General features: G+C 64.2%; 38 protein-coding genes, 1 tRNA gene and 3 pseudogenes (1 of these 42 running past the window's edge). 21 read left to right on the forward strand and 21 right to left on the reverse strand.

What is annotated here, in order from left to right; all coding sequences use genetic code 11:
- Positions 1-76: 76 nt before the first annotated feature.
- A pseudogene (locus tag QW887_RS13660) lies at positions 77-1471 on the forward strand (alpha-amylase family glycosyl hydrolase); the annotation flags it as partial.
- A 27-nt stretch (positions 1472-1498) separates the two neighbouring features.
- On the opposite strand, the gene QW887_RS13665 reads toward QW887_RS13660, so the two are convergent.
- The 3 genes from QW887_RS13665 to QW887_RS13675 all read right to left on the reverse strand — a co-directional run bounded on the left by QW887_RS13665 (position 1499) and on the right by QW887_RS13675 (position 4306).
- Positions 1499-2155, reverse strand: a complete 657-nt coding sequence (locus QW887_RS13665; protein ID WP_315715130.1) for a nucleotidyl transferase AbiEii/AbiGii toxin family protein — start codon at positions 2153-2155, stop codon at positions 1499-1501.
- Positions 2127-2468, reverse strand: coding sequence for a hypothetical protein (locus tag QW887_RS13670; protein WP_315715129.1), 342 nt, complete (start codon positions 2466-2468; stop codon positions 2127-2129). The genes QW887_RS13665 and QW887_RS13670 overlap by 29 nt, the downstream gene beginning before the upstream one ends.
- Before the next feature lie 239 nt (positions 2469-2707).
- On the reverse strand, positions 2708-4306 hold the full coding sequence (locus tag QW887_RS13675) for an alpha-amylase family glycosyl hydrolase (protein ID WP_316194623.1): 1599 nt from the start codon (positions 4304-4306) through the stop codon (positions 2708-2710).
- 152 nt (positions 4307-4458) lie between these two features.
- Between QW887_RS13675 and QW887_RS13680 the strand changes: the two genes are divergently transcribed.
- Positions 4459-5127 (forward strand): MBL fold metallo-hydrolase, encoded by a 669-nt coding sequence (locus tag QW887_RS13680; protein ID WP_315751891.1) that lies wholly within the window; start codon positions 4459-4461, stop codon positions 5125-5127.
- A 44-nt stretch (positions 5128-5171) separates the two neighbouring features.
- Here QW887_RS13680 and QW887_RS13685 read toward each other — a convergent pair whose 3' ends face one another.
- Positions 5172-6629: a PHB depolymerase family esterase gene (locus QW887_RS13685; protein ID WP_316194624.1), complete on the reverse strand. Its 1458-nt coding sequence runs from the start codon at positions 6627-6629 to the stop codon at positions 5172-5174.
- Between the two features lie 134 nt (positions 6630-6763).
- Between QW887_RS13685 and QW887_RS13690 the strand changes: the two genes are divergently transcribed.
- Complete coding sequence (locus tag QW887_RS13690) at positions 6764-7045, forward strand: hypothetical protein (RefSeq protein WP_315751889.1); 282 nt, start codon at positions 6764-6766, stop codon at positions 7043-7045.
- A gap of 45 nt (positions 7046-7090) precedes the next feature.
- A complete protein-coding gene (locus tag QW887_RS13695; RefSeq protein WP_316194625.1) occupies positions 7091-8332 on the forward strand; it encodes an LLM class flavin-dependent oxidoreductase in 1242 nt (413 codons plus the stop codon).
- Between the two features lie 175 nt (positions 8333-8507).
- On the opposite strand, the gene QW887_RS13700 is transcribed toward QW887_RS13695, so the two are convergent.
- Positions 8508-8918, reverse strand: a complete 411-nt coding sequence (locus tag QW887_RS13700; protein ID WP_315825568.1) for a response regulator — start codon at positions 8916-8918, stop codon at positions 8508-8510.
- 289 nt (positions 8919-9207) lie between these two features.
- Between QW887_RS13700 and QW887_RS13705 the strand changes: the two genes are divergently transcribed.
- The 4 genes from QW887_RS13705 to QW887_RS13720 all read left to right on the forward strand — a co-directional run bounded on the left by QW887_RS13705 (position 9208) and on the right by QW887_RS13720 (position 13114).
- Positions 9208-10026, forward strand: coding sequence for an outer membrane protein (locus QW887_RS13705; RefSeq protein ID WP_316166298.1), 819 nt, complete (start codon positions 9208-9210; stop codon positions 10024-10026).
- 115 nt (positions 10027-10141) lie between these two features.
- Positions 10142-10453 (forward strand): hypothetical protein, encoded by a 312-nt coding sequence (locus QW887_RS13710; RefSeq protein ID WP_315715122.1) that lies wholly within the window; start codon positions 10142-10144, stop codon positions 10451-10453.
- 216 nt (positions 10454-10669) lie between these two features.
- Positions 10670-10828: a hypothetical protein gene (locus tag QW887_RS13715; RefSeq protein ID WP_213737209.1), complete on the forward strand. Its 159-nt coding sequence runs from the start codon at positions 10670-10672 to the stop codon at positions 10826-10828.
- A 909-nt stretch (positions 10829-11737) separates the two neighbouring features.
- Positions 11738-13114 carry a cytochrome P450 gene (locus tag QW887_RS13720; protein WP_316166299.1) on the forward strand — a complete coding sequence of 459 codons (1377 nt, stop codon included), beginning with the start codon at positions 11738-11740 and terminating at the stop codon, positions 13112-13114.
- Between the two features lie 173 nt (positions 13115-13287).
- Here the strand turns inward: QW887_RS13720 and QW887_RS13725 are convergent, their stop codons facing one another.
- Positions 13288-14130: a glucose 1-dehydrogenase gene (locus QW887_RS13725; protein ID WP_315715120.1), complete on the reverse strand. Its 843-nt coding sequence runs from the start codon at positions 14128-14130 to the stop codon at positions 13288-13290.
- Positions 14131-14311: 181 nt separating this feature from the next.
- On the opposite strand from QW887_RS13725, the gene QW887_RS13730 reads away from it, so the two are divergent.
- The 10 genes from QW887_RS13730 to QW887_RS13775 all read left to right on the forward strand — a co-directional run bounded on the left by QW887_RS13730 (position 14312) and on the right by QW887_RS13775 (position 26273).
- Positions 14312-15280: a sensor histidine kinase gene (locus QW887_RS13730; RefSeq protein WP_315825570.1), complete on the forward strand. Its 969-nt coding sequence runs from the start codon at positions 14312-14314 to the stop codon at positions 15278-15280.
- Between the two features lie 191 nt (positions 15281-15471).
- Positions 15472-17250 (forward strand): putative bifunctional diguanylate cyclase/phosphodiesterase, encoded by a 1779-nt coding sequence (locus tag QW887_RS13735; RefSeq protein WP_316194626.1) that lies wholly within the window; start codon positions 15472-15474, stop codon positions 17248-17250.
- Positions 17251-17383: 133 nt separating this feature from the next.
- Entirely contained in the window at positions 17384-18577 is a 1194-nt protein-coding gene (locus QW887_RS13740) for a substrate-binding domain-containing protein (protein ID WP_315715117.1), read from the forward strand.
- Positions 18578-18643: 66 nt separating this feature from the next.
- Positions 18644-19408, forward strand: coding sequence for an ABC transporter ATP-binding protein (locus tag QW887_RS13745; RefSeq protein ID WP_315751883.1), 765 nt, complete (start codon positions 18644-18646; stop codon positions 19406-19408).
- A complete protein-coding gene (locus QW887_RS13750; RefSeq protein WP_315825573.1) occupies positions 19405-20127 on the forward strand; it encodes an ABC transporter ATP-binding protein in 723 nt (240 codons plus the stop codon). Before QW887_RS13745 ends, QW887_RS13750 begins: the two co-directional genes overlap by 4 nt.
- Positions 20124-21134, forward strand: coding sequence for a branched-chain amino acid ABC transporter permease (locus tag QW887_RS13755; protein ID WP_315715114.1), 1011 nt, complete (start codon positions 20124-20126; stop codon positions 21132-21134). The genes QW887_RS13750 and QW887_RS13755 overlap by 4 nt, the downstream gene beginning before the upstream one ends.
- Entirely contained in the window at positions 21131-22201 is a 1071-nt protein-coding gene (locus QW887_RS13760; protein WP_316194627.1) for a branched-chain amino acid ABC transporter permease, read from the forward strand. The genes QW887_RS13755 and QW887_RS13760 overlap by 4 nt, the downstream gene beginning before the upstream one ends.
- 203 nt (positions 22202-22404) lie before the next feature.
- Positions 22405-25506: an EAL domain-containing protein gene (locus QW887_RS13765; protein ID WP_316194628.1), complete on the forward strand. Its 3102-nt coding sequence runs from the start codon at positions 22405-22407 to the stop codon at positions 25504-25506.
- A 145-nt stretch (positions 25507-25651) separates the two neighbouring features.
- Positions 25652-26056 (forward strand): YccF domain-containing protein, encoded by a 405-nt coding sequence (locus QW887_RS13770; RefSeq protein WP_315715111.1) that lies wholly within the window; start codon positions 25652-25654, stop codon positions 26054-26056.
- Positions 26057-26196: 140 nt separating this feature from the next.
- A tRNA-Arg gene (locus QW887_RS13775) sits at positions 26197-26273 on the forward strand.
- Between the two features lie 406 nt (positions 26274-26679).
- Here the strand turns inward: QW887_RS13775 and QW887_RS13780 are convergent.
- Positions 26680-27879: an IS256 family transposase gene (locus tag QW887_RS13780; protein ID WP_316173597.1), complete on the reverse strand. Its 1200-nt coding sequence runs from the start codon at positions 27877-27879 to the stop codon at positions 26680-26682.
- Between the two features lie 814 nt (positions 27880-28693).
- On the opposite strand from QW887_RS13780, the gene QW887_RS13785 reads away from it, so the two are divergent.
- From QW887_RS13785 to QW887_RS13795, 3 genes are read left to right on the forward strand one after another with little or no spacing between them, the layout of a single operon-like run.
- Positions 28694-30241 carry a ShlB/FhaC/HecB family hemolysin secretion/activation protein gene (locus tag QW887_RS13785; protein WP_315715086.1) on the forward strand — a complete coding sequence of 516 codons (1548 nt, stop codon included), beginning with the start codon at positions 28694-28696 and terminating at the stop codon, positions 30239-30241.
- Entirely contained in the window at positions 30241-35532 is a 5292-nt protein-coding gene (locus QW887_RS13790; protein ID WP_316194629.1) for a filamentous hemagglutinin N-terminal domain-containing protein, read from the forward strand. Before QW887_RS13785 ends, QW887_RS13790 begins: the two co-directional genes overlap by 1 nt.
- The gene (locus tag QW887_RS13795) at positions 35532-37079 is read left to right on the forward strand and encodes a diguanylate cyclase (protein ID WP_316194630.1); all 1548 of its coding nucleotides are present in this window, start codon (positions 35532-35534) and stop codon (positions 37077-37079) included. Before QW887_RS13790 ends, QW887_RS13795 begins: the two co-directional genes overlap by 1 nt.
- 788 nt (positions 37080-37867) lie before the next feature.
- Here the strand turns inward: QW887_RS13795 and QW887_RS13800 are convergent.
- The 14 genes and pseudogenes from QW887_RS13800 to sctR all read right to left on the reverse strand — a co-directional run.
- Complete coding sequence (locus tag QW887_RS13800; protein ID WP_316194687.1) at positions 37868-38179, reverse strand: hypothetical protein; 312 nt, start codon at positions 38177-38179, stop codon at positions 37868-37870.
- 82 nt (positions 38180-38261) lie between these two features.
- A pseudogene (locus QW887_RS13805) lies at positions 38262-38360 on the reverse strand (conjugal transfer protein TraD); the annotation flags it as partial.
- A gap of 67 nt (positions 38361-38427) precedes the next feature.
- Positions 38428-38619: pseudogene (locus QW887_RS13810) on the reverse strand (conjugal transfer protein TraA); the annotation flags it as partial.
- Positions 38620-38921: 302 nt separating this feature from the next.
- Positions 38922-39701, reverse strand: coding sequence for a GntR family transcriptional regulator (locus QW887_RS13815; protein WP_315715082.1), 780 nt, complete (start codon positions 39699-39701; stop codon positions 38922-38924).
- Between the two features lie 12 nt (positions 39702-39713).
- Positions 39714-40991: an MFS transporter gene (locus QW887_RS13820; protein ID WP_315715418.1), complete on the reverse strand. Its 1278-nt coding sequence runs from the start codon at positions 40989-40991 to the stop codon at positions 39714-39716.
- A 283-nt stretch (positions 40992-41274) separates the two neighbouring features.
- Positions 41275-42633, reverse strand: a complete 1359-nt coding sequence (locus QW887_RS13825; RefSeq protein ID WP_315715081.1) for a sigma-54 dependent transcriptional regulator — start codon at positions 42631-42633, stop codon at positions 41275-41277.
- Between the two features lie 18 nt (positions 42634-42651).
- On the reverse strand, positions 42652-44493 hold the full coding sequence (locus QW887_RS13830; RefSeq protein ID WP_315715080.1) for an ATP-binding protein: 1842 nt from the start codon (positions 44491-44493) through the stop codon (positions 42652-42654).
- A 173-nt stretch (positions 44494-44666) separates the two neighbouring features.
- Entirely contained in the window at positions 44667-45380 is a 714-nt protein-coding gene (locus QW887_RS13835) for a GntR family transcriptional regulator (RefSeq protein ID WP_315715079.1), read from the reverse strand.
- A 258-nt stretch (positions 45381-45638) separates the two neighbouring features.
- Positions 45639-48545, reverse strand: a complete 2907-nt coding sequence (locus QW887_RS13840) for a helix-turn-helix transcriptional regulator (protein ID WP_315715078.1) — start codon at positions 48543-48545, stop codon at positions 45639-45641.
- Between the two features lie 702 nt (positions 48546-49247).
- Complete coding sequence (locus QW887_RS13845; protein ID WP_315729339.1) at positions 49248-54806, reverse strand: LysM peptidoglycan-binding domain-containing protein; 5559 nt, start codon at positions 54804-54806, stop codon at positions 49248-49250.
- Between the two features lie 380 nt (positions 54807-55186).
- The gene (locus QW887_RS13850; RefSeq protein ID WP_315715076.1) at positions 55187-56236 is read right to left on the reverse strand and encodes an EscU/YscU/HrcU family type III secretion system export apparatus switch protein; all 1050 of its coding nucleotides are present in this window, start codon (positions 56234-56236) and stop codon (positions 55187-55189) included.
- Positions 56233-57051, reverse strand: coding sequence for a type III secretion system export apparatus subunit SctT (gene sctT, locus QW887_RS13855; RefSeq protein ID WP_315715075.1), 819 nt, complete (start codon positions 57049-57051; stop codon positions 56233-56235). Before sctT ends, QW887_RS13850 begins: the two co-directional genes overlap by 4 nt.
- A 51-nt stretch (positions 57052-57102) precedes the next feature.
- A complete protein-coding gene (sctS, locus tag QW887_RS13860; RefSeq protein WP_315715074.1) occupies positions 57103-57372 on the reverse strand; it encodes a type III secretion system export apparatus subunit SctS in 270 nt (89 codons plus the stop codon).
- A 24-nt stretch (positions 57373-57396) separates the two neighbouring features.
- Positions 57397-57671: the 3' end of a type III secretion system export apparatus subunit SctR gene (gene sctR, locus QW887_RS13865; RefSeq protein ID WP_315715073.1), read on the reverse strand. It continues 373 nt past the right edge of the window; the window shows 275 of its 648 coding nt (coding positions 374-648); the start codon falls outside the window, past its right edge — the gene reads right to left on this strand; the stop codon is at positions 57397-57399.

Genomic DNA, 57671 nt, shown 5'->3' on the forward strand with positions numbered 1-57671 from the left:
GCCCCGCGTTGACCGTTTCTTTCGAATGCCCATCGCAACCTCCTCATCGAGTGTTGCGACGACCAATTGAATCCGCCCCTGGTTCGTCGACGCCCGCAGCTCGAAGCAATCGCGCTATCGCGACTGGTATGTCTGGTCGGACAAGAAGCCGGCCAATGCCGACAAGGGGATGGTGTTTCCCGGCGTGCAGAAGTCGACCTGGACCCGCGACAAGGAGTCGGGCGGCTGGTACTTCCACCGCTTCTACGACTTTCAGCCCGATCTCAACACCTCCAATCCGGAGGTGCAGGCAGAGATCCTGAAGATCATGGGCTTCTGGATCCAGCTCGGCGTCTCCGGCTTCCGCATGGACGCGGTTCCGTTCGTGATCGCGGCCAAGGGCGCCGATGTCAGGAAGCCGGTCGAGCAGTACGACATGCTCAGGACCTTCCGCGAATTCCTGCAATGGCGCCAGGGCGAAGCGATCATCCTGGCCGAGGCCAACGTGCTGCCGGAAACCGACATGGAGTATTTCGGCGACGACGGCGACCGCATGCACATGATGTTCAACTTCCACGTCAACCAGCATCTGTTCTACGCGCTGGCGGCCTCCGACACGCGGCCGCTGGCCGAGGCGCTTTATCAGACAAAGGCGCGGCCGGCCTCGGCGCAATGGGGCCTGTTCCTGCGCAATCACGACGAGCTCGATCTGGGACGCCTGACCAAGCCGCAGCGCGCGGCGGTGTTCGCGGCGTTCGGCCCGGACAAGAACATGCAGTTGTACGATCGCGGCATTCGGCGGCGGCTGGCGCCGATGCTCGGCGGCGACCGCCGCCGCATCGAGCTCGCCTACAGCCTGATGTTCACCTTGCCCGGCACGCCCGTGATCCGCTATGGCGACGAGCTCGCGATGGGCGACGATCTCAGCCTGGCCGAGCGCAATTGCGCGCGCACCCCGATGCAATGGTCGACCGAGCCGCATGGCGGCTTCACCAAGAGCGACGCGCCGGCGTCTCCGGTGATCGATCACGGCCCCTATGGCTATGATCACATCAACGCCGCCCGGCAGCGGCGTGATCCGAATTCCATGCTGAACTGGACCGAACGCATCATCCGCATGCGCAAGGAGGTGCCGGAAGTCGGCTGGGGCGATTTCGAGGTGATCGCGACCAGGGATCCGGCCGTGCTGATCATGCGCTACGACTGGCGCAACAACTCGGTGCTGTTCGTGCACAATCTCGACGAGAAGCCGCGGGAGATCAGCTTCGATGCCGGACTGCCGGACGATGGCGGGAAGCTGCTGATCAATCTGCTGTCGGAGGATCACAGCCAGGCCGACGACCGCGGCCGCCACACCCTGGTGCTCGAGCCCTACGGCTACCGCTGGTACCGCGTCGGCGGATTGGACTATCTGCTGCGGCGAAGCGATATCGAGACGAAGAGCCCGGTGAAAAAGCGGCGGAAGACGCGGCGGCGATCGACGACCAACTGATGACGGGCGTCTTCAAGGAGAACGGCTTCAGCCGCTCGGCTGCGCATCTCGTTCGTGAACGAGGCGCTGAATTTCGACCAACGCCTCCAACGCCATTTCGCAGGAGGTGTCGACGAACTTCTCTCCGCGAGCCGTCAAATTGATGAGGTCTCGCATTTCCGCCTGGAACTGATATCTTGCCAGACTTAAACGATTGTGTGCGGCCGATACGACATCGCGGGTCATTGCCGGAGATTGCGCGATCTCGCCGAGCGCCGGTCGATCATAGAGATAGACCGCGGCAAGGTCGAACGTGTCGCGCGCCGTGTAGGTCGATGCACGATAGATCAACTTTTTCGTCGCAATCTCTGCCGGTCGCTCCGCCGGTATAATCCGGCCGCCGAAGCTCAACGGATACGTCGGATGATCCGTAAAGGTGGGCGCATTCAAGAAATCGATCTCACCTACGTCCCGGAGAATCAGCTTCAGATATTTGCCCGGCCATTGCCACGTATCGCAAAGGGCCTTCGTGACAGGATTCATGTTCGGCGCGAGCCGCTTCAGGGCCGTGCTCGAATCCAGAAAGATGTCGACGTCGTAGCTGATGCGATGATCGAAGCTCTGCGCCAGGGCCGTGCCGCCCCCGAACGTCCACGCCCCAGGGCCGCCCTCCAGGCTATCGAGGGACAGCAGCGCCTTCTGCATGAGGTCTTGCCACCTCGAAGGCCGCCATTTCCCTGACCCATCTCTCATTTTCGGACCCCACAACCTGCCAAGTGTCGATCGCCTTCGATAGTTCTTCGAACGTCACAGCCTTGTCGAGGACGAGATGATGGATCACAGAGGCATCAATTTCGTCAAAGAACGCCTGCACGTGGACACGCCATTTCGGCTCCAGTTTCTCGGCCTTGAGGCAGGCCAGCAACGTCGCCTCGCCAATGCGGACCGGCAGCGGCGTATTGATCGTGGTCACGGCCGCGGTGAGACTGTCAGACGTCGTCGGCGGCAGCGTATTCATCAGTTCGAACTCCCGCGAAGTACCGATTTCGGAGACCAGTACACGTCATCTCCTTGAAGGCCGAAGATTCCCCGGCATCTGTCGCGCAATATGGCGCCATTCAGTGGGAACCTCAACAATTCCGAGGACACGGCGGCGCGGAAGACCCGAGCAATACGGCTGAGGGCGTCCAGCGAAGCCCTGCGATCGGGCCTCAACGACATCGATTGCGACGCGCCGCCGCCTCGCCAGGGACGTGGCTACGTCCTCCTGCCGACGACCACGCCCTCATTGCCGCGCAAATCCAGCGTGCCGTCGATGCGTTCGCCGCCGCGGTCGAGCCAGGTCGAGAGCAGGATCTCGCCGGTAAGGCCGCCTGCTTCGATCGCGATGGAAACCGGCTCGCCGCCGAGATTGAGCGCGATGGTCAGCACCTCGCCGTCGTCTTCGCGGCGGTAGAGCAGGAGATCGCCTTGCGCCGCGACCGACCGATAGGACCCGGTGACGAGCACGCGGTGCTGCTTCCGCAGACGAATGAGCGCACGGGTGAGATTGAGGATCGAGCGCCGGTCGGCGGTCAGATTGACGACATTCTCATGCATGTAGTCATCGGCAACCGGCAGCCACGGCGCGGCTTGGCTGAAGCCGGCCTGCGGCAGCGCGCTCCATTGCATCGGGGTGCGGCAGCCGTCGCGGCCGACGCCGATGCCGGGCACGTTCTTCTCGAAGGGATCGCGCACCTGCTCCGGGCTGATGGCGACCTGATGCATCCCGATCTCGTCGCCGTAATACAGCGTCGGCGTGCCGCGCAAGGTCAGCAGCAGCATCGCCGCTACCCGCGCCTGCTCGGGCCCGACACGGCTCGCCACCCGGGGCCGGTCGTGGTTGCCGAGCACCCAGTTGGGCCAGGCGCCCGGTGGCAGCGCGGCTTCGTAGTCGGCGATGATCCTCTCGATCTCGCGCGCATGCCAGGGCGCGGACAGCAGCGCGAAATTGAACGGCAGATGCGCGCCGCCGAGATCCTTGCCGTAATAGGTCATCAGCCGCTCCAGCGGCAGGTAGATCTCGCCGATCAGCACGCGGTCGTCGAATTCGTCGATCACCTGCCGCATCTCGGCGACGACCTCGTGCACGTCCGGTTGGTCGGCGGAGTAGCGCGACAGGATCTGCTCATGCGGCGGCCTTCCGCCGTGATATTCGGGATTGGCCGGGTTGTCGCGAAACTCGGCGTCCTTGATGAGGTGCCAGATCACGTCCACGCGAAAGCCGTCGACGCCCTTGCGCAGCCAGAACCGCATGACGTCATAGATCGCCGCCCGCACCTGCGGATTGCGCCAGTTCAGGTCCGGCTGCTGCGCCAGGAAGGCGTGATAGTAGTACTGCCCGGTCTGGGACTCGAACTGCCAGGCGCTGCCGCCGAACTCGGACAGCCAGTTGTTCGGCGGCCCGCCATCGGCGGCCGGATCGCGCCAGATGTACCAGTCGCGGTGCGGGTCGTCGCGCGAGCGGCGCGCCTGCAGGAACCAGGGATGCTGATCGGAGGTGTGGTTCGGCACGAGATCGAGAATGAGCTTGAGGCCGCCGTCATGCGCGGCCTTCACCAGCGCGTCGAAATCCTCCATCGTCCCGAACAGCGGATCGATACCGGTGTAGTCGGCGATGTCGTAGCCGAAATCGGCCATCGGCGAGGTGAAGATCGGCGACAGCCAGATCGCATCGACACCGAGCGTCAAGAGATAGGGCAGGCGATGGATGATGCCGGTGAGGTCGCCGATCCCATCGCCGTCGCTGTCCTGGAACGAGCGCGGATAGATCTGGTAGAAGATCCCCTCGCGCCACCAGGCGCCCTGTTCCGCCATGTCGACCGCTTTCTGCTCGCAACGTGCGGCCCAACGCAGGAACCGACGGCAGGTTCACAAGCCCCCCTTGGTCGCCCTGGCCGGGACGTCGAGCCGCCGCCCGCAGGGTGTTTTTCACTTGGCGCATTGCGAAAAATCGGCATGCTGACGCCATGACCGAGCAGAACCAGACCAGGGCGAAGGCCGGCGCGATGATCGTGCCCGTGACGCCGTTCGAGCAGAACTGCACCATCCTGTGGTGCGAGGCGACGAAGAAGGCGATCGTGATCGATCCCGGCGGCGACGTGCCGAACATCCAGGCGGCGATCGCGCAGGCCAATGTCACCGTGGAGAAGATCTGGCTGACGCATGGCCATATCGATCACGTCGGCGGCGCGGCCGATCTGCGCGATCAGCTGAAGGTGCCGATCGAGGGGCCGCATGTCGCCGACAAATTCCTGCTCGACAACGTCGTCGCCAGCGGCGCGCGCTTCGGCATCACGGGCGTGCGCGACGTGACGCCCGACCGCTGGCTCGAGGAAGGCGATACGGTCGAGATCGGCGAGCTCGTCTTCGACATCCTGCACTGCCCCGGCCATTCGCCGGGCAGTGTCGTGTTCTTCAACAAGGAAATGCGCTTCGCCCATGTCGGCGACGTCTTGTTCAACGGCTCGGTCGGCCGCACCGACCTGCCCGGCGGCAGCCACGACACGCTGATCCGCTCGATCAAGGACAAGCTGCTGCCGCTCGGCGACGACGTCGGCTTCATCTGCGGCCATGGCGCCGGCTCGAGCTTCGGCCAGGAGCGGATGACGAACCCGTTCCTGACGGGGACCGTCTGACCCGCACGTCCCTCGCGCGCGAGCCCTGAACGGCTGCGGAGCGTCTACTTCAGGCCGGCCGCTTGCAGGGCACGGTCGATCACGGCGGCGACGTTGATGGTCCGGCGCCGCGGCTTGGCGGTCACGCCACTGCCGTTGATCGAAGATTCGCCGGTCGACGACTCCAGCCGTTTCGGCTCTGGGGGCTTGGAGACGGCCACGGGCTTGGACTCCGGCTTCTGGTCCGGCCTGGGCCTGGCCGCTTTCCGCGACTCGGATGCCGGCGACTCCGACGCGACCTTGGGCTGCGGGACCGCAGCGGATGCCGGTGCAGAGAGCAACATGCCGGTCGGCGACATTCGGGGCTCGACCACTTTGATCTCGGCTGGCTTGACGTCGACCGGCTCCGCAGCGGGGGATGGGGCGTCCGCCGCGCGTCGCAAGATCTTGGTCAAGGCCGGCACCGCCGAGATCGGCGACACCTGCGGGATCAGCTTCGTGCTCGGCGACGTCGTGGCCGCCTTGAGCGGACGAATCCAATCGGTGACGCCGAAGAATTTCGCGATGTGATAGGACGAGGAAATGCCGGCCTCGAGCAGGAACGGTCCGGCCTTGCCATAGCGCTTGTCGTTGGCCGCGAGCCCGATCGGCGTGCCATGCGCCATGTTGGAAATCGTGAACGATTCCACGACGGTCTCGCCGTCGGCATTCCACCATTGCTCATGCGGATAGCCGTTCACCTCGGCTGCGGCCATTGGCGCCAACGGCAGATGGTGCAGGTCCAGCCACTGCTTGACGATCTCGCCCGCATTGTCGGGATGCACCGTGTAGTCCGCTGTGCCGTGCCACACCGACAGCTTCGGCCACTTGCCGCGGTGGTTCGAGGCACGGCGAACGAGATCGCCGAGTTCGCCGGCGGGGCGCGCCGGCGGCATCCGCATCTGCAGGATCGCGTCGCGCATGCTGCGCGCGGTGCCGAACGGCAGCCCGGCGATGACGGCGCCGGCAGCGAACAATTCGGGATGCGCGGAGAGCAGCGCCATGGTCATCGCGCCGCCCGCCGACAGGCCGGTGACGTAGATGCGCCTGGGATCGATGGCATAGTCCGCCACCATGCGCGCGATCATCTCACGGATCGAGGCGACCTCGCCCTGGTCGCGCGTGATGTCCTCCGACTGAAACCAGTTGAAGCAGCGCTGCGGATTGTTGACCCGCTGCTGCTCCGGCAACAGCAGCGCGAAGCCGAAATGCTTGGCGAGCGTCGACCAGCCGGCGCCGAGATCGTACTCGGCGGCGCCCTGCCCGCAGCCATGCAGCACGACGACCAGCGGCGCCAGCGGCTGACGCTGCGCCGGCACATGGGCGAACATCTTCAGGCGCCCAGGATTGGTGCCGAAATGCTCGATCTCGATCAGCGGAGTCTCCGGGGCGCGACGCGGCTGACGATGAAAATCGGCAAATCCGGTGATGCTGTTCAGCTCGCGCAGCCGTCGCAAGTACTCAACATTTTCAGCGAGGGACAACGGCAAGCTCCTTAGGCATTCACGTATTCACGTCAGCGGGTAGACAATCCACCATCACCCAGATGGTTGCTGCAGTGCAAAAGAAAAAGCCCGCGAGACTGCGGACCTCAGCAATTTGATTGCGAATTTCGTTCTTGCTGCGATCTAAATGCCACGCCGAGGCGGCACTTCACGCAGCAATCACCGAAACGCGAACCGCGGGGCACGTCAATCGCCGCGAACGTGAGAGCGAGGCGCGCCGCAACCAGCAAGACCCGCACCACGCGCTCGACGGCATCATTCTTCATCACATGGCGAATCGCTCCGCGCGAATGAAGTGTGAGCACCGATCGGCGATCAGTAAACAAACAAATGGCAGCCATGCACCGGTCGCCGTGCGCGGCAAGATGATTGCCTCACACCGAGGCGCCAACTAGCCTGATCGGCAAGCAACAACGAATTCCGCTTGGGAGAAAACACACATGGCGCGGCTCAAATTTGGCGCTTTCCTCGCTCCGCATCATCCGATCGGCGAGCATCCGATGCTGCAATTCCGCCGCGACCTCGATCTGGTTTCTCAGCTCGACGAGCTCGGCTATGACGAGTTCTGGTGCGGCGAGCATCATTCCAGCGGCTGGGAAATGATTGCCTCGCCCGAGATGTTTCTCGCCGCAGCCGGCGAGCGCACCAAGCGCATCAGACTCGGCACCGGCGTCATCTCGCTGCCCTATCATCATCCCTACAACGTCGCGCAGCGGATGGTGCAGCTCGATCACATGACCGGCGGCCGCGCCATCTTCGGCTCGGGCCCGGGCGCGCTCGCCTCCGATTCCCACACGCTCGGCATCGATCCGATGACGCAGCGCGATCGTCAGGACGAGGCGATCGCGATCATCCGTCGCCTGTTCAACGGCGAGCGCGTCACCGCCAAGAGCGACTGGTTCACGATGAATGACGCAGCGCTGCAGATCCTCCCCTTGCAGGAGGAGATGCCGTTCGTCGTGGCATCGCAGATCTCGCCGTCCGGCATGACGCTCGCGGGCAAATACGGCATCGGCATCATCTCGCTCGGCTCGATGTCGACGCAGGGCCTGATGGCGCTGCCGCAGCAATGGGAGTTCGCCGAAGATGCTGCGAAGAAGCACGGCACGAGCGTGAGCCGCGCGAACTGGCGCGTGCTGTTGTCCTGGCACATCGCCGAGACGCGCGAGCAGGCACGCCGCGAGGCGGGCCCCGGGCTGATGCGCTGGCACAACGAGTATACCGTGGGCACCCTGATGCGGCCGGGCCTGAAGCCGTTCTCTTCGCCCGATGAAGCCGTCGACAAGACCGCCTTCGTCGACGGCGCGGCGTCGACGATCGGCACGCCCGACGATCTCGTCAAGACGATCAAGAATTTGATGCAGGTGTCGGGCGGCGTCGGTCACATCATCGGCTTCGTGCACGACTGGGCCAATCCGGAGAACACGCGCCGCAGCTGGGACATGGTCGCGCGCTACGTCGTGCCGGAGATCAACGGCTACATCGACGGGCTGCGCCGCTCGCAGAAATTCGTCATCGAGAACCGCGCCATCTTCGAGCGCGCCGGCCAGGCCGTGATGGCCAAGATCATGGACAACGACAAGGCCGCCGCGGCGCTGTCGCAGACGGGACCCGGCCGCGTCGCGATTCCCGCGGTGAACGCGCCGGACCTGCAGCAGGCCGCGGCGAAGCAGCGAGGGTGAATCAACGACGGTGCGTAGGGCGGATTAGCGCAGCGTAATCCGCCGACCCTCACGAGAGACTTCATCAGGTCGTCGTCGGTATCACGATCGAGCATGGTATATGCCAAGTGGGCAGGTCGCTACGCCGTACCCTGACGGCGGATTACGCTGCGCTAATCCGCCCTACCCATGGCCCTCACCTCACCGCCGCGACCAGCCTCTCGCAGTCGGCGATGGTCGCGATCTGCTTCAGTGTCTCGCGGAGCGCCGGCAGGTCGACGGGCTTCTGGAATTGCGGATAGACGACGAGCCCGAGCACGGTCGCGAGCCGGACGTGCTCCTCGCGCGTGGCGTCCTCGGCGCCGCTGATGAAGATCACCGGCGTGCGCGATTTCAGCTCGTTGAGCAGCAGCAGGATATCGGCGCCGCAGCGATCGCCGAGCGACAGATCCAGGGTGATGCAGTCGAAGGTCCGCTGGCGCAGCACCTCCGCCGCAGCCCCGACCGAGGTCACGCAGGTCGCCTCGTAGCCGCACTGCGCGGCGATCTTGCGCAGGATCGACAGATGCACCTCGGCATCCTCGATCACCAGCAACTGATTGCTCATGCCCTTGCCCTCGTTGTCTGCTGACCAGACGTCAGGTCTGGCCGTTGCTAGATGAGGCCGATGGCCGGGTGGTAAACATTTGGCTCCGTGGATTTACGGGTCAAGAGCACGCGGGGGCCGACCTCGGGCGGGGTGGACCGTCCAACGTCGCTTCGGCCAAGTCGACGTATCTCACCAGCAACACCGCGAACTTTTTGGCTCAGCCGATCGCGATGCAATTGCCGCGTTCGATGCAACCGGCGATGGTGCCGCAACCATGTCGAATCGACGTCGCGCGCTAGGGCAAAGCATGACGAGATCTGGAGTAGCGGCGATTGCGTTCGCGTTCGCGAGCATCGCGCTGGCGGGAGCAGCGAAGGCGGCGGACCTGCCGGTGAAGGCACCGCCGGTCGTCGCCGCGCCGTCGTGGACCGGCGTCTATGCCGGCGTGTCGGTCGGTGCCCGCTGGGCGGACAATGATTGGCGGACCAGCGACATCTCCCCGAACTTCGGTGCCGGCGTGTTCGTGCCGACGGCAGGCACCGGCGGGGCGATGGACAGTGTGGCGGCCAGGATCGGCGGCTATCTCGGCGTGAACTGGCAGTTCGCTCCGTCATGGGTGGCTGGCGTCGAGGGCGACTTTGGCTGGGCCGACAACACCAAGCGGGCGAGTGCGCTGCCGGGCACGGCCGGGCTGTTCTTCGGCACGCCGCTGGTCGGCCTGCCGTCCGGCTCGGTGAAGGAAACCTGGGACGGCAGCGTGCGCGCCCGTCTGGGTTATCTGGTCGCGCCCTCTACGCTGGTCTATGGCAGCGGCGGCGTGGCGTGGCAGCGCCTCGAGCTGAACGCCAGTTGCACCATCGTTCCCGGCAACCCGTTCTGCTTCGGCAGTCCGCACGATGAGACCTACGCCTCGACCCGGGTCGGATGGACCGTCGGCGGCGGCATCGAGCACATGATCGGCGGCCGCTGGCTGGTGCGGGCCGACTACCGCTACGCCGATTTCGGCACCTGGACTCAGCCCTTCTTCGTCGCCGGCGGCGTCGGGGTCGGGTTCGACGACCGCTTCACCGCGCACGTGACGACGCGAACTCATACGGCGACGATCGGCCTCGCCTACAAGTTCTGAGGCGCGGCTGGTCCTGACGCGCACTGTCATGCGCTCGCCGATGAGCGTGAGCACCGTCAAACCATAGGGCCGGCGAGGCTTGGCTCCAAACTGCCCGGGCGCTACTTTGAGCGGCATGCCTGCTGCCAAACCTCAATGCTTTCCACGGCCGCCCGCCCCCGTGTCTGCTGATGAAATCATTTTCATCAAGGACACGATCAAGCGATTCTATGGCGACGACGCGATCGTGCGCAACTTCGGCCCAGACCCGGCTCGCCTACAGCTGCACGTCGAAACCAGCCGCGACATTGGAGCGGCGAGATATGACTGCCTCGGCGTCTTGATGACCCGAATCGACCGCGATCAGATCGCCCTTGAGGTGACGCGGCGGGGCACACGGATATATGGCCACGCGAAACTCGCCTACCGTCATGGCGTCGCACTTTGAAAATAGCCGCCTTGGGACGAACGGACGCGTGCGCGACGCGGCTACGCGCGCAGCCGAGGACGCATCGGCGATCGGGCGTCACGAGGATTTTCTTAACCCCGGCCTGCCATGTTCGCCGCCAATCGCGCACGGTCTGCGGGGGACCGCTCGCGCGTAGGATGCGCCAGGCAGCCCGCCGTCTCGACCCGGCAGGTTTTTCCGCGAGAAAGGTCGCAAATGTCGCTCTCCTCAGCCAAGAACTACGCGCTGCGCGCCGAACGTTCGCAGGACCCCAAGGAGGCCGCCGACCTCCTGGCGAAGGCGATCCTGGAGCTGGCGGCCTCGATCGAGGCAACCGACGCCAAGGTGAAGAAGATCAACAAATCGGGCGGCTGATGGACTTGGCTCCAGGTCGGAACGCGTGGCGGCTTCTGCCTGCGGCGAGGCTTGCCCGCCTCGAAAGATGATCCGCTGACCCTGCGCGGATTGACCGCCGAAATCGCGGCATCACCGGCGAGCGACAGCAGGACGTATTGGCGACCGTCGGGGCCGACGGGCAAATCGCTTCCAGCAAAGCGCCTTTGAGAAGGCGAAACCGCACCGCGCCGGCCTGTCGATCACAGGCTCATCACCATGAAGCGGTGCGCGCCGAAAAACTCATTTCACGAAACACCTCAATCACATCATCCCTGTCCAGTCCTGCGCGCAAAAATATTCTGCTTTCGTTTTTCCGAATCAAGCATACCTTAACGCAGTCCCGTCTCGATTAAGAGGGGCGCTTCGCGGGTCGTCACGAACGTTGAGGCGGGATGCGGTGGGCGTGTCGATGTCGCAGCGTGGTTATCCCGCGCGGACGAACGGCGGCGATGCGCACGGTCAAGTCGCGTGGTCCTGGCACCCCGATGCTGGTGTTACGCTTGCAGCGGCGCTCACGCGTCGCGCAGGCAACGGTGGCCAAAAAGCCCGGCGCACCGGGGAGAACGCGAAGCAGCCGTGAAAACCATCGCGCGGGGAATGCCGGGATGCCTCGGCTGAACCTGTGGTACCTGCCGCCTGCATTTTTTTCTGCAGGCGGGCCATGGGTGCGGCCAGCGCCCGGCATTCCCCGTGCCCTCTGCTTGGGGGGCAGCAAGTCCAGCAGGACTCGGACGCATGAAGCGCGTCGCGAGATCGCCAACGCGTGCGATGCAGCACAACTACACCGAGACGAAATAACGCAGCGTATTGCATGATGGCTGCAACCGCCCTTCAATGATGTGCCGGCGCGTCGCCGCGCCCCGCCGCCTCGAAAACGGAGCCTCCTTGATGTCGATGCAAAGTGTGGCCACGCCATCGTTCCGCCTGACCTCGCCGCGGCGCAACTCACTGACCCATATCCCCGGCGACGAAGGCTGGCCGATCATCGGCAAGACGTTCGAGACCCTCGCCGACCCCAAGGGTCACGTCGAGCGCAACGCCAGGAAGTATGGCCCCGTCTACCGCACCCACATGTTCGGCGAGGTCAACGTCGTGCTGCTCGGCCCCGAGGCCAACGAGCTGGTGCTGTTCGACCAGGCCAAGCTGTTCTCGTCCGCGCATGGCTGGGGCCACATCCTCAACCTGCTGTTTCCGCGCGGCCTGATGCTGCTGGACTTCGACGAGCATCGCATGCACCGCAAGGCGCTGTCCGTCGCCTTCAAGGCCGGGCCGATGAAGTCCTATCTCGCCGGCCTCGACCGCGGCATCGCCGCGCGCATCGCGCAGTGGAAGGCAAATCCGGGCGAGATGCTGTTCTATCCGGCGATCAAGCAGCTCACGCTCGACCTCGCCGCGACGTCCTTCCTCGGCACCGAGATCGGGCCGGAGGTCGACGCCATCAACCGCGCCTTCGTCGACATGGTCGCGGCCTCGGTGGCGCCGATCCGCAGGCCGCTGCCAGGCACGCAGATGGCGCGCGGGGTCAAGGGCCGGCAGCGCATCGTCGCCTATTTCTCCGAGCAGATCCCGTTGCGACGTGCGAAAGGCGATGGCGACGATCTGTTCTCGCATCTGTGCCGCGCCACCGATGACCACGGCGCGTTGCTGTCGACGCAGGACATCGTCGACCACATGAGCTTCCTGATGATGGCGGCGCACGACACGCTGACCTCGTCGCTGACCTCCTTCGTCGCCCAGCTCGCCGCGCATCCACAGTGGCAGCAGAAGCTGCGCGACGAGGTGACGAGCCTCGGCCTCGCCAAGGACGAACCGATGACCTCGGAGCATCTGGAGAAGATGAAGCTGACCGAGATGGCGTTCCAGGAGACCCTGCGGCTGATGCCGCCGGTGCCGTCGCTGCCGCGCCGTCCGATCCGGGATTTCACCTTCAAGGGCTACGCGATTCCCGCCGGCACCGGCGTCGGCATCAACCCGATGTACACCCATCACATGCCGGAGATCTGGCCGGAGCCGGAGCGGTTCGACCCGATGCGCTTCACCGACGAGGCCCAGCGCGGCCGCCACCGCTTCGCCTGGGTGCCGTTCGGCGGCGGCGCGCACATGTGCCTCGGCCTGCACTTCGCCTACATGCAGGTGAAGTGCTTCGCGCGGCACTTCCTCGCCAACCTCGAGGTCTCCTTCGCCCCCGGCTATCAGCCGAACTGGCAGGTCTGGCCGATCCCGAAACCGCGCGACGGGCTGAAGGTGATGCTGAAGGCGGTGTGACCCGCGCGCATTGATGCAGCGAGGGCGCCAAGGATCTTGGTTTGTTGCGGACTCTTTCCCCCTCGTCTTCCTCCTCGTCATGGCCGGGCTTGACCCGGCCATTCATCCTGCTGCAATGCGCGGATGAGCGACGTGGATGTCCGGGCATGACGAAATGTGTACTTCGCCGTCCCCTACTCCACCGCATCCCCCAGCAGCTTGCGCATCGCCTGATAGCCCTGCTGCTGCTGGCTCCAGTTGCGGCCGCCGGTGATGGCACCGTCGATGACGAGATCATGGCCGTTGATGAAGCTCGATTCGTCGCTGGCGAGAAACACCGCAGCGTAGGCGATGTCGTCGGGCAGGCCGGCACGCGGAATCGGCTGCGCCGTGGCATAGGCGTTGCGGATCGTCTCCGGCGTCTTCTCGGCCGCCTCGGTCGACAGGCCCAGCGCCTTGCCGAAGATGCCGGTGGCGATCAGTCCGGGCGAGATCGAGTTGACGCGCACGCCGGACTCGCCGAGCTCCATCGCCACGCATTTCGTCAGATGGATCACCGCCGCCTTCGCCGTGCTGTAGACCACCGAGGTGGAGAAGCCGGCGAGCCGGCCGGCGATCGAGCCGTTGTTGATGATGCTGCCGGAGCCTTGCCGCTTCATGTGGGGCGCGGCGTATTTCATGCCGAGCATGACGCTGCGCACCAGCACCGCCATGGCCTGGTCGAACCGATCGGCGTCGAGGCCTTCGATGCCGCCGGTCTGCGCCGGACCGCCCGCATTGTTGAACACGCAATCGAGCCGGCCAAAGCGCTCGACCGCGCCATCGATCAATGCCCGCATCTGCCCGTCGACCGTGACGTCGGTCTGCCGGAACACGCAGCTCGCCCCGAGCCTGCTCGCCAGCGCCTCGCCCTCGGCGCTGCGCCGGCCCGCGACGACGACCTTCGCACCCTCGGCTACGAAGATTTCCGCCGTGCGCAGGCCGATGCCGCTGGTCGCACCCGTGATCACGGCGACCTTGCCCTCCAACCGTCCCATTCCCTGCTCCTTCCTTTGCTGCTGCGTGCTCGTTCTGGGCGGCGGAATAACAAGCGCCTGAGTTCCGCCGCGGAACCATCATCCTGCGCGCCAGGTTGCAGCACACGCAAGACGGCCTCCATCAACCGGACAAATTACCGCCACGTCGGCCTTAATTTGGTTGCGCAGTTGAGGCTCATGGATGTCCATGACGCGACTCATCGACGACATCAAGCGGATTTGGCGCGGCGAGCAGCAGCCTTCCCTGACATGGAGCTGCATGTTTGCAGCGATGTGCCTGCTCGCAGCCACGGCGATCCGCTACGGCATGGCGCATCTGCGGCCCGACGTGTTCTTCACGCCCTACCTGCCGGCCGTCTTCTTCGCCACCGCGATGGGCGGATCGGGCGTCGGCCTGGCGACGGCGATCGCAGGCGCGGCGCTCGGCCTGACGCTCGATTTTGGCGGCGGTCCGGCCGATGGCGCCCGGCTCGCGCTGATGGCGATGTATATGGTCGTGGCGCTGCTGGTGATCTGGGGCGTCGATCACTACCGGCGCCTGGCCGCCAAGCAGCGCGAGATCGCCCGGCGGCTCACCCAGGAGGAGCAGTATCGCAAGCTCCTGGTCGACGAGCTGCACCACCGGCTCAAGAACAAGACCTCCACCATTCACGCCGTGCTGCATCAGGTGCTGTACGACCAGCCGCAGGTGTGGAGCCGCATCGACCAGCGCATCCGCGCGCTCGCGACCGCGGACGACCTGATCGCGCGCGCCGACGGACAGGGCTGCGACCTGAAGGATCTGCTGGTCTCGGAGCTCGGGCCATATGGCCATGTCCGCTTCGAGCTCCACGGCCCGCCGCTGTTCCTGCCTGCCAAGCTCGCCGTCAGCCTCGCTTTGATCTTTCACGAGCTTGCGACCAATGCCGGCAAGTACGGCGCCTTTGCCTCGCCGCGCGGCTTCCTTCAGGTGTCATGGACGATGCAGGAGGACCGCCTCCATCTGACCTGGGACGAGGCCGCGGGTCCGCCGATCGGTCCGATCGGCAGGCCCGGTTTCGGAAGCAAATTGCTGAAGTCCGTGCTGTCGTCGTTCGATGGCAGGACCGAGACCAGATTTCTCGAATCCGGCCTTCACTGCACCTTGCAGTGTCGCGTGCCACCAAGCTGAACCGGCCGCCGGGCGGCCATTCCTGCCTACCACTTTCGCCGCATGCGCGCGGCCGCGTCGCTGCTCCGATTCAGGAACGGTTAATGACGCCGCGGCACAAAGCTCCGTCATTCCCGAGACTTGGCTCGCGCGTTCCGGGTTTCTACGTAGCGCTTAACTAAAATGAAGCGGGAACTTTGCACAATCGGCGCATGTACAGCAGCGACCGATTCAACTTTTCCCCCGGGCCGAACGAGGGGCTGGGCTCGACCGAGGCCGAGCTGCGCTTCCTGCGCAGCGTCCTCAGCCAGCTGCCGTCGGGCGTCACGGTCCAGGACGAGCATGGTCGCTTTCTGCTGGTCAACGATACGGCCGCCGTCCAGCTCGGCGCCGCCGCCAACAGCATCGACGGCCTCTCGGCGCCGCATCTCCATAACCGGCGCACGGCCTGCCGCGAGATCCTCGGCCGGGGTCGGACGGTGATCGGCGAGGAAAAAGTGGCAGGCGAGCGCGGCGCGCAGATCTTGCTGACCGCGCATCGGCCGGTTCGCATCGGCGACCAGACCGTCCTCATCTCCAGCTCGGCCGATATCAGCGAGCAGAAGGAGTTCGAGGACCAGTTGTTTCGCGCCGCCTATTACGACGAGCTGACCGGCCTGCCGATGCGCCGCGTGGTCGAGCATCGCGCCGACCTGCTGGTCCGGCGCGGCCGCGTCGACGGGCGCTTCGCACTCGCCTTTCTCGACCTCGACAATTTCAAGTACATCAACGACTATTACGGCCACGCCACCGGCGATGCGCTGCTGGTCGAGCTCGCCAAGCGCATCAGCCGCGACCTGCGCGAGTCGGACCTGCTGTCGCGCATCAGCGGCGACGAGTTCCTGCTGCTGCTGCATCCGATCGAGCGCGCCGAGGAGGTCGCCGAATTCCTGCACGCGATGCTGGAACGCCTGAACGCGCCCTTCTTCATCGACGGCGCCGAGGTGTTCGCCTCCGCGTCCGTCGGAGTCAGCCTGTTTCCCGAGCACGGCGCAAGCTACGACGTGCTGCGCCAGAACGCGGATCTGGCGATGTACCGCGTCAAGAACAGCGGCAAGGGCACGCTGGCCTTCTTCTCCAGCGCGATGGAGCACGAGGCGCTGGCGCGCATGAAGGTCGAGCAGTCGCTGCGGCTCGCGATCCTGGAGAAGCGCTTCTGCTGCGCGTTCCAGGCCAAGGTCGACATCCGCACCGAGGAGATCAAGGGCATCGAGGCGCTGGTGCGGCTGCGCGACAATGAAGGCGTGATCCAGGCACCCGGATCGTTCATCAACCTCGCGGTCGAGCTCGGTCTCATCGACGAGCTCGCCCATCTCGTGCTCGACGAGATCGTCAAGTCGATCGACCTGATCAACGACGCGTTTGGGCCGGAGGCGACGATCAGCATCAACGTCGCGGCGAAACAGGCGTCGAATCCGGACTTCATGCAGCCCTTCGCCCGGGCGATCGCAGCGACCGGCTTTCCCAAGCGGTTCATGATCGAGGTCACCGAGGACGCGTTCGTGACCCGCAGCCATTTCCAGGACGAGATCGTGCCGCTGCTGCGCGGGATCGGCGTCGGCATCTCGATCGATGATTTCGGCATCGGCTATTCGTCGCTGTCGGCACTCGCCGACATCACGGCGGACGAGATCAAGATCGACCGCTCCTTCATCACCGACATTCATAAGCGACCGCGCAGCCAGGGCATCCTGCGTGCGATCGAATCCCTGAGCGAGGCGCTGGGCATGACGGTGATCGCGGAGGGCATCGAGTCGTTCGAGGAGCTCGCCTATCTGCAGGCCGCGACCAAGATCCGCTATGCGCAGGGCTACTACTTCTCGCGTCCGATCTTCCTGGAGGAGCTGAAGCCGGCGGCCCCGCTTGCAAGCGAAGCGCGCATCAGTCTCGCCAGTCGCCCGGTGCAGGAAAATCGCCAGGTCTATGCGCGCAGCAGCCGCTATCGGCGCTGAGCTTTTGGAGGACGACACCCTTCGACCCAAGGTATGAGCCGTCACGGGCTGCCGCCGAAAGCGCCTTGACCCAGGCCGAGCCTGCACACTATCAGTTGCAGGCAACAGCCGCCAGTAGCTGGGAGGAAGGCTCGTGAAGACGTCACATATTCTCAAAGGTATTGTTTCATCATTGACCGCCGCCCTGCTGGCGACCGCCGCCCAGGCCGATGATCTGAAAATCGCTCTCATCTACGGCAAGACCGGCCCGCTCGAGGCCTATGCCAAGCAGACCGAAGCCGGTCTCCGCCTCGGCTTCGAATATGCCACCAAGGGCACCAACATGATCGACGGTCGCAAGATCGTCATCATCACCAAGGACGACCAGGGCAAGCCCGACCTGTCGAAGGCCGCGCTCTCCGAAGCCTATCAGGACGATGGCGCCGACATCGCGATCGGCACGACCTCCTCGGCCGCAGCGCTGGCCGATCTGCCGGTCGCCGAGGAGAACAAGAAGATCCTCATCGTCGAGCCGGCGGTCGCCGACCAGATCACGGGCGAGAAGTGGAACCGCTACATCTTCCGCACCGGCCGCAACTCCTCACAGGACGCGATCTCCAACGCGGTCGCGATCGGCAAGCCCGGCGTCACGGTCGCCACCCTTGCGCAGGACTATGCCTTCGGCCGCGACGGCGTCGCTGCCTTCAAGGAGGCGCTGGCCAAGACCGGCGCGACGCTGGGCGCCGAGGAATATGTGCCGACCAGCACCACCGACTTCACCGCCGTCGGCCAGCGCCTGTTCGACGCGCTGAAGGACAAGCCCGGCAAGAAGATCATCTGGGTGATCTGGGCCGGCGCCGGCGATCCACTGACGAAGCTGCAGGACATGGATCCGAAGCGCTACGGCATAGAGCTGTCGACCGGCGGCAACATCCTGCCGGCGCTTGCCGCCTACAAGCGTCTGCCCGGCATGGAAGGCGCCACCTACTACTATTATGACATTCCCAAGAACCCGGTGAACGACTGGCTGGTGGCCGAGCACCAGAAGCGCTTCAACGCGCCGCCGGACTTCTTCACCGCCGGCGGCTTCTCGGCCGCGATGGCCGTCGTCACCGCCGTAACCAAGGCCAAGTCGACCGACACCGAGAAGCTGATCGCGGCGATGGAGGGCATGGAGTTCGACACGCCGAAGGGCAAGATGATCTTCCGGAAAGAGGATCACCAGGCGCTGCAAAGCATGTATCACTTCCGCGTCAAGGTCGATCCGAACCTTGCCTGGGCCGTCAACGAGCCGGTGCGCGAGATCAAGATCGACGAGATGGCGGTGCCGATCCGCAACAAGCGGTGAGATAATGGATCGCGTGCCCGGCCCTCGCGCCGGGCACATTCTTACTGGCAGTGACAAGCTGGCGACATGGCCCTTACCCTCGAAACCCGCGACCTCACCATCCGTTTCGGCGGTCATGTCGCGGTCAACAGCGTCAGTTGCAGCTTCAGGCCCGGTGAGCTGACCGCCATCGTCGGCCCCAACGGCGCCGGCAAGACCACCTATTTCAATCTGATCTCCGGCCAGCTGACGGCCTCCTCGGGCTCCATCCTGTTCGACGGCCGCGACATCACCGGTCTCTCGGCGCCGCTGCGCACCCGCGCCGGCTTGGGACGCGCGTTCCAGCTCACCAACCTGTTTCCCAATCTCAGCGTCGAGGAGAACGTGCGGCTCGCTGTGCAGGCGCAGAGCGGCGTGCACTATGACCTGCTCCGCCCCTGGATGGCGCGGCGCGACCTGATTGCGCGCGCGGACGCGATCCTCGACCAGGTCGCGCTTGGCGGCCGCCGCAGCGTCACCGCGACGACGCTGTCGCATGGCGACCAGCGCAAGCTCGAAGTCGCGCTGATGATGGCGCTGGAGCCGAAGGTCTTCATGTTCGACGAGCCCACCGCCGGCATGAGCATCGACGAGGTGCCGGTCGTGCTCGACCTCATCGGCAGGCTCAAGCAGGACACGAGCAAGATCATCCTGCTGGTCGAGCACAAGATGGACGTCGTGCGCTCGCTCGCCGACCGCATCATCGTGCTGCACAACGGACAGCTGGTCGCCGACGGTCCGCCCGCGGAGGTCATCGCCTCGCCAATCGTGCAGGAAGCCTACCTTGGCGTGGCGCCGCGGAGCGCGGCATGAGCACGCTACTGAAGCTTGCGGGCGTCGAGACCTATATCGGACGCTATCACATTCTGCAGCGCGTCGACTTCGAGGTGCCCGAGGGCCAGACCACGATGCTGCTCGGCCGCAACGGCGCCGGCAAGACCACGACCTTGCGCACCATCATGGGCCTCTGGCAGGCCAGGAACGGCACCATCTCACTCGCCGGCGAGCCGATCGAGAGGTTGGCAACGCCCGACATCGCGCAGCGCGGCGTCGGCTACGTGCCCGAGAGCATGGCCGTGTTCTCCGACCTCACGGTCAAGGAGAACCTGATCCTGGCGGCGCGCAATGGGCCGCTCGACGATGCCCAGCTCGCCTGGATCTTCGGCTTCTTTCCCGCCTTGAAGAAGTTCTGGCTGTCGCGCGCCGGCAGCCTGTCCGGCGGCCAGAAGCAGATGCTGTCGATCGCCCGCGCCATCGTCGAGCCGCGCAAGCTGCTCCTCATCGACGAGCCCACCAAGGGCCTGGCGCCGGCGATCGTGGTGTCGCTGATCGAATGCCTCAAGGAGATCAAGCGCCGTGGCGCAACCATTCTCCTCGTTGAACAGAATTTCCACGCCGCGCGCGAGCTCGGCGACCAGGTGCTTGTGATGGACAACGGCACCATCGTCCATCGCGGCGAGATGGCCGCGCTCGCGGCCGACGTGCCGTTGCAGGAGCACCTGCTCGGCCTCAGCCTGGAGGCGCATCAATGAGCGAGATCGCTGCGACCGAGGCACTGCCGAAACCGAAGCGCGACATCGCGCCGCTGCTGCTGCCGGTCGTGCTGGCGCTCCTGATGATCCCGCTGGTCGGGTCAGCGAGCTCCTGGGTGACCCTGACGGTCGCGAGCCTCGCGATGGGCATGATGATCTTCATTATGGCCTCGGGCCTGACGCTCGTCTTCGGCCTGATGGACGTGCTCAATTTCGGCCACGGTGCCTTCATCGCCGTCGGCGCCTACGTTGCGACGCTGGTGCTGCTGCCACTGGCGGGCTGGGCCCAGTCCGACTCGCTGCTGACCAACCTTGCCGTCCTCGTTCCGGCGGCGCTGCTGTCGATGGGCGTGACCGGCGCACTCGGCCTCGTGGTCGAGCGCGTGCTGGTGCTGCCGGTCTACGGCCAGCACCTCAAGCAGATCCTGATGACCACCGGCGGACTCATCGTCGCCGAGCAGACGCTGTATGCGCTGTTCGGTCCGCAGATCATTCCCATGCCGCTGCCCGCGGCGTTGCGCGGGTCTTTCATCATCGGCGACGTCGCGATCTCGAAATACCGGCTGCTGGCCATGCTCGTCGGCTTCGCGATCTTCGTCGCCATCGAGCTGGTGCTGAACCGGACCAAGATCGGCCTGTTGATCCGCGCCGGTGTCGAAAACCGCGAGATGGTCGAGGCGCTCGGCTATCGCATCCGCCGGCTGTTCCTCGGCGTGTTCATGACCGGCTCGGCGCTGGCCGGCCTCGGCGGCGTGATGTGGGGGCTGTATCGCGAGCAGGTGCATGCCTCGATCGGCGACGAGCTCACCGTGCTGGTGTTCATCGTCGTGATCATCGGCGGGCTCGGCTCGATCACCGGCTGCTTCATCGGCGCGGTCCTGGTTGCGATGGTCGCCAACTATGGCGGCTTCCTGGTGCCCAAGCTCGCCCTCGTCTCCAACATCCTGCTGATGGTCGCCGTGCTGATGTGGCGGCCGCGCGGTCTCTATGCGGTGACCAGCCGATGATGATCTTGTCCGGCGATCCGCCCCGCAGCCGCGCGCTGTCCATTCTGCTCATCGTCATCGTCGTGGCGCTGCTGGCGACGCCCTTCATCTTCCCCGGCGCCAAGGCGCTCAACGTCGCCGCCAAGATCTGCATCTTTGCCGCGCTGGTCGCCTCCTACGATCTGCTGCTCGGCTATACCGGCTCGGTGTCGTTCGCGCATACGATGTTCTACGGCATTGGCTCCTACGCGGTCGCGATCGCGCTCTATGGCCTCGGCCCCAACTGGACCTCGGTCGCGGTCGCCGTCGCGACCGGGCTGCCGCTCGCTTTGCTGCTGGCGCTCGCGATCGGCCTGTTCTCGCTACGTGTCGAGGCGATCTTCTTTGCGATGATCACGCTCGCGGTCGCCTCGGCCTTCCTGGTGCTGGCATCGCAATTGTCCTGGCTGACCGGTGGCGAGGACGGCCGCAGCTTCCAGCTGCCCGAGCTGTTGCGCCCGGGCACCGTGTTCATCGGCAAGGACTGGTTCGGCTTCCCGATCAACGGCCGCATCCTGACCTATTACCTGGTGCTATCGGCCTGCGCGCTGATGATCCTGGCCCTGCTGCGCGTCGTCAACTCGCCGTTCGGCCGCGTGCTGCAGGCGATCCGCGAGAACCGCTTCCGCGCCGAGGCGCTCGGCTATCGCACGGTCTTTCATCTCACCTATGCCAACTGCATCGCAGCCATGATCGCGGCCTGCGCGGGGATGCTGAACGCACTCTGGCTGCGCTATGCCGGCCCCGACACGTCGCTCAGCTTCTCGATCATGCTCGACATCCTGCTGATGGTCGTGATCGGCGGCATGGGCACGATCTACGGCGCCATCATTGGGGCTGCCATCTTCATCCTGGCGCAGAATTATCTGCAGGCCCTGATGGGGATCGCTTCGACCGCGGCGGCGGACGCCGGACTGCCGCTGCTGCCCGGCCTGCTGCACCCCGACCGCTGGCTGCTGTGGCTCGGCCTCCTGTTCATCGCCAGCGTCTATTTCTTTCCGACCGGCGTCGTCGGCCGCCTTCGCAACAAGCCGGGCGCGGCGCGCTGAGCTGCAAGTACCCCCGAAATTCTGCGCGGCGGCGCCGGAGCAGCCTAGGCCGCACGGTATCCACATGCGGAAATTATCGTTTGCCGCGAAGTTTCGACACGCGCTTAAGCGACGGCTAACCGCATTTCCTAACCGGACCGGCACCAGTGCCTTGTTATCAAGCGAGCTTGCAACAAGTCATTTCCTCCCGGGTCGATCAAGGCATGCAAGGCGCAGCAGACACGTCAGGGACCGGCGGTAGCGAGCCGGAATGGATTGGCACGTCCCTCTGGCGCGGTCCGGTGCCATGGCTGATCGCGTGCGGAGCGCTTCTGATCGCAGCCATCGTCATCGGGACGATCGTCATGGCCAGCGGTTTTCGGGCGCGTGCGATCGCCAACAACGAGCGCGAACTCGAAAACACCGTACTGCTGTTGAGCCGGCATTTCGCGCAGCAATTCGAAGACGCCGAGACCGCGGTTTCGCATGCGATCCGCCGCATGCAGCTCGAGTCGATCGGTTCGCCGGAGGCGTTCCGGTCCGAGATGGCAAGACCCGAGATCAGCGAGATGCTGCGCTCTCAGGTCAGCGGCCTGTCCTATATGGGAGACCTCACGATCGTCGACGTCGACGGCAATTTCGTGAACTGGTCGTCCAGCGACCCACTGCCGCCCATCAACGTCGCGGACCGCTCCTACTTCAAGGACCTGCAATCGGCATCGCGGCCGGACAGCTTCGTGATCCTGCCGGTCATGAGCCGCGTCACCGGCGGCTGGGCGACCATCGTCGCGCATCGCCTGAACGGCGCCAACGGGGAATTCCTTGGCTTGCTGACCCGCCGCGTGGATCCGCACACCTACGAGACGTTCCTGGAATCGATGGCTCTCGGGAAGGGCTCGTCGATCATGCTGGTCCATTCCGACGGCGCCGTGCTGGCGCGCTACCCGCACGCCGAATCCCTGATGGGCGCCAGGATAGGGAACGACGAGTTGCTGAAGGGGGTCGCCGAGAGTGGCCTGCGCACGACCCTGCTCACGAGCTCCGTCGACAACCTGGAGAAGATCGCGTCGGCTTCCAGGATCGGGCGCTTTCCGCTCGTCATCTCGGCCAATAGGCCGGTCGACGATGCGCTCGCGGACTGGCGATCGCAGATGGTGCTGATCGTGGGTGCGGCGGTGCTTGCGATCGCCGTCATCGCCGTGACGTTCACCCTGATGATCCGGCAGATCGTGCGACAGGGGCGTGCGGCAACGCGTCAACTGGAGACCGAGAAGCAAAGGGTCGAGACTGCGCTGGACAACATGACGCAGGGGCTGATCTCGTTCGACGCGAACGCATGCGTCGTGATGTTCAATCAGCGCTTCATCGACCTGCTCGGCCTGTCCACGGACGTGATCAGGCCCGGCGCCCACCTCAGCGAGGTCATCGCGCACTGCAAGGCGCGCGGATCCTTCAACGGCGACGTGACCGACTTCTGCGCCGACATCATCGACAGAGCCGCGGCAGGCGGCACGTCGCAGATGATCGCGGAGGGCGGAGCCGGCCGCTTCTTCAACATCATCGACAAGCCGCTGGCCTCGGGCGGATGGGTCACGACGATCGAGGACATCAGCGAGCATCGCAGGCTCGAGCAGGAGCGCGACCGCAACTACGCATTCCTGCGCGAGATCATCGACCACATCCCGTCGCACATCATGGTCAAGGACGTCCGCGACCGGCGCTATGTACTGGTCAACCAGTCGACCGAGCAGCGCTTCGGCGTGCCGCGCGAGGAGATCGTCGGCAAGACGGCGTTCGACCTGCTGCCGCGACCGGTCGCGGAAAAGGTGACCGCGGACGACGACCGGGCTCTGGAGCAGTCGGACGGGCTGTTTCTCGCCGAACATCCCTGGCAGAGTCCGGGGCTGGGATTGCGTTACATCACGTCACGGCGCATCGCCATCGCGGATGATGCGCAGCGGCCGCGCTATCTGATCAACGTGATCGAGGACACCACGGAGCGGCGGCTGGCCGACGAGAAGATCGCCCATCTCGCGCATTTCGACGCGTTGACCGAGCTGCCGAACCGCGTGCTGTTCCAGGAACGCATCGATGAGGAGCTGGAACGCGCGCGCCACGGCACCTTCTTCGCGCTGCTCTATATCGATGTCGACGAGTTCAAGGGCATCAACGATTCGCTCGGCCATCATGTCGGCGACGAGCTGTTGAAGACGATCGCGCGGCGCATCGAGGGCTGTCTCGCGCCGGAGGATATGGTGGCCCGGCTCGGCGGCGACGAATTCGCGGTGCTGCTGACCACCGTTGCGGACCGGGACGAGGTCATCGTGGCCGTGAAGGAGATCCTCGACGCGATCCGCAAGCCCTATAAATGCCTGGGCCACCAATTGTCGACCGACGCCAGCATCGGCATCGCGCTGGCGCCCCATGACGGCGTCGAGCGCGACCAGCTGACCAAGAATGCCGACCTCGCAATGTATGCCGCCAAGGCCGGCGGCCGCCGCACTTTCCGTTTCTTCGAGCCCGCGATGGATGAAACCGCGCGCGCGCGGCTGCAGTTGCAGCAGGACCTGCGCCGGGCGATCACCGAAGGCCAGTTCGAGCTGCATTACCAGCCGCTGCTCGGCTTCAGCGAGAACGTCATGACCGGCTGCGAGGCGCTGTTGCGCTGGCGTCATCCGGAGCGAGGGATGGTGCCGCCGCTCGACTTCATTCCGCTCGCCGAGGACACCGGGCTCATCAACGAGATCGGCGACTGGGTGTTGCGCACCGCCTGCGCCGAGGCCGCGCATTGGCCCGCCGGCATCCGCATCGCCGTGAACGTCTCGCCGGTGCAGCTCAAATCGCCGACCCTGGCGCTGCGGATCGCAGGCGCGCTGTCGGCGGCCGGCCTTGCGCCCGAACGGCTCGAGGTCGAGATCACCGAGGCGGTGCTGATCAGCGACGACGACGTCGCGCTCGGCATCCTGCACCAGTTGCACGACATGGGCGTACGTATCGCACTCGACGATTTCGGCACCGGCTATTCGTCGCTGAGTTATCTGAAGCGGTTTCCGTTCGATAAGATCAAGATCGACCGCTGCTTCGTCAGCGACATCGGCGCCGGCAGCTCGTCGGCGATCGTCCAGGCGGTGGTGAGCATCGCCACCGCCAGCAACATGACGACCACGGCCGAGGGCGTCGAGACCGGGGCGCAGCAGACGGCGCTGCGCCAGCTCGGCTGCACGGAGATGCAGGGCTACCTGTTCAGCGCCCCGAAGCCGGCGGCCGAGCTGCGCAAGCTGTTCGGTCCGGAAGCGGCGGCAGGGAGCTTGCAGGCCGCCGGCTGAGCCGGCTTTGCGGCGCCGTCAACGCCTGGCCGCCCCGGCCGAGCCTGAGGCGCGAGGCCACGCAGATTTCGACGACCGGCCCGCTACCGGCCTTGGCGCGGCGTTCCTATATCCGGAGCGGCAACAACGGAGTTGGCAGGTCGTCATGCAGCCGGTTTCCATGCTTCTGAACATCCTCTGGATCCTGTGCGGCGGCGCCTACATGGCGTTCGGCTGGCTGGTCGCCGCGGTCGTCATGGCGATCACGATCGTCGGGCTGCCCTGGTCCCGCGCCGCCTTCAACATCGCCGCCTATACGCTGCTGCCGTTCGGCTCGCGCGCCGTCCGCCGCGACCAGCTCACCGGCATGGAAGACGTCGGAACCGGCGTTCTCGGGCTGCTCGGCAACATCATCTGGTTCGTGCTGGCCGGCTGGTGGCTGGCGCTAGGCCACCTCCTGACCGCAATCGTGCTCGCGGTAAGCATCGTCGGCCTGCCCTTCGCCTGGGCCCATCTGAAGCTCGCCGGGCTGGCGCTGTGGCCGATCGGCAAGACCATCGTGCCGGCGTAAGGCGGGTCGGCGGCAGCGGTCCGGCCGCGCACCCCGCCGAACTGCCCCGCGCCTCGCGGCGCGAGCGGCCTTCCGCCTGGTCCGGGAGCATCCAAGGCCGTTGCCGTCGCCTAGGCAATCGGCTAAACGATTTGCCGTACGCACCCGTAGCTCAGCTGGATAGAGCGTTGCCCTCCGAAGGCAAAGGTCACACGTTCGAATCGTGTCGGGTGCGCCAGTCCTGGCTTGGTCCCGTGACGCGGTTGGACAGCCTGCTGGCTTTTGCCTCGCCTGCGCATCGGTCCGCAGCGCATTCTCTCCCGGCCCTGCTCAATATCCCCGGCGAGCATTCTGATCGTCGCGTGCCACCGTCGCAGCAGCCCTAGCTAGCTGGTCCAATCGGGTTGCTGGTATGAGGACGACCTCGCCGAAGCGGTGCGTTCCTATTTTCCGGTTACGCACAACGTTGCCGATGGCGCGGGTGGCGCTCCGCTTGCCGGGCTTTTGCAAGAGCGCGCCCGCTTGGCCGGAAAGAAGGTCGGGGTGATTTTGTCGGGCGGCAATATCGATGCGTCGGGATCGTGTCCCATTGCGTGGTGTAGCTAGCGGTGGGGCAGCGCGTTCGCCGGGGAGAGCTGGGCAGGTCAGCTGGCGATCGCCGGAAGGCTGACGGTGGGATCATCGCTCAACGGCGCGATTGTTTCCAGTGTCATGTAGCGGGCGTGCTGGACGGCCCATTCATCGTTTTGCTCAAGCAGGATCGCGCTGATGAGGCGGACGATGGCGTCTTCATTGGGGAAGATGCCGACAACCTCGGTCCGGCGCTTCATCTCGCCGTTGAGGCGCTCGATCGGATTGGTCGAGTGCAGCTTGGTCCGGTGCTGCGGTGGGAACGTCATATAGGCCAGCACATCGGTCTCGACCTCGTCGAGGAAGCCAGCAAGCTTAGGCAGTTTGGGGCGGAGTTGATCGGCGACCTTCCGCCACTGCGCTTGTGCAGCCTCGGCATCGTCCTGGGCAAAGGCGGTGGCGATGAAGGCGGAGACCACGCGCCGGCCGCTCTTGCCGGCATGCGCCAGCGCGTTGCGCATGAAGTGCACGCAGCACCGCTGCCAGCTGGCGTTGAGCACCTTGGCGACGGTGGCCTTGATACCTTCATGGGCGTCGGACACGACCAGCTTGACACCGCGCAGGCCGCGGCGGGCGAGCTTGCGCAGGAAAGCGGTCCAGAACGTCTCGGCTTCAAAGGGACCGATGTCCATCCCGAGCACCTCGCGTCGGCCATCGCTATTGACGCCGACCGCAACAATCACCGCGACCGACACGATGCGCCCGTTCTGACGCACCTTCACGTAGGTGGCGTCGATCCACAGATACGGCCAGTCGCCTTCGATCGGACGGGCGAGGAACGCCTTCACCTTGTCGTCGATCTCCGCGCAGAGCCGGCTCACTTGGCTCTTCGAAATACCGGTCATGCCCATGGCCTGCACCAGATCGTCCACCGAACGGGTCGAGACGCCCTGCACATAGGCTTCCTGAACCACGGCGGTGAGCGCCTTCTCGGCCATCCGGCGCGGCTCCAGGAAGCCGGGGAAGTAGGAGCCCTTGCGCAGCTTGGGGATGCGAAGCTCGACCGTGCCGGCACGAGTCTCCCAGGTCCGGTCGCGATAGCCGTTGCGCTGGGCCAGGCGCTCGGGGGTCTTCTCGCCGTAGGCCGCCCCGGTCTGGCCTTCGACTTCCATCTTCATCAGCCGCTGAGCAGCAAAGCCGATCATCTCGCGCAACAGATCGGCATCAGGGGTCTTCTCCACGAGCGTGCGCAGGTTCATCATTTCGTCGGTCATCGGTGGTTCCTCGGTTGCGTTGGCGTGTCGCAACCCGATCCTACCGGAGAACTGCCGGTGACCACCGCAAAGCCGCCCGCCCGCTACGGCGCTATCGGAGGCGCGCGTCCGAGCGGCTTTGCTCTACCGAGCTACACCACCACCGGGGACACGACCACGCGCCCCAGCCCATCGCTCAATCGCCGGGTGGTCAAATATGGCATAATGGTCAATCAAACTGCACTTTAGTGAGGCTTACATCTGCGGATTGTTCGCGGCGCCTAACGCCGGTCTCGGCCAGGGCGCCGGCGTCCTGCGAGACGCTCAGCACCCTGCCGTAGACAAGGCCGTAATGGGTGAAGTTGAAGGTGTCGATCTTTATCTCGGCCGCCTCGCCGAAATTGACGAAGCCGAAGTCCCAATGAGATCATGGCTGCGGAATAGCCGTGCGTCTCATGGAGCGTGTACCTGTCGGCGAGGAGGACGGCTTGGCGCTGGCTGGCTCACGATCGCTCCGTGGAATTACTGGCTGACCCCGCAGAGAGCTCCACTTCAACGTCCCATTAAGCATGAAGCGCTTAGGTCGTTGGGCTGAAAGAAGTGCGCGCGCCTCGGACAACACCGTTGGCTCGCGGAGTGACATGAGTCGAAGCGGCATATGGCGAAGCCTGTCAGCTCCCTTCTATGTGCCGCAGCCAGTATCGGGGCGCTGATGTACTCCTCGTCCGCGCTATCCCAGATCGCAGCTCCCAGTCAGGTGACTCCGCCGAGCCTGCGACCTCAATTCCCGGCGGGCGAGCAGCCGTTGCGACTACCGGGGCCGCTGGAAACGGCCGTGCCGCCCGGCAACGCAGCCATGGCCGTCGTGGTCGGCGAGGCGCAGCTCGATGGCGCGTTTCCCGAGCTTCGCACGCTCACCGACCCCCTGATCGCTCGCGTCAAGGGCCAACGTGTCAGCGTTGCCCAGATCTATGCGCTCGCGACCAACCTCGAAGGCCTCTATTCGCGCGCCGGCTATCCGCTGGTGCGGGTCAGCGTGCCGCCGCAACAGCTGGTCGACGGCGGGACACTTCGCCTTGTTGTCATCGACGGCTTCATCGAAGCGATCGACGTCAATACGCTTCCTGAGCGCGTGCGAAACGTGGTCGCCGGCCGGACCAACTTGCTGCTGGGGCGGCCGCATCTCACGACCGAACAAATCGAGCGTGCGCTGCTGATCGCGGGCGACGTTCCCGGCTTGAGGCTGCGCAGCACCCTGGTGCGCGGCACGCGCGAAGGCGGGGTACGGCTCGTGCTCGAGGGCGAGCATCGGCTGATCTCGGGCTCGGCCGGAGCCGACGATCGCCTGTCGCGTTCGCTCGGCACTTGGCAGCTGCGCGGCACGCTGGCGCTCAACAGCGCGCTCGGCGCTGGCGAGCAGATCTACGGCACGGCCGGACTCAGCACGGATTTGCGTGCGGCCTCGGCAGGCGACGCGCCGTTCTCGCTCTACGGCGGCGGGGCCGTCGTGCCGATCGGAGCGGACGGCATCACGGTCAATCCGGAATACACGCATTCGCGGACGGTCACGAAGCAGACGCCCGGCGCCCCCGCTTCGCTCGGCAGCTTCGACCGGTTCGCGCTACGCCTGCGCGGGCCGATCGGGCTGTCGCGAAAGGCGTCGCTCTACGCCAACCTCGCCGTCGAGGATGTCGAGCAGCAGATCTCGGCGCCGGATTTCGGGGTGGCGCTCAGCCACGATCATTACCGCGTGCTTCGCGGCGGCATCGACTACGCCACGACGTTGCCGTCGCAGGCAGGGCTGCAGCTCGGAGCGCAGCTCTCGAAGGGGCTCGGCGGACGCAATGCCGAGGACGCGATCACCTCGCGCGTGCCGTTGTCGCGGATCGGCGCGACGCCCGACTTCGTCAAGCTTGCGGCCACCGCGCGCCTGTCGCAACCTTTGCCCGCCGGCTTCCGCTTCGATGTCATCGGCACCAGCCAGATCACCGGCGGCAAGGCCATGCTGCGCTCCGAGCAGCTGTCGCTCGACGGAAGCGACGCGCTGTCTGCCTTCGCGTCCGGCACGTTGAATGCCGATGAGGGCTTCACCTTGCGCGGAGAGCTGGCCTACCCGTTCGTGTTCAATGCGTTCGGCACGGGGGCCGCCGCATCGCCCTATCTGTTTGCAGCCGGCGGCCGGGGCTGGATCGCGAGTCCCTCGGCCGTCGAACAAGCCGCCCTCAACGCGGGAGCCGTGGGGACCGGCGTCCGCAGCAGCGTCAGCATTCCCGGCAGCTCCGCCGATGCGAGCCTTGCAGTCGAGATCGCGCGCGGCTTCACCGACGTCAGCGGCGTGCGGCAGGGCTGGCGGGCCAATGTCCTGGGCACGGTGAGCTTCTGATGCGCGCGTTCGACCACGCACGAAACGCGCGAGCGGCGAGCGGATGGCGCAGACGCGCTGCCCTCTTGCTCGGCTGCACCTCTCTGCTCGCCATATCATCGCGCGCGCTGGCGCAAGCCGGTCTGCCGCAGGGCGGCAGCGTCGTGTCAGGTCAGGCCACGATCGGCGCGCCGGCGGGCAATACCCTCACGATCAACCAGACATCCTCCAGGGCGATCGTCGACTGGAACAGCTTCTCTGTCAGTGCCGGAAACAGCGTCAACTTCGTCCAGCCGAACTCGAGCGCAGCCATCCTCAACCGGGTCACGGGGACGACGACCTCGACCATTGCCGGCCAGGTCAGCGCAAACGGGCAGGTGTTCCTGGTCAATCCCAACGGCATCGCGATCACGCCAACTGGGTCGGTGCAGGTTGGCGGCGGCTTCGTGGCCTCGACGCTCGACATCGGCAATGCCGATTTCAACGCCGGCCGCCTGATCTTCACCGGCAAGGGCGCTTCGGCCGCCGTCAGCAATGCCGGCGCGATTTCCGGCGCGAGCGGTGCATTTGTCGGGCTGATCGGCGGGACCGTGTCCAACAGCGGCACGATCACCGTGCCGCTCGGCCGCGTCGGGCTCGGCGCCGGAGAGGCGATCACGCTCAATCCGACAGGCGACGGCTTCCTGCAGGTCGCGCTTCCCACCAAGTCCACCACCGCCGATGGCAAGGCGATCATCGACATCGCCGGCAGGATCAAGGCGGCGGGCGGCGCGATCGAGATCAAGGCGGCGGCGGCCCAGCAGGCCGTGCGCGACGTGGTCAACGTGTCCGGCGTGCTCAGCGCCCGCTCGCTGTCGGGCCGCTCCGGCCGCATCGTGCTCGGCGGCGGAAGCGGCGCGGTGACCATATCAGGACGGCTTGCGGCCAATGGCGGCCGCAGCAATGCCGGCGGCACCATCGTGGTGACCGGGAAGAAGGTTGCGCTGACCGCGACAGCGAAGGTGAGCGCCGACGGCAAGAGCGGCGGCAAGGTGCTGATCGGCGGCGATATGCGCGGCGGCCGGGATCCGTCCGCGAAGCTGGTCGCCGATGACGTGCCGACGGCCGAGACCACTTCGGTCGCGCAGGGCGCGACCATCTCGGCGAAAGGCAGTGCCGGCGATGGCGGCAAGGTCGTGCTGTGGTCGGAGCAGACGACCGACTTCCGCGGCAGCGTCGTTGCGACCGGCGCTGATGGCGGCAATGGCGGCGGCGCCGAGGTCTCGAGCCACGGCCTGCTGGACTTCCGCGGCAGTGTCGACCTGACCGCCACGGGCGGCAAGACCGGCACGCTGCTGCTCGACCCCTATGACGTGACCATCTCGACCGCGGCCGATAGCAACATGTCGAGCAGCGGCAACACCTACTCGCCGACCGGCAACAGCTCGGTGCTGTCGGTCGCCACGCTGCAAGGCGCGCTGGCGACGGCAAATGTCACCGTCGACACCGGAAGCGGCGGGTCACAGAGCGGCGACATCACCGTGGCGAACGCAGTGACCTGGGCCAGCGGCCACTCGCTGACGTTGAACGCCGCGCGTGACGTCAACGTCAATGCGGGCATCAGCACCAGCGGCGGCGGGACATTCTCGGTGTCGGCCGGCCGCGACGTGAATGTCAGCAGCAGCATCACGGCCACCGGCGGAGCCCTCAACGTCAATCTGGCTGCGTCCGGAAGCTCGGGCTCGCTCGTTATCAACGGCGCAACCATCGACACGAATGGCGGCGCGCTGACCGGGTCCGCAGTTCAGGCGGGGAGCAACGCGGCTGTCTGGCTGGCCAATAGCACCCTCAACGTCGGCGCTCTGACGCTCACGGGCACCTCGGCCTCCGGCAACGGGGTCGTATTCGCCGGATCGAACGCCATCACCAACACCAGCGGCGGCACGTTGAGCATCAGCGGAAGCAGCCCCACGTTGCCGGCATTCGTGCTGCAGGCCGGTGCGAGTCTGGATACCGCCGGCGCAGTCAGCATCACCGGAACGTCGAACAGCAGTGTCGGCGTCTATCTGCTGGGCAACAACACCATCACCGATCATTCCGGCGGTCTGACCCTGAGCGGGACGACGTCATCCAACGTCGGATTCTGGATCAACAGTGGCAACAACACCTTCACCAACTCTGGTGGCGGCACGCTCGCGCTGAACGGCACGGTCACGACCTCATCCGGATCCCAGGGCATCGCATTTAACTCAGGCGTGGGCCTGACCACGTCGGGCACGGTCACGCTCACCGGCACATCGATCACCTCCAACGGTGTCGAATTCCAAGGCTCGAACCTCGTCACCGACACTGCCGGAAACCTTACCGTCAGCGGAGCCAGTACCACCGGCATCGGCGTCTTCTTTACCGCCACACCAACAACGCTGACCAATTCCGGGACGGGAGCTCTTTCGATCTCAGGCAGTTCGGTTGCGGGCGCGGGAGGGGGATTTGGCGCGGCCATCAATTCCGACCTGACGACGTCGGGCAACATCTCGATCTCCGGCACCGACACCGGCACCTCCTACGGCCTGTACCTGAACGGCTCCGCGATCACCAGCAACTCGGGCAATCTCACGCTGAGCGGCTCCTCGACGGGTTCGAATGGCGTCTGGGATCAGGGCAACGGCACCTTGGCGCTGACCAACGCGGGGGCCGGCACATTCCAGCTGATCGGCAGCACACCCAGCGCCAGTCGTGGCATCCGCTTCAATACCGGCAGCAATCTGACCACCCTGGGCTCCGTCTCACTGAACGGGTCGTCGGGAAGCGGTGAAGGCCTGTCGTTCAAAGGCAGCAACATCGTCACGATTCTGAACGGCACGCCGAGCTTTGCAGGCAGCTCGACCTCCGGCAGCGGCGTCTTCTTCCAGGGCGCCACGACCATCGATAACCAGGGGACCGGCACGGCGACGTTCTCGGGCACGTCAAACAGCGGCTTTGGCGTGAACTTCACCGGGACGAACACTGTGTCCGGCAACGTATCGTTCGCGGGCATCTCGACGGCGAGCGACGGCGTCAGCTTTGGATCAGCCTCGAGCCTCGCCGTAACGGGCGGGAACGTCGCCGTCAGCGGCATCTCCACCGCCACGAGCGGGTCGGGCTCGACGGTCGGCACTTACTTCTCCGGTGCGACGGTCAGTAACTCGGGCAGCGGATCGCTGACCATCACTGGAACCTCCAACGACACGGGGCCGACGAACAGCGGGAGCGCCGGCGTGCTCTTTGCCGGCACCGACGCCATCAGCAATTCCGGCGCTGGCACGCTGGCCATTTCGGGATTCAATCCGTCCGGCTACGGACTCCAGTTCCGGAATTTCTCTGCTGTAACTACATCTGGCACCATGTCGCTGGCTGGAACGTCGAGCACGGGTTATGGCGTGTTGGCATCGCTCGCCAGCTTCACCGCAACGGGAAGTGTGACGCTGACCGGCACCTCGAACAGCAATGTCGGCATGGTCGCCAACGGAGGCAACACGCTGACCGCGACGAGCGGCGCTTTGATCCTGCAAGGCACTTCGGTGTCCGCTGATGGCCTGCAACTGCGCGGGACGCTCGCCACCAGCGGCTCGGGGCTTGTGTCGATCAGCGGAACGAGTAGCGGCGGAAGCGGCATCGCGGTCAACGCCAATGTGACCTCCTCCGGCACCACGTCGATCTCAGGCAGCTCGACCAGCGGCAACGGCATCTATTTGCGGGGCAGCACCACGATCGACAATCTGAGCGGAACCGCCGTGACGTTCGCCGGCACGAGCACCAGCGGGGCCGGAGTGACGATCGATCAAGGCAGCACGCTCACGACCTCAGGCGACCTGCAGCTGAGGGGGACGAGCAGCACCGGATCCGGCCTCGTCGCCAGCGGTAGCAACGCCATTACGGCCAACTCGGGCGCGGTCACCCTTGTAGGCAGCACCTCGTCCGCCTCGGCTGTCGGAATCGACACGTCTGCAGCCGGGGTTGCGATCACCAACAACGGCACCGGCACCCTCATCCTCGACGGTCGCGGCGGCGACCGGCTCGGCGCCACGATCACCTCAGGCGCGGCGCCGGTGGTGATCAGTGACACTGGTGCGGTGAGCCAGATCGGCGGCGCCATCGCTGCTACGGCGCTGCGGCTGTCGGGCGGAACGAGCTACGTGCTTGGCGCCGACAACACTGTCGGCACGCTTGCCGCCAGCGGTATCGGCGCGCTCACCTTCAACAACGCACAGAGTTTGACCATCGGTGCGGTACAGGGGATCAGCGGAATCAGCGCCAGCGCCAACGCGACGATCCTCTCGGCCGGCGACCTGACGATCGCAAGCGGCAGCGCGGTGGTCGCCGCAAGCCCGGTCCTATCGGCAGCTCGTGCCTTCATCAACAATGCCGGCAGCGGCGCGGTGAGCGCGACGTCCGGCCGCTGGCTGATCTATTCGGCCGCACCCGGCGCCGACAGTTTCGGCGGATTGGACAGCGGCAATCCTGCGATCTGGAACGCGACCTACCAGTCGGTGCCGCCGGGGAGCGTGAGTGCGCCGGGCAATCGTTACCTGTTTGCGGCTGCCGCGCCCGGGACGGCCGGGAATGGCTCATCGTCCGCGAACACGGATCTCATTCCGGCCCCATCGACGCCCGCTCTGATTCCCCCCTCGCCGTCCTCCACGCCCGATTCCGGCGTCTTGAACGGCTTTGGAGCCGCAGCTGAGTCAGTGAACAATGGAAGGACCAGCGGCGGTGCTGGAGGTAGCCATGGCGGCTTGGGCGGTGCGGCCTCTGCCTCGAGCGCTTCCCAGGGTTCGGCAGGCCAAGGCCCTGCAGCCGGCCCGGCAAAGTCCGCAGCCGAGCATGCCGCTGCGGCTCCGCCGGCCGCCGCACCCGTGCCGCCGCCGAGCCAACCCGCCCAAGCTGCCCCCGAGCCACCGATCTTATCCGCGCCGCCCACCACGATCGCGCCTGCGCCAGCCCGAAGCATGGTCGATCTTGCGCTGTCGCGCCTCAATCGCGAAGCGCTCGCGACCACCATTGCCGAGGAAATTTCGCGTGTGGCCCGCTCCGCCGCGAGGTCATTGAGGGCCGCCGAATTCACCATTGCGGCCGCAAGCTCGGTCCTGACCGTCGGCTTCATCGCTTGGCTGCTGCGCGGCGGGACGCTGCTCGCCGCGTTCCTGGCCTCGGTCCCGCTGTGGCGCGGCTTCGATCCTTTGATGGTGGTGCTGCGGCCGCGGAGGACGGAAAGGACCCGCGCCACATCCGAGGTTGATGCGATGTTCGAGGGCGGCCAGGGAGCCGGTCGATCGCTCGCGGACATCACGTGATGAAGCGATGGCTGTCCCCCAAACTCCAGCTCAGCCTCGGTCTGGTATCCTTGACCGTCAGCCTAATTCTCGTCGCCGCCTCGCTTGGCTTGCTGCCAAACGAGGAGAGAGCCGAGCTGGAGCAGCGCGGCGTCACCGCAACCGCGCTGGCGGTGCAACTCGCCGTCCTCGCCAGCCGCAATGACACGGCCGCGATCAAGGACACGATCGACGTCGTGGTCAGCCGCAGCCCAGCCATCCTCTCCATTGCCATCCGCGACGCGCATGGCAATATCCTCGCCGGATCCGATCGCCACCTGACCCACTGGCGCGAGCTGCCCGACGGCAAGTCGACCGCGACGCATATCCAGGTGCCGCTGTTCAATGATGACACGCCTGCCGGTCGGATCGAGATCGCCTTCAGGCCGCTCACCAGCGGAGCGAACCCGCTCGATCTGGGGCCGGCCCTGTTCGCGTTCGTGGGATTCATGGCGGTTACGGGCTTTGCCGGCTTCTACCTGGTGCTTGGCCGCGCCCTGCGCGAGCTCGATCCGAGTCGCACGATTCCGAAGCGGATCGAGGCGGCGTTCGATACCCTCGCTGAGGGCGTGCTGATCATTGACGACGACGAGCGCGTGCTGCTCGCAAACCGGGCTTTCAAACACAACGTTCTGACCGGTGGCGAGCTTGAGCTCGGCTCTCCGGCCAGCGGATTGCCGTGGCTTTCGTCGGTGGCGGCTCCGGTTGCGCCAAGCGATCTGCCGTGGCGTGTCGCCCTGGAACATGAGCATCCGGTGCTCGGCGCGGAGCTGAGCATTCGCGATGCCGGCGGCGGCATGCACCGGGTCGTCGTCAACGCGACCCGCATCCTCGACGGCAGCGGGACGGCACGCGGCGCCATCGTCACGTTCACCGACGTGACGGCCTTGCATGAAACCAATATGCGGCTGAGCGCCTCGGTCGAGGAGCTGCGCAAGGCACAGCGGCATATCTCCGATCAGAATCTCGAGTTGCAATATCTTGCCTCGCGCGACCCTCTGACCGGCTGTCTCAACCGTCGCACCTTTTTCGAACAGGCGGAAGCACTGCTGACCGAAGCAATCCGCACTCGGCGTCCGTTCGTCTTCATGATGGTCGACGCCGACCACTTCAAGCGGATCAACGATCGGTTCGGCCATGCCTTCGGCGACAAGGTGCTGGTCGGGCTCTCCGACCAGTTGCAGACATTCTGCGGCGGGCCGCATCTGGTCGGCCGTTACGGCGGTGAAGAGTTTTGCGTCGCGCTGATCGGCCTGAGCAAGACCTCGGCCGAACACGTGGCCGAGCAGGTGAGACGGTCGGTGTCGAACGTCGGGACTTGGCTGCCGGGCAGCGAACGCGTGACCGTCAGCATCGGGCTCGCGCCTCTCGACGATCCGCGCGACAAGCTCCTCGATCTGGTCAACCGCGCAGACAAGGCGCTTTACGCAGCCAAGACGGCGGGCCGAAATCGCGTGGTCGTGGAACGCACTAAGGATGCGGCGCCCACGTCGTGCGAGAGCGGCTTCCCGGGCCGGTTGGCGCTGTGATCCCTAACGAACGACGCAGGCGGTCGGCCTTAGATGCCCTACCGTATCGGGGCGGACGCCGTCGCAGCGCTCGGCCAGCGGGCTCGCCGGACGACGGAATGCCAGCAATGGCTGATACGCAAGCCCTCGCGATCGCCGGTTTGTAGGTCGTGGGCCATGCTGCGCTCATCGGTACCCTTGATGGTGGTGACGCTCGGCGAAACGCCGACGCAGCGGCTCGGCATGGTCGACACCTCAACGACCCGATTTGCGAAATCAAGGTCGTCTTGGATGTTGCACGACGAGCAGTGACCGATGATCGTTCAGATCAAAGCGCTGGTTCTCAAAGAGCCGGGCCCGTCATGGATTAGGACGTTCCGGGATAACGTTCCCGTCCCGATACTACTTTCACATCCCGAGCGCACCAAGCAGGCGCGGCGGGGTCGCCGAAGAATATGCGAGCATGAGCGAGAACTGCAGCGCAAGCTTCGTCGTAAGGCGGACTGAGGTTGCCTCGACTGAAGGACCCTTGCGCCGGAGAGCTCCGTGCAAGCCTACGCCGCGCTTGCCACAACGACTCTCGGTCGAAGGAGTCGACGCAGTTAGTTCGGGTGGAGTTCTTGTAAGATGGCGTTACAGGGTCGTTGGTCAACATTGAACGGCACCAAGTTACGGCGGGCCAGGACAGATTCTAGAAACACCGTCCCAACGGCGTTGGGGCGGCCCTGGAGCGCCTGGACCATCCCGAGATCGGCGGACGGCTCCTGAGCATCGTCTGCGCGAGGCGGCGCGCAGACGACTTGCCGATCTCAGCTCAGCCCGATCATCCGTGCGAAGCGGGTTGCTGTCCTCACCTCCGGCTGCTGTTCAATCTCCGGCTGTTCCGACCGGTTCAGCACCGCCAGGGAGATCAGGACGATCTGGGCGACATATTCGATCACCATCGAGAACAGCTCACCGTCCGGGCTGTGATAGTCGATCCGCGTTGCCTGGCCATCCTGCACGGTCCTGACGACCGTCCAGCCCAGCCGATTGCTGGTATGTCGGATCAGTTCGCCGATGGTGTGAATCTGAAAACGTGATGGGTCCTGCCGCAGGATCTCGCGCGCCTTTGCGTTCATCGTCAGGATGCGCGCGCTCTCGACCCTGTTCTGACCATCCATGACCGGCACGGCCGCGATGATCCCGAGCGGCGATCGGTCCGCGATCATCGCCGGTCAAGTCCACGACACGAGCCTTGACGACGAGGCCGCCGAGTTCAATGAGATGCCGCGTGCGCTTGCGGCGCACGACCTGCCGCATATCATGCCGCACCCTTGCTGCCTGTTGACGATTGCGCGCCGCCCGGTTGCGCCCGAGAGCCGCCAGCGAAGCAGTCGGCGCGGCGGCCCGAATCGATGCGCAGTTCGGTCTCGAGGTCGAGCGCGCGGCTGGCGCGGTTGACCCGGCTGCCAGCCGCTTCGCGGGCAAGCTCAGCGTTCTTGTAGGCGGCTTCGGCATCGAGCGAGCCATAAGGCCGCACCTCCTCGAATACCCGGCGGATCTTTTGGAGTTCATCAATACCGGCTTAGCTCCACTTCCTCATAGCGCTCCAGGGCCTGGATGCCCGGGATGCTGAGGTAGCCCTCAAAGCGCGGCCGCTGCTCGTCGACCGTGAACGGTTCGAGCGCAACTATCAGGAGCGGCTCCTTGCGGTCGGCCGCACACGTCCGCAAACGTCGAGTAAGGTCGGCACGAGACTGCAGCTAAAGACCAGTTTGCCAGTCCACACGAACGCAAACGACCCACCAGCTCGATCGATGGCAACGATCGACCGTCGAACTTCGCGGGCGCCGTGAGTGCGAGACCACCAGGTGGGATGGTTCAGCCTGCAGCGGCGGCAATGGCCCAGCGCGATCTGGCCTCCCGTATCAATTCTGGCAAATTTGCGATCGTTCGGTGCATGTGGGCTTCCAGGCGCGCGCACGCGCGCGCGGCGTTCTGGCTGCGGACGCCGTCCGCGATATCAAGACAGTCACGGAGCTCGGAGTCCGGATCGGCGTCTTGGGAGATGACGAGGCATCGAATATACCGGCTGCGGTCGTTGAAGTTTTTTATCATTCGCAGCATCTCCTCGTTCCTCGATATCTGCGCGATCTGCTCGAACACACCCTCGATGGCGGCAGCATAATGCTTGGCGCGATTCCTTGCCGAATTCGCGGGCGGAAGCGCCGCCACTCTCATCGCGCTTCGGCCAAAGCGTACGGCCGACGACGACTCCAAAGCCTTCCTGAGATTATACGCGAGTACCAGCCGAGCAAACTCATAGAGGTCCTGCAGCTCCGCTGCGTCCGGGACCCTCGAGAAGAAGCCTCGCTTCGGAACGATATCAATCAGCCCCTCGCCATGAAGACGCTCGAGAGCTTGTCTCACCGGTGTCGCGCTCGCCCTGACATAGTCAGCAAGCTCGTCGATGCGCAGGTGCTCGCCTGGCAAAATGATCTTCGACTCCGACGTCAACTCGTAATGTGTGACCAATTCCTTGATTCGGGCGTAGGCAACATCGACTCGATTGAATTCGCTGTCCATATCGATACCTGCTGCGCGAGGATTGCTGATCCGGCGGGCTTGAGCCGAAGGCTGCGCGGCGCGTCGCGCGCTCATGCGACGCGTCGCTCATCTCGCTTCCTGCTCACGATCGATCGCCGAGTGCCGCCGGGTGTCGCGCATGGCGAGATAGACGACAAGAGAGGTCGCAATGCAGCCGGTGAGGTAGAAATAGAACCAGCTTTCGTGACCGATCGACTTGAACCAAAGCGCGATCGACTCTGCCGTGCCGCCGAAGATCGAAACGGTCAATGCATATGGCAGCGCTACGCCCGTTGCTCGAATTGCAGTTGGGAACAGTTCGGCCTTGACCACCGCATTGATCGAGGTATAGCCGGATACGATCAACCACGCCGCCGCGATCAGGAGGAATGCGGTAAACGGATCGTGGACTCCCTGCAGCGTGTTCAGAAGCGGAATCGTGAACAGAGTTCCGCCCAATCCGAACCCGATCAACAGCCATTTGCGTCCGATGCGATCGGAAAGGGCGCCATAGAGCGGCTGCAGCGCCATCGCGAAGATCAGGCTACAGGCGGTGACCATGGTCGTTTGATCATCGGTCAGCTTGACGGAGAGCTTCAGGTATTTCTGCATGTAGGTGGTATAGGTGTAGAAGGCCGCAGTCCCGCCCATGGTTAGTCCAACAACGAGCAGGACTTCACGTCGGAACTGACCCAGCGCACGCAGCGAACTCCCCTGTCTTGCCGCCTTCGCGCGGGTGAATACATCCGTTTCGTGCAGATTACGACGCATGACGGCGGCCACGACGGCCAGCAGCGCGCCGATCACGAACGGAATACGCCAGCCCCATCCCCGAAGCTGCTCCTCCGTCAGGAGCACCTTCTGCAAGACCAGGAGAACGACGATCGCGCAGAGCTGGCCGCCAATCAACGTCACATATTGGAAGCTGGAATAGAATCCGCGGTTCTTTTCGTCCGCGACCTCGCTCAGGTAAGTTGCGCTGGCGCCATATTCACCGCCAAGGCTGATTCCCTGCACGACTCGCGCGAAACCAAGCAGGACCGGCGCCGCAAAGCCGATCGACGCATAGGTGGGCGTCACGGCGATGATCAGAGAGCCGAAGCACATCATCAAGACCGACAAGGTCAAGGCATTGCGGCGGCCATGATGATCTGCAAAATGGCCGAATAGCCAGCCTCCAAGTGGGCGGACAAGAAAGCCGGCGGCAAACAGCAGCGCGGCATTCAACTGCTGCACAACCTCGTCGCCCTCAGGAAAGAACGATTTGGCGAAATACAACGCAAACGCGGCATAGGCGTAGAAGTCATACCATTCCACCAGATTTCCGATCGAGCCGACGAAGATCGCGCGCAAGCGGCTACCCATCCCAAGGCCGTCACGGCGTGCTTCATCGGCGGCCGCAACGAGGGTGGGGTTGATAGCTCGCTCAAGATTCATGGCGTCCTCCGAGTGCACGTTTTCTTAGGCTCTAAGGCCAATCGTGCTCATGCCTGAGCAACCCGCGTGCCAGCCGGCCGCGGCCGCCGACCGCGCCGGCAAACAAAGCGATTTCAGATGGTTGCATTGCGCCCCGCGTGAAACGGGCTCGCGGCGCTCAGCGGAATTCCGCCGATCCGCGTCGGCGTGTGAGCGGGAATCCGCCTCGTGCCTAGCAGGAGGTTCGGCTGGGTCGCAGCAAGCCGTACCTTGCCATTTTTTCGTTGAGCGTCCGCCGTGGCACGCCGAGACTTTCCATAACCGCCACAACCGACCAGTTGTGCTCCAGCAAAGACGCCTCGATCAGCATGCGCTCATAAGCTGCGACACGCTCGGAGAGCGAGCGCCTTGCGCCCGCTCCTTCGGCCCGCCGCAGAATTTCCGCGACGCGGCGACCCGTTGCGGCCAGGCCGAGCGCGTAGCGTTCAGCCACGTTCTTCAATTCCCGAACGTTGCCTGGCCAGTCATGGGTCAGCAGCGCATCGAAATCCTCGGCTCCGAGTGGGGTCAAGTCACGGCCGCTGCGCCGGGCGGCTTCCGCGGCGAAATGCTGGAATAGCAGCAGCACGTCGTTGCCCCGTTCGCGCAGCGGCGGCAGACGGATCTCCGCCGCGGCCAAGCGGAAGTAGAGATCGGCACGAAAGCGGCCGCTGCGGCTGTCGGCCGCGAGATCGGCCTTCGCGGCGGCGATCACACGGACGTCGATCGGGATCAGCCGGTTCGATCCCACCCGCTCGACCACGCGCTCCTGAAGAACGCGCAGGATCTTGACCTGAAACGCGTGTGGCATGCTTTCAATTTCATCGAGCAGGAGGGTTCCGCCGCTGGCATGTTCGAACTTCCCGATGCGAGCCCCGCGTGCGCCGGTAAACGCCCCCGCCTCGTGACCCAGCAGTTCGCTCTCGAACAGCTCGGCGGGGACGGCCGCGCAATTCACCGCAACGAAAGGAGCTCGTGCCCGCGGACCAAGGTCGTGCAGTGCGCGAGCGACGACCTCCTTTCCCGTGCCGCTCTCGCCGAAGAGGATCACATCCCTGTCGTGCTCGGCGAGCTCGCCAACGGACTTTCGCAGCGTGGCCATCGCTGGCGATGTCCCGAGGAGACGTCGCTCCAGCTCACCTTCGGCGCCGAGCCGGCTCGTGAGTTGCCTGAGTTGACGCTTCAATCCTGATTGTTCTGCCGCCCGTGCCAGCACGGCAGACATATGATCCGGGTTGGCAGGTTTCTGCAAAAAGTCGTAGACGCCCTCGCGCATGGCCGCTACCGCGAGTGCAACGTCGCCGTGAGCAGTCAGCAGTATGACCGGAATGTCGGGATCGATGCGCTGCACGTCGCGCATCAGTTCGATGCCGGATCGATGCGGCATCCGGAAGTCGGTCAGTACCACGTCGGGCAGCTCGGCCTGAAGCATCGAAAGCGCCTCGTCCGCATTTCGGGCGGTGCGCACGTCGAAGCCGCCCAGCTCCAGCCATTGTCTGATCGAGCTGCGAACGATCTCCTCGTCGTCGACGACAAGAATCGATTTGCTCATCCACATACCCCGATAGATCTAGGCCGGCGCGGACGGCGCCGGCAGGGTCACCCAAAACCGGCTTCCGATTTGCGCTTCACTCTCAACCGAAATCGTGCCTCCGAGCTCCCTCACGATTCCATAGCTGATTGAAAGACCGAGGCCGAGCCCTTCACCGATTTCCTTGGTGGTGAAGAACGGATCGAACAGCGACTTCATGTGCTCCGCGGAGATTCCGCTCCCGGTGTCTGCGACCTCGGTCGTAACGGTGCTCCCCGCACGACGGATGGAGACCGTGAGAACTCGGCGCGGGCGATCACGCATCGACTGGACCGCGTTCGAGAGCAGGTTGACGAAGACCTGCTCCAGACGGATCGGGTTCGCTTCGACGTGAGCCGGCTCCGCTGGCAAGTCCAGGACAACCTCGATACCTTCATTTCTGATCCGGTACTGCAGAAGCCGCATCGCATTGCCAAGTGTCACACCGACATCGACTCTGCTGGTTGCCCCTGTCTCCTTGCGCGCGAACATGCGCAAGTGACCGATCAATGCCATCATTCGCTCGGCTATGGACGACATCAAGTCGAGGTTCAAGGCCGTTCGTTCGATCTCGTTGCGTTGCAACAAGACTCGGCTGCTTGCGATGTAAGTGGTGAGTGCCGCGAGTGGCTGGTTGATTTCATGCGCCACCCCCGCCAGCGCCTGTCCAAGACTGGCAAGCTTCGCACTCTGCACCAAGCTCTCGTGGGTTTGTCGCAACTCCTGTTCGGTGCGCGTCCGTTCCAGGACTTCGCTCGTCAGCTGACGATTGGCTTCGCGAAGCTCCATCGTGCGCTCCGCAACACTTCGTTCCAGCAGCTCGTTTGCTTCGCCCTTGGCTTTCATCGATTGCCGCCATTGATAGGCTACAAGTCCGAGCAGCTGTACTGTGAGAACGGCAAAGCCGGCTGTGGCGGCGACCGTCATTGCATGCCGTCGCGCGTCTCCGATATCCGAGAAGATCAGAAGCTGCCACCCATGCGCCGGCAGATGCCGCGCACGCAGCGCATATTCGTGAACGTCATTGTCGTCGCCCAGTCCAACCGATACGTTGCCTGATGCCGCCGAGGAATGCAGGATCGGGGCATTTTCGATCGTGTCGCCGAACTGCCGGGACTTGTTGAGACGCGCGACCGCGCTCGAGGGCAGCGTTCGCAGCGGGTGATATTTCCACCGCGCGCGGCTGGCCAAGATCACCACGCCTCCTTCATCTTCCATGGCCACCAGATCACCGGCCCTGACCCAATCGGCCTCCAGCGGCGTCAAATCGATCTTCACGACGGCGACCCCGATCGTAAGCTCGCCTTCCGTGATCCGTTGCGACAAGAAGTAACCAGGCAGGCCGGTCGTCACCCCGACGGCATAGAGCTGCCCTTCCCCGTCACGGATTGCGCTCTGGAAATAGGGGCGAAAGTCGTACGCATGCCCGACGAAGCTCTTTGCTCCATCATAATTGCTTGCTGCTAGCGCCACCCCTGCCGTGTCCAGTACGTAGAGCTCGGCCGATCCCGCGGCCTGATTTAGCGACTTGAGATAGCGGTTGGCTGCTTCGACGACTGCCCCGTCGCCCGGTGTCCGGAACAGCCGGCGCACCGGGTCGGCGAGTGAAAGAACCGTGGGCAGATATCGGAAGCGGGCAACGGTTGCATCGAACGTGCTGCCGATCAACGTGAGCCGATCATCGGAATCGCGGCTCATCTGCGCGAGCCCAGCGCTCAGGGCCAATCGGTAGGACAGCAGCGCGACTCCCACGATTGCCAGGATGGCAACGGCCGCGATAACCGGCCAAGCCCTTGAGAGCTCACGCGGCAGTTCCAGTCGGCTCGAAAACCACGCCGACATTGATACACTCCCGCTCACGCCAGCTCGAATGATGGACCTGACCTACGCTTCGGTCACCTCGCGAATTCTCCCCGCTCATGCCGGATCCAGAGCTTCACCCGCAACCGGAGTCTTGGACCCTCTTATGAGTCGAAGGTCGATGTACCCCGCGGCGTTTTACGGTCGAATGAGATCTATACGGCCGCAGCCATCGTCCAGCGTGACCTGGCGTCCCTGATGAGCTCCGGCAGATCGACGATCATCCGACACATGTGCGTTTCCAATTTGGCACACGCACCTTTCGGATCCTGATCACGGAGCAATTCGATCAACTCGAGACATTCTCGTACCTGGGCGCCTTGATCCGGGCTTTGCAGGATCGAGAGGCATCGGACATATCGGCTGCGATCATTGAAGTTCCGCATCATTCTCAGCATCTGCTCGTTTCGCGACAGCTGCGTGATCTGCTCGAAGACGCCTTCGATGGTCATCGCATGATGTTTGACGCACTTCGTTGCCGAGTGACCCACTGCAACGGCTTCCACTTTCATCAAACCCCGGCCGAGACGCGCAACCGAGGACGGATCGAGTGGCCTCGTGATATTGTGCTCAAGAACCAGCCGGGCAAATTCATACAGGTCCTGCAGCTCGGACGCGTTCGGAACCTTGGAAAAGAAGCCTCGCTTCGCGATGCTGTCGATCAGTCCCTCGCCTTGCAGGCGCTCCAGCGCTTGGCGCACAGGCGTTGCGCTCGCATTGACGCGATCCGCCAGATCGTCAATGTGCAGATGCTCTCCCGGAAGCACCCGGACCTTGCTGTCAGGGACCAGATCATAGTGGATGACGAGGTCCTTGAGCTTAGTGTAAGCGGTGTCTACCTTGCTGATATCCCCGTCTGTATCACGCATGCCACGTCCCCTTGAACCACCCTAGGCGGACGCTACTTGCCGGCCGCAGACGTAGCACCGGAGAGGCGTATGCCTTGTTCCCGGAATGCTCCGACCGCGCCGACGAGCACGCATGAACGGGTTCGGCGACGCCCGACGTCGAACCCTTGCCCTGCTACTCGTTGTCCGCCCATGACTGTCATTTTTTACACACTGTAAGCTTACGCACTCATTGCAGCCGTCACCATCATAAAAACTATGCAATCGATGTGTACTGGTTCACTGGAGCATACTGAGACGGTGTCTCATCGCGTAAGCGGTTGCAGCGGCGCGCGAGCTCACGCCGATCTTCATATATATGTTCGCGATGTGTCTGTTGACGGTCGGCACACTAAGGCGTAGTTCCGCGGCAATGGCCTTGGAGCGGCTGCCGGCAGCGAGCTTGCTGAGGATCTCCATTTCTCGCGGCGAAAGATCATCAGGGCCTCGCGCGTATAAGTTGCGCGGCCCGACCTCGACTCCCTCTATCCGTGCTCGATCGACACGCTCCTGCCAGCTTCGCATGCCGAGTGCTACGAACTGCTCGCGTCCCCGCTGCAGCAGCGCATGCGAGGACGGCTTGTCGCCTGAGGTTCCCGTCACGATCGCCTCGTCAAGATCGACGAGCGCTCGGAGGCAGACCTGGCCTGCCCGCTCAAGGTCGCCGCGGGCCTTTGCGAAGTGCGTGCATGCCGCAACCGTGTGACCCTGAAGGGCCGCCAGACGTCCGAGGATGAATTCACGGCATTCACCGGCTGCACCGATCGTGCTTCCGTGTTTTGGAGCGCGGACCAACGCTTCGAACCGGCGCGCGCGCTTGACGTCCTCACGCTGCCAGGCGGCGCAGACCCCGAGCCCAAGTGCATCATCCGACAGCTGTCTGTCGCAATTTGTGTTCTCCAAGGATCGGAGCAGCGCCTCGATGCGAACGTCATATTCGTTTTCGCCAGGCAAGAACGCTTCAGTCAGAGCGGCGAAGCCGAGCACGATCTGTCCAAGGCGCACCGGATGATCCTTGACGATCTGCAGCGCACGCGAAGCGATTCGGCCGATTGCCGGCCAGTCGCCCCCATACAAATAGGCCCGCCATGCGACCGCGGAAAGCTCCAGGGCGAGATGCAACCGGTGCCACGGTCCCAGTCGGACAGCCAGCGCCCGCGCGTCGCGCAGCGCCGCGTCGGAGCTTGTCAAATGGCCCAGGCTCGCCTCGGCAATCGCGAGAGAGGTTAAGGCCTCGATCCGGCCAGGAAGCGACCCGAAACACTTGGCATCCCGCAACAGGTCGTGCGCAGTTTCGACCCCCATGGCGAGTTGTCCATGCCGATAGATCCAATCATGGGTGACGACCTCTCGAGCCCGGATGATGGCCGCCGGACTCTGCCATTCGGCGGCCCAACGTTGCACCTGCTCTGTCTGTTCGATTGATCGCGGAGCATACAGGTCGAGCGCCGAGGCACGGTCCTCTTCGTCTCCAAGCTGACGGACGAGATCGAGCGCAACCGGATCCGGCGCGTGGTAGATCGTCTCAAACGTCCCGTCATTCCATCGGCATCGCCAGTGCTGTCGGAGCACCTCCAATCGGGCCCAGTGCAAATCTCGGCGAGCACCGCAGGCCTCCAGTCCGCGTTCCACCAGAGGCTGCCACATCTCGGTGGGAGCGCCGGCGTCCCGCAGCCTGCGGACAATCGTCACCAAGAAACTCATGATCCATGATGGCTGCCGCTCCCAGCATCGGCCGAACAGAAGGCGCGACGTCGCGTCGGCGGCTTCGACGTCGAGTGATGCGGCCTGGGCAAGCGCGAGATCACGAAGCATCTCGTCCGAGACAGCATCGCCTGCGAGATCGCAAGCGATCCGAAGGAATGCAGCTTCGTGCTCGCTGATATAGTTCGCTCGCGCGCGCTCGGCTGCCTTCAGTGCGAAGACCCCGCCGATCTCGGCACCCGCGATGCGCTGCGAGGCGTGATACTGATGTGCAATCTCTCCGGGATCGGCATCGAGCTCGGCGAGACGCGTCGCCGCGCGCCGATGCAAGATCGCTCGCCGGTCGGGGTTCAGTTCGTCGTACATGGCACGCCGCAGCAACGCATGCGCAAAGACGTAGCCATCACCTCGCACGACGAGGACCCCGGCCCTCATCGCCTCGTCGATTTGGTCGAGAATCGTCTCTTCGGAATCCGATATCAGAAGCTGCAATCGGCCGAGATCGAAGCCTTCCGGAAATATCGCAGCGATCCGTAGCATCCCCAGGGTCGGCGCCGAGAGCCGCGCGAACCGTCGCGACAGCAGCGGACGCAATCCGGCCGGGATGCCGACACCGTTGGTCACGAGATCGGCGGGCCATTGGCCCTGGCGCCCCGGAAATCTTCCCTCGTCGACGAGGTGGTTGAAGAGCTGGCGCACATAGAACGGATTGCCACCAGTCTCACGGTGAATTGCCGTCGCAAGCGATGCGGGAAGCCGCTCGCCTGCCAACGACTCAAGCATGCGCATCGTGTCCGCAGGCTCGAGCGGCCGAACCGCGATCCGATGAAGCTCGCTCTCACGCGCCAGCGCATTGAGTTCCAGCGGCTCGCCACCGGTCTCGTCAGGACGGAGGGTGATGACGGTCAGCAGCGGGAGAGACCGCGTCGAGCGTAAGCAATGCAGCAACATCGACCAGGATTCGCGATCGGCCCAGTGCAGGTCCTCCAGCACGAGCAACAGTGGAGATTCGACTGCAACCGCATGAAGCAGATGAACGGCGGATTCGAACAGCCGAAACCGCTCGTCCGGTCCGGAGAGTCCTTTGAGAGCAGGAAGATCCGCAGCGGCCGCGAACGCCGGCACCAGGCGAGACAGCGGCCGAATCATATCATTGCGAGCATGGTTGAGGAGTGTCGGCTGCTCGCGAGCCCATTGGGAGAACGTGTCGGCGAACAATCCATAGGGCAGAGGTTCGGCCATCTCGTAGGCGGCCCCCCTCGCGACACAGAAACCGCGCTGCTTCGCAGTTAGGGCCAGTGCCTCGACCAGACGGCTCTTGCCGATACCAGCCTCTCCTATCAGGACCGCGCCGACAGCGCGTCCATTCGTGCTCGGGAGAAGCTCGCGAAGCCGGTTCGACTCCTGGTCCCTTCCTATAAGCGGAACACCGCTATCCTTCATGCGCTAACCAATGGCCAACCTACACGATACTCTTTCATGGCTGCGGCACGACGCACTGCCGCCCGTGCGATTCAACCGTCTCCGACAACTTAAGATTGCTTTGAGAAAATATCAGCTCGGCACGATAATACCAAGCGTCAAATCAATGTTGCGCTGCGCATATCGGACTCATCTCGCGAAGACTGTCGCGCAATCGCGACCGGCGAGACCCGAAGGACTCAGATCGATCACGATCTCCATAGCCCGTTCAGCCAATGATTGCTTGCCCTAAAAGACACACAACCATTATGAGGTGCAACCACCAAACTCAACCGAAGCATGAAACATCATTGAGTCGTTTTCTTGACGAAATTCTCCTGGCCCAACGAGCTGGCGATCGAGGAACCGCGGCGACGCCGTTCTCGACTACTCAGCGTCGGAGGCGACGCACACATGGGCCAAGCATCTGCTGCAACGCCGGAGAGAACCATGCGTTCGCATACAGGCTCAGGAGATGGCGATGGCCTCAGGAGATCGCGGGTCCTTCATATCGTCCAACAACGCACCTTCAGCATTCGGCGGCTTGGTGCCGAACCCCGACGCGCGAATCATTTCGGAGCGTCGGATTGCGCGCATCGGAGCCGCGGCAAACCAGTGACGAGTGCGGCTTGGCACATGACATCCGGCACGCAGATCTACTGAACCGAATGTCAGAACCGTTCCTTAGGGCCGGAACGATTCGATGTACTTGATCAAACCCTTGGCGCCGAAAGAAAGTCCGGAGGTCCACGCGTCGCGGGGACGGGCCCTCGCCCATTTCTTTGCTGCACCACTCTTCGCAACGGACCCGACCGCTGAACGCGTTGCAGCAAGGCCGACCCCGACAGCGACACCGACATCGGGACCAATGAGCGCCCAGTTCCCCGCGTGAGCGTGTACATCAGCCGCTACCAGATTGCCCGGAACGAGCCCGATCGCGCCGACAAATTGAAGGCCTTTTCCGGATTTGGTTGATGTTTCCCAACTTGACTTGGTGGGAATATTTACAGTTGGAGGAGCCAAGTCCTTCTTGTTTGCAGAGCTGGCCTTATTGTAGCTCATCAATTCTTTCGTCGTGCGCCCCGTTCTCCGCGCCACCTGCACCCATGTCAGCCTGCCCTTCGACGGATCTTGGACGTCACGATTATCGTAGACGCGGTCGACCGAGAGCTTGTCACCGACCCAAGCCCCGGCCCGCGGAAGCTCGTAAGTCTGGGGGATCCAAGTCCGGTTCTCGGCCACGATCTTTCTGACTGTTGTGCCATGCTCCTTTGCGAGATCTCTCAGAGATTGTCCCGGCTGGAGATCGACGGCTTGCTTTTGCCCGGGAACGTGCAGATTCTGGCCGCTCATCGACAACAGACGTCGGAGAGGCACACCGGTTTTTTTGGCGATCTGTTCCCATGTCACGGCTGTTGGGTTGCTGGCCGACGAGGCTTGGCCCGGAACGTCAATCCGCAAAGGTGCACGACTGTCCTTGTTTGCCGTGATCAGCTTCTTGATCCCGACACCATGCCTGCGAGCGAAACTCTCCAGTGACTCGCCTGGTTGCAAGCGATCGGTCGTTGCCCCGCGAAGCACGCGGCCACCGCTCGCTGCATCATAAACCCGTCGTGGTGGGATGGACAAACCACGGTGCCCGTTCGCCTCCAACAGCCGCTTCAGGCTGAGTCCCTGATCGGTTGCAAATTCCCCGTAGGTCACGCCATTCGTGACCTGACGAAGCCGCTGAGGAACCAGGATCTCGGCGGGCGCTACATTCTTGGCGTTGGCCTTGGCGATCGATCGCAGCGAGGTGCTGTGGCTGTCGAGAAACTCCTGCGGGCTTTGACCGGCTTGCACGCGTGCGTCATCGACTGCCGGAACGGATGCGCCTGCGGAATCCTTCCGAGCGGGGATCGACCATCCATGCCGATCCAGGTTCAGCGCCACGAGCGTCTTGACATCGACCCCCTCGCGCTTCGCAATCTCGGCCCATGTCGCACCAGAACTGTTGAGAGCGGTAACTGTCGGATTGATGTCTTGAACGCCAGGATTGCTTCGCGTGAGGTCGCGCGGTATGAGGCCAAGCCTTTGGGCAATGCTGACCATCGTATCGCCTGGCAGAACGTCGACTTTCGTCCCGCGCGAGCGCATCAGCGCTTGGGAGCTCACACCATTGCGCAAGGCGAAAGCTGCCTGCCCAAGACCGAGCAAACCGTCCGATATGGCGGCGGCCCTGTCTGTATGCCATCCACTCGCAGCCTTCATGAAATTGATCGAGGCGTTGGTCCCGAAACTCGAGGCGACGACGGCGCGAGCCGCCGCTTCACGAGACGACCCGAGCCACGTCCTCACCCGCGCATGCGCCAGGGGACTGTTGAAAAACGCGCGACCTACTGGATTAAGATCAGCGATGGCCTCGCTCAATGCCGGCGCACCATGCGTGGCCAACACCAGTTCGCCGGCAACGGCTGCCGATGCTGCGGCCGGCGGAGCGGCAGCGACCCATTCTCTCAATCGATTCGCGATGCGCTTGGCGCCGCCTCCCGCCTGAGGTGTCGTCGAGGCGGCCAGAGCCCAATCGGCCGCGTGATCTTGGCTGATTGGCGTATCCTGCAACCCCAAAGCGGTCTGCCGGAACGATGCGAGTGCCGCTGGATCGCCTCCGAAAACCGCCTTGTGGAAGTCGGTCTCCCCCATCCGGTCGCGAATGGCCTCCGCGATCTTTGCCTCCGTCGCATAGGGCGATGTGCCGCGGCGCGGCACGACCTGCGAGGCGAGAAACTCGGTCACACCTTCGTTCAAGTTCGAATGTGGCCGGCTTGAATCAACGACCAAGGTGCTTGCGAGCTTCTTGAACGATTCCGAAGTCAGTGCATGCACCGCCTCGTGCGCGACCACGTCCGGGCTCAATCTGTCGGTCCGCACATAGACGCGATGCCCCCGATCCGATGCGATGCTGAAAGCATCGACGGCCGCCGGATCGTGCTGGCCGCCGGCTTTTTGATATGCACGGGCGAAATCGGCAGGATCCATGGCCTGCAGCCGGATGCCATTCGGCGCTGAGCCGCTCGTCCGACCTTGATAGGCGTCAAACACCTTCCTTCCCGCGTCGAACGCAGCGGGCTGTCCGGCGAGGCCCGCTTCGGTCGCGGTGCGGGATCTGCTCTGCTGATAGTGATGAGAAGCCACACCGGAAACTGTATTGAGTCCGATGGACAGATAGTCTTGCGTGGTCGGCGCCTTGCCTGACAGGAGGCCGGGACCCGCAGTCAGCATGGTGTTCGCGCCCAGCTGGGAGGCTGTCTGATAAAGCGGGTTCGACACGAGGCCATTCGGCCGTGCCGCGCTTGAGGTCCGCACGGCGACCTTGCCGTCGACGAACTTCGTCAGACCGCCAGTCACGCCGGCCATCGCGACATTCTTGAAGTACCCCGAGAACGCGTCCTTCATCTGCGCGTTGGCTTCGTCCTGCGTGAGCCGTCCCTCGGAGAGCTGATACTGGGACTCGACGTAGGTCCCCGCGACGTTGCCGAGGCCCATGACCCCCTGATTGGCGACCATGACCGTTGATCCGGTTGCCAGCTTCGAGACGACCGAGCTTGCAGCCTGGTCGAGGCCGCGCGTAACGAAGGCCTCCGTCGCTCCGCCCGTCAACGCCCCGCCTGCTGCGCCCAGGGACTGCACGCCCGATACGGTCGCATCGACGCCCGCCTGCTTCACTTCATCCCAGCTGCCGCCACCTTGGAAGAAGTTGTTGGTCAGCGCCGCATCGAGGGAGACGTGAGAGCTGCTGTGAATGTCGCCGCCACCGAACACAGTCGCTGCATTCTGGGCCGTGTCGATGGCTTCTGCCGTTCCCGTTCCTACCAAGGTGCCCGCTGCGAGGGCGGCCAAGACAGGCGCGCCGGCTCCGGCCGTGGCCATGGTGACAGCGGTCGCAGCCGCGGCGATCGCGACGTCGCGCACGACTTCCTGTGCACTCGACCAATTGGCGTCGGTCTTGCGCTCGTTCTCGAACATCCGGTCATTCTGGGTGGCCAGATTACCCATGATTTTCAGATACTCGCCGTTGACCTCCTGGGCAGTCATCCCTCTCTGATTTTTCTGCAGGGCCGTGAGCGCCTCTTTCTTGTCCTGCAGATCCGACTCGAGCTCAGACCGGTTGGCACCGAACAGCCCCCCGACCCAATCGCCGCCCTTCTGCAGAAGGCTGCGGTTGCCGAGCGCTTTGTCTTCCCTGCCGATGGCATCCTGCAGCTCATGCAGCCCTTGACCGATATCCACTCGCGCGTTCGCGTCCTTGAGGCTCGCAAGCTGCTCAGCGACCGCGCCATCGCTCAAGGCACCCGGATGCTGCGCAAAGAATGTATTGTACGCATGCGAGAGCGCGCTCTGGTCAGCGGCCGTTTGCGGATCAAGTAGATTTTGCGGCAACGTCAGCCGAAACTGGGAGTCCAGCAGCTGATATTGAGCCAGCTTCTGTTGAAGTTGTGCATATTGAAGCGATTGCTGAGCCGTCGTCAGGGCGCTGCCCGCTTTGGTGAAACCCACAGCCTGTACATTGCCAGCTTGTACCAAATCAGTGTTGGCGGACTGCCGCGCGGTTGCGACCGCCGCCTCGCTCTGTGTGACACGATAATCCTGAACCAGCCTGTTGGTCGTTGCAGCCAGCTCTTTCGTGATCAGGCCGGCCGATGCCGCATCAGTTCTTGCCTGCGCTATCTGCTGCAACACCGGCGAGTTTGAGGGCAAGGGAACATGGCTATAGGTCTGCTCCAGATTAGCCAATGTCGTATTGCGCCGGTCGGCGTAGGCAAGCCCGGTTGCCGACTTGAAGCCCGCCGTCGCAATGTCGGACATTGTCGAGAGCTCGCGCAACTGATGCTGCGCTTGGTTCAGCTTGAGCTCCGTGGCGGCCGTCGGATTCTTGATATAGGCGGCCTGCGCATCCGAGACGGCCTGGTGGCCCTTGATCAGGGCGAGGTCGGTCCCGACTTTGTTCTGATAGGCGCTTGCCTGATCGTAGTCGATCTTCGCCGTGGTAGCGGTCTGCCGGGCTTGCGGGGACAATTTGGCAAGATCGGAGTCCTGCGCTGCCTCAAGATCGGTCTGCGCTGCCGCCGCAAATGCCACTCGGTGCTGAGCCGCGGCCCAGCCTGCATTCTGGTAATCAGCGTTCCCGTTCGCGAGCTTGAGATCGAGCGATGCCTGCTGCGGATCGCTGCCGCGCGTTGCACGTACGGTGTACCCCAATGGATGCAGAGCGTCGTTCACCCGATCCTGGGCATCCTTCGCAACCGTCCCGTATTTCTCGGAATTCGAAGCATAATACTGGAGCTGGGCCTTGCCCTGCGCGACCATGCCGACATCGGCGTTGAGCTTGCTCCGCGCGACGGTGAAGTCGTCATAGGCGCGCAGCTGCGATGGCGTCAAATCCGCCTGGGTCGGATTTTCGTTCTGGTCGATCGTGACCCCGGCTTTCTTCAGCGCTGTGGAAGCGCTCTCGAGCTCTTTCTTGTCCGCCGCGGCCTGCTGCCCGTAGACGACGCTTTTCCCTGCCGCAAGGTCGGCGCCCGCGGCATCAAGCTTGCGCTGGTCCGTCGCCAGCTTGTGTTGCTGCGCATCCTGCTGCTGATTCAGCAACGACAGACGGTGCAATGTTCCGGCGCTGATCCCCCGGTCCATCTCGGTGTCCAGACGGCCGAGCTGCGATTTGGTCTGCTCGAGAGCAGCCGTATCGGCGGTGACCTTGGCCTTTCCCTCGGAAACCTGGGCCGAGGCCGCGTCGACGAGCGGGGCAACTTTCCGCGCGACTGGATCTTTCACGGTGACCGGCGGCGGTGCCGGCTTGTAGTTCGCTGCGGCGGCGTCGATGCGTTGTGCAGCACTCAGATTGCTCTTGGCCGAACTCAACACCGCCTGGTCGGCGGTGACTTGCTGCTGAGCGGCCGCAACCTGCTTCTTCAGATCGTTGATATGGGTTTGATGGGCAGCCGCCGCGGCGCCGGCGCCGCGACCGTACCCGATCGGAGCCTTCGTGCCCTGCGCATCAGTCAGCTCGCTCTGCAGTTTATGCAGCTTTCCAGCATCACCATCGAGTGTCGTCTGCGCCTTTGTCTGAACCGCTTTTGCCTGCGAAACGGCGTCTGGGACCGGCGCCGCCGACGCCGGGGCGGGGACCCCCGGACACGCGGCCACCGCCTTCGGCGGAACAGGGGGACCAAACAACACGGGCGTCGGTTGCAGAACCGGACCCATGATTGGCCGAGCGGGCTGAAAGAGCGGCAAAGGTGCCGTCGATGATGATCCAACGCTGTGCGTCGAATTGCGATCGAGCATGCCCGAAGACGACGCCGTGGACTTCGGCCGCGGAGGTGGCGGCGGCGGAGGAGGTGGTGGCGGGGGTGGCGGCGGAGGCGGAGGAGGCGGAGGAGGCGGCGGGCTGGCGACAACCGAACCACCTGCGTCATCTATCCGCATTCGCGCGTCTCCCCGTCAATGGCGACAGTGCTGCTTTGGCCGGCGCATATCGTCAGCCGTGCAGCCCATTCGGTGAACTCCGAGCGGCATTGTAGGACGTCAGCCAGCCGCTGATCCGGAATATATTATGAAAATACTGTTGGGCGGCGCAGCGACAGTCAGGACATGCCGCTCGCGCGCAACGCCGACGCCACTGGCTGGAAAAACTCCTCAGTGATGTAATGGTCCTGGGCGATGCGGCGATCGAGTTCCGCTGCAAGGTCTGGATTGCGCAGACGAGGAATGCCGAGCTCAGTGGCAGCTTCGGTGAGGTTGTGCGCGCGGACGGAACGTCCCTTGCACACAAGCCTTGGGACCTGTGTCTCACCCGGAACATAGCGCAACCCGACCATCACATCGTCGCCCTCAATGACCAGTGTTGCGCTTTCGATTCCTCCCCGCCCTCCCCCGTGCGCCAGCGATTGACGCTGACGGCGTTGTGCGGAGCGCACCTCCGGCAGGCCCTCCTGGTCTCTCCGCTCGCGCTTCGCCTCGCTTCGTGTCATCCGCATCTCGCGCATGAACAGTCCGCGCTGCAAGAGAACGTCGATAAGGCCGCCCACCATCAGCACGACGATGGCCGCGACGACGAGCGGTGCCATCACCGCCCCGATCACCGGCGCGAGGCACGAAAGGCCGCATCCTGGCGTGTGAACCAAGGAGTTGAGCGACATCGCGAGGACGAAAACCGAGATCGTGACGAGCAGGGTCGTCTTGACCAGACTCTTCACCAGCTCGATCAGGCTCTTGAGCGCGAAAATTCGCTTCAAACCCTTTGCGGGATGCAAGCGCTCTGCGCGGGGCTTGATAGGGTCAAGGCTGAAGACGATCCCCTTGGTGACGGCGACGTTGACGACGAGGGACATTAGGACGACGATGGCCGCCCCCCTTGCAAGGTATGGCACGGCGGCTTCGTACATCATCGTTCCGATCGTGCCCGCAGCTTCCCGAAACGGTTGCCCGCCCGCATCGCCCACGAGCATCATGGCTCCCCGTAGCCGCGCGAAAAGCTCCGGCAAGATCAGCCAGAGATAGAGCAGCATGGACGACAGGCATGCACCGGCGACCATATCGGTGCTGCGAAAGACCTGTCCCTTTTCGCGCGCCTTACGTAACTTCCGCTCGCTCGGAGGCAGCGTCCGCTCCTCAGTGCCGCCATCCTCACTCATCGCAGGAACTGCCCTAGCTGGTCCAGGATTCCGGTCAACTCTCCAAGCTGAGTACCGAAGTGATCGAGCAGAACGGCCGCATAGGGCGGCAGAACCAGGAAATAGACCAAGTTGCGCGCCGCCATCGAAAGATCGAACACATTCAACTGCGGTGCGAAACGGGCGATCACCATCAGCGCGAACATCGCAACGAACATGGCCGCCAGCACTGGGAATGCCAGGATCAATGCCAACTGCAGCACGCGGACGAGCATTTCCAGCGCCAATAGGCCGCTCTCCGCGCGTAGCAACGGCGCGAGCTCAATGACCGGCCAGAGCCTGTAGCTGCCATAAAGGGCTTCGACGACGCTATGAAAGCCGTCGGCTGCGACGAACAGAACCACCGCAGCGAGCATAAAAAGCGTGCCAGACGCGGTGGACTCGGTCATGGCGTTGGGATCCTGAAGCTGGGCATCGGGGGCCTGACGTTCGTAGTCGAGCAGGTCGCCCGCGACCTCGGCGGCCCAGAACGGGATCCCAAGCAGCAGACCAAGGAGCCCTCCGATGATCGCTTCCTTGAACCCGACCGCGACCAATCGCAATGTTTGCGTGCCGATCGGAGGAAGCACCTCAACAAGTCCGGTCATGACCGGTAGCGAGATCGCGACCACGAAGGCACCACGAATCAAGCCGGTCAGCCCGAGGCGAACAAACACCGGAAAGGTCATGACGAAGGCGCTGGGACGCGCGATGGCGAGCGCCAACGAAAGAAGATGACGGAAGACGAGATTGGCCCCCGCCTCGATGCTGTCCAACGGCATGAGGTCAAGCCCCATCGCCACTCCGCGTCGCCCATGTCCCTCCGAGCGCTATGAAGGGAAGGCCCGTCAACGCGTCAGTGCAGGAAAATCCGCAAGGATCTGATCGGCATATTGGATCAGCGGTGCCGCCAACACTGCGCCGAACACCGCCAGCGTGGCCACGACGGCAATCAGTTTGATCGTCTGCGGCAGCACCTGATCCTGAATCTGGGTTGCGGCCTGAAGAATTGAGACGAAGAGGCCAACAACCATCGCCACACCCAGGGGAGGCATGGCAAATATGAGAACGACCGTCAGACCCCTGACCAGATGATCGACGATTGTCGCTTGGCCCATTGCTTTCCCTCCCCATCTCGCAGGCTATCCGTAACTCAACACCAGGCCATGCATCAGCTTGGACCAGCCCTCGACCATCACGAACAAGAACAACTTGAATGGGACGGAGATCGTCGATGGCGGCACCATCGACATGCCAAGGGACATCAAGACCGCGGACACCACGAGATCAATCGCGATGAAGGGCAGATAGAGCAGGAAGCCGATCTCGAAGGCGCGCTTGAGCTCCGAGCTCATGAAGGAGGGAACGAGAATAACAAGATCTTCGCTCGATAGCTTGGCTCTGCTGCTATCGGGCC

The sequence above is a fragment of the Bradyrhizobium sp. SZCCHNRI3052 genome, from assembly GCF_032484895.1.
Classification (GTDB): domain Bacteria; phylum Pseudomonadota; class Alphaproteobacteria; order Rhizobiales; family Xanthobacteraceae; genus Bradyrhizobium.

Excerpts from the sequence above, each read along its gene's own strand:
- QW887_RS13665 (WP_315715130.1), bottom strand. The coding sequence starts at position 2,155 with ATGCAGAAGGCGCTGCTGTCCCTCGATAGCCTGGAGGGCGGCCCTGGG.
- QW887_RS13670 (WP_315715129.1), bottom strand. The coding sequence starts at position 2,468 with ATGAATACGCTGCCGCCGACGACGTCTGACAGTCTCACCGCGGCCGTG.
- QW887_RS13675 (WP_316194623.1), bottom strand. The coding sequence starts at position 4,306 with ATGGCGGAACAGGGCGCCTGGTGGCGCGAGGGGATCTTCTACCAGATC.
- QW887_RS13680 (WP_315751891.1), top strand. The coding sequence starts at position 4,459 with ATGACCGAGCAGAACCAGACCAGGGCGAAGGCCGGCGCGATGATCGTG.
- QW887_RS13695 (WP_316194625.1), top strand. The coding sequence starts at position 7,091 with ATGGCGCGGCTCAAATTTGGCGCTTTCCTCGCTCCGCATCATCCGATC.
- QW887_RS13700 (WP_315825568.1), bottom strand. The coding sequence starts at position 8,918 with ATGAGCAATCAGTTGCTGGTGATCGAGGATGCCGAGGTGCATCTGTCG.
- QW887_RS13705 (WP_316166298.1), top strand. The coding sequence starts at position 9,208 with ATGACGAGATCTGGAGTAGCGGCGATTGCGTTCGCGTTCGCGAGCATC.
- QW887_RS13710 (WP_315715122.1), top strand. The coding sequence starts at position 10,142 with ATGCCTGCTGCCAAACCTCAATGCTTTCCACGGCCGCCCGCCCCCGTG.
- QW887_RS13715 (WP_213737209.1), top strand. The coding sequence starts at position 10,670 with ATGTCGCTCTCCTCAGCCAAGAACTACGCGCTGCGCGCCGAACGTTCG.
- QW887_RS13720 (WP_316166299.1), top strand. The coding sequence starts at position 11,738 with ATGTCGATGCAAAGTGTGGCCACGCCATCGTTCCGCCTGACCTCGCCG.
- QW887_RS13725 (WP_315715120.1), bottom strand. The coding sequence starts at position 14,130 with ATGGGACGGTTGGAGGGCAAGGTCGCCGTGATCACGGGTGCGACCAGC.
- QW887_RS13730 (WP_315825570.1), top strand. The coding sequence starts at position 14,312 with ATGTCCATGACGCGACTCATCGACGACATCAAGCGGATTTGGCGCGGC.
- QW887_RS13735 (WP_316194626.1), top strand. The coding sequence starts at position 15,472 with ATGTACAGCAGCGACCGATTCAACTTTTCCCCCGGGCCGAACGAGGGG.
- QW887_RS13745 (WP_315751883.1), top strand. The coding sequence starts at position 18,644 with ATGGCCCTTACCCTCGAAACCCGCGACCTCACCATCCGTTTCGGCGGT.
- QW887_RS13750 (WP_315825573.1), top strand. The coding sequence starts at position 19,405 with ATGAGCACGCTACTGAAGCTTGCGGGCGTCGAGACCTATATCGGACGC.
- QW887_RS13755 (WP_315715114.1), top strand. The coding sequence starts at position 20,124 with ATGAGCGAGATCGCTGCGACCGAGGCACTGCCGAAACCGAAGCGCGAC.
- QW887_RS13760 (WP_316194627.1), top strand. The coding sequence starts at position 21,131 with ATGATGATCTTGTCCGGCGATCCGCCCCGCAGCCGCGCGCTGTCCATT.
- QW887_RS13765 (WP_316194628.1), top strand. The coding sequence starts at position 22,405 with ATGCAAGGCGCAGCAGACACGTCAGGGACCGGCGGTAGCGAGCCGGAA.
- QW887_RS13770 (WP_315715111.1), top strand. The coding sequence starts at position 25,652 with ATGCAGCCGGTTTCCATGCTTCTGAACATCCTCTGGATCCTGTGCGGC.
- QW887_RS13780 (WP_316173597.1), bottom strand. The coding sequence starts at position 27,879 with ATGACCGACGAAATGATGAACCTGCGCACGCTCGTGGAGAAGACCCCT.
- QW887_RS13790 (WP_316194629.1), top strand. The coding sequence starts at position 30,241 with ATGCGCGCGTTCGACCACGCACGAAACGCGCGAGCGGCGAGCGGATGG.
- QW887_RS13795 (WP_316194630.1), top strand. The coding sequence starts at position 35,532 with ATGAAGCGATGGCTGTCCCCCAAACTCCAGCTCAGCCTCGGTCTGGTA.
- QW887_RS13800 (WP_316194687.1), bottom strand. The coding sequence starts at position 38,179 with ATGAACGCAAAGGCGCGCGAGATCCTGCGGCAGGACCCATCACGTTTT.
- QW887_RS13815 (WP_315715082.1), bottom strand. The coding sequence starts at position 39,701 with ATGAGCGCGCGACGCGCCGCGCAGCCTTCGGCTCAAGCCCGCCGGATC.
- QW887_RS13820 (WP_315715418.1), bottom strand. The coding sequence starts at position 40,991 with ATGGGTAGCCGCTTGCGCGCGATCTTCGTCGGCTCGATCGGAAATCTG.
- QW887_RS13825 (WP_315715081.1), bottom strand. The coding sequence starts at position 42,633 with ATGAGCAAATCGATTCTTGTCGTCGACGACGAGGAGATCGTTCGCAGC.
- QW887_RS13830 (WP_315715080.1), bottom strand. The coding sequence starts at position 44,493 with ATGTCGGCGTGGTTTTCGAGCCGACTGGAACTGCCGCGTGAGCTCTCA.
- QW887_RS13835 (WP_315715079.1), bottom strand. The coding sequence starts at position 45,380 with ATGCGTGATACAGACGGGGATATCAGCAAGGTAGACACCGCTTACACT.
- QW887_RS13840 (WP_315715078.1), bottom strand. The coding sequence starts at position 48,545 with ATGAAGGATAGCGGTGTTCCGCTTATAGGAAGGGACCAGGAGTCGAAC.
- QW887_RS13845 (WP_315729339.1), bottom strand. The coding sequence starts at position 54,806 with ATGGGTCCGGTTCTGCAACCGACGCCCGTGTTGTTTGGTCCCCCTGTT.
- QW887_RS13850 (WP_315715076.1), bottom strand. The coding sequence starts at position 56,236 with ATGAGTGAGGATGGCGGCACTGAGGAGCGGACGCTGCCTCCGAGCGAG.
- sctT (WP_315715075.1), bottom strand. The coding sequence starts at position 57,051 with ATGGGGCTTGACCTCATGCCGTTGGACAGCATCGAGGCGGGGGCCAAT.
- sctS (WP_315715074.1), bottom strand. The coding sequence starts at position 57,372 with ATGGGCCAAGCGACAATCGTCGATCATCTGGTCAGGGGTCTGACGGTC.